This window comes from Parahalioglobus pacificus (assembly GCF_014652275.1).
Taxonomy (GTDB): Bacteria; Pseudomonadota; Gammaproteobacteria; order Pseudomonadales; family Halieaceae; genus Parahalioglobus; species Parahalioglobus pacificus.
On record NZ_BMYM01000001.1, the window covers coordinates 1 to 57,481 of the forward strand.

The 57,481-nt window shown below is 57.5% G+C and carries 54 protein-coding genes and 1 pseudogene (1 of these 55 cut by a window edge); 27 read left to right on the top strand and 28 right to left on the bottom strand.

Annotated features, from left to right (window positions below; all coding sequences use genetic code 11):
* The coding region (locus IE089_RS15810) for a collagen-like domain-containing protein (protein WP_490388050.1) at positions 1–909 on the top strand (909 nt) is incomplete at its 5' end.
* A 218-nt stretch (positions 910–1,127) separates the two neighbouring features.
* Complete coding sequence (locus IE089_RS00010; RefSeq protein ID WP_189474012.1) at positions 1,128–1,700, top strand: peroxiredoxin; 573 nt, start codon at positions 1,128–1,130, stop codon at positions 1,698–1,700.
* 145 nt (positions 1,701–1,845) lie between these two features.
* Here IE089_RS00010 and IE089_RS00015 read toward each other — a convergent pair whose 3' ends face one another.
* Positions 1,846–4,941 (bottom strand): error-prone DNA polymerase, encoded by a 3,096-nt coding sequence (locus tag IE089_RS00015; protein ID WP_189474014.1) that lies wholly within the window; start codon positions 4,939–4,941, stop codon positions 1,846–1,848.
* Between the two features lie 163 nt (positions 4,942–5,104).
* On the opposite strand from IE089_RS00015, the gene IE089_RS00020 reads away from it, so the two are divergent.
* From IE089_RS00020 to IE089_RS00065, 10 genes are all read left to right on the top strand, one after another.
* Positions 5,105–5,566, top strand: coding sequence for a nuclear transport factor 2 family protein (locus tag IE089_RS00020; RefSeq protein ID WP_268247966.1), 462 nt, complete (start codon positions 5,105–5,107; stop codon positions 5,564–5,566).
* Between the two features lie 74 nt (positions 5,567–5,640).
* Positions 5,641–6,243: an MSMEG_1061 family FMN-dependent PPOX-type flavoprotein gene (locus IE089_RS00025; protein WP_189474018.1), complete on the top strand. Its 603-nt coding sequence runs from the start codon at positions 5,641–5,643 to the stop codon at positions 6,241–6,243.
* Between the two features lie 47 nt (positions 6,244–6,290).
* Positions 6,291–6,536, top strand: a complete 246-nt coding sequence (locus tag IE089_RS00030) for a DUF6868 family protein (RefSeq protein ID WP_189474019.1) — start codon at positions 6,291–6,293, stop codon at positions 6,534–6,536.
* 308 nt (positions 6,537–6,844) lie between these two features.
* Positions 6,845–7,279: a nuclear transport factor 2 family protein gene (locus IE089_RS00035; RefSeq protein ID WP_189474020.1), complete on the top strand. Its 435-nt coding sequence runs from the start codon at positions 6,845–6,847 to the stop codon at positions 7,277–7,279.
* 154 nt (positions 7,280–7,433) lie between these two features.
* Positions 7,434–7,757: a hypothetical protein gene (locus IE089_RS00040; protein WP_189474021.1), complete on the top strand. Its 324-nt coding sequence runs from the start codon at positions 7,434–7,436 to the stop codon at positions 7,755–7,757.
* A gap of 111 nt (positions 7,758–7,868) precedes the next feature.
* Positions 7,869–8,276, top strand: a complete 408-nt coding sequence (locus IE089_RS00045; protein WP_189474022.1) for a DUF2306 domain-containing protein — start codon at positions 7,869–7,871, stop codon at positions 8,274–8,276.
* A gap of 42 nt (positions 8,277–8,318) precedes the next feature.
* The gene (locus IE089_RS00050) at positions 8,319–9,008 is read left to right on the top strand and encodes an aspartate/glutamate racemase family protein (RefSeq protein WP_189474024.1); all 690 of its coding nucleotides are present in this window, start codon (positions 8,319–8,321) and stop codon (positions 9,006–9,008) included.
* A 40-nt stretch (positions 9,009–9,048) separates the two neighbouring features.
* Positions 9,049–9,459 carry a GFA family protein gene (locus IE089_RS00055; protein ID WP_490388051.1) on the top strand — a complete coding sequence of 137 codons (411 nt, stop codon included), beginning with the start codon at positions 9,049–9,051 and terminating at the stop codon, positions 9,457–9,459.
* A 31-nt stretch (positions 9,460–9,490) separates the two neighbouring features.
* A complete protein-coding gene (locus IE089_RS00060; RefSeq protein WP_189474029.1) occupies positions 9,491–10,054 on the top strand; it encodes a lipocalin family protein in 564 nt (187 codons plus the stop codon).
* A gap of 9 nt (positions 10,055–10,063) precedes the next feature.
* The gene (locus IE089_RS00065; RefSeq protein WP_189474031.1) at positions 10,064–10,705 is read left to right on the top strand and encodes a LysE family translocator; all 642 of its coding nucleotides are present in this window, start codon (positions 10,064–10,066) and stop codon (positions 10,703–10,705) included.
* 223 nt (positions 10,706–10,928) lie between these two features.
* Here the strand turns inward: IE089_RS00065 and IE089_RS00070 are convergent, their stop codons facing one another.
* Together IE089_RS00070 and IE089_RS00075 are read right to left on the bottom strand one after the other, a co-directional pair.
* Positions 10,929–11,273: a hypothetical protein gene (locus IE089_RS00070; protein ID WP_189474033.1), complete on the bottom strand. Its 345-nt coding sequence runs from the start codon at positions 11,271–11,273 to the stop codon at positions 10,929–10,931.
* 303 nt (positions 11,274–11,576) lie between these two features.
* On the bottom strand, positions 11,577–13,034 hold the full coding sequence (locus IE089_RS00075) for a Y-family DNA polymerase (protein ID WP_189474035.1): 1,458 nt from the start codon (positions 13,032–13,034) through the stop codon (positions 11,577–11,579).
* A gap of 255 nt (positions 13,035–13,289) precedes the next feature.
* On the opposite strand from IE089_RS00075, the gene IE089_RS00080 reads away from it, so the two are divergent.
* On the top strand, positions 13,290–15,161 hold the full coding sequence (locus tag IE089_RS00080; RefSeq protein WP_229802503.1) for a DUF885 domain-containing protein: 1,872 nt from the start codon (positions 13,290–13,292) through the stop codon (positions 15,159–15,161).
* Between the two features lie 67 nt (positions 15,162–15,228).
* On the opposite strand, the gene IE089_RS00085 is transcribed toward IE089_RS00080, so the two are convergent.
* From IE089_RS00085 to miaB, 11 genes are all read right to left on the bottom strand, one after another.
* Complete coding sequence (locus IE089_RS00085; protein ID WP_229802658.1) at positions 15,229–15,423, bottom strand: DUF2788 domain-containing protein; 195 nt, start codon at positions 15,421–15,423, stop codon at positions 15,229–15,231.
* A gap of 68 nt (positions 15,424–15,491) precedes the next feature.
* Positions 15,492–15,926, bottom strand: a complete 435-nt coding sequence (locus IE089_RS00090; protein ID WP_189474037.1) for an OsmC family protein — start codon at positions 15,924–15,926, stop codon at positions 15,492–15,494.
* A gap of 74 nt (positions 15,927–16,000) precedes the next feature.
* A complete protein-coding gene (gene imuA, locus IE089_RS00095) occupies positions 16,001–16,729 on the bottom strand; it encodes a translesion DNA synthesis-associated protein ImuA (RefSeq protein ID WP_189474039.1) in 729 nt (242 codons plus the stop codon).
* 289 nt (positions 16,730–17,018) lie between these two features.
* Complete coding sequence (holA, locus tag IE089_RS00100; protein ID WP_189474040.1) at positions 17,019–18,059, bottom strand: DNA polymerase III subunit delta; 1,041 nt, start codon at positions 18,057–18,059, stop codon at positions 17,019–17,021.
* Positions 18,060–18,061: 2 nt separating this feature from the next.
* Positions 18,062–18,571 (bottom strand): LPS-assembly lipoprotein LptE, encoded by a 510-nt coding sequence (locus tag IE089_RS00105; protein WP_189474042.1) that lies wholly within the window; start codon positions 18,569–18,571, stop codon positions 18,062–18,064.
* A gap of 18 nt (positions 18,572–18,589) precedes the next feature.
* The gene (gene leuS / locus IE089_RS00110) at positions 18,590–21,058 is read right to left on the bottom strand and encodes a leucine--tRNA ligase (RefSeq protein ID WP_189474044.1); all 2,469 of its coding nucleotides are present in this window, start codon (positions 21,056–21,058) and stop codon (positions 18,590–18,592) included.
* Between the two features lie 130 nt (positions 21,059–21,188).
* Positions 21,189–22,748, bottom strand: a complete 1,560-nt coding sequence (lnt, locus tag IE089_RS00115) for an apolipoprotein N-acyltransferase (RefSeq protein WP_189474046.1) — start codon at positions 22,746–22,748, stop codon at positions 21,189–21,191.
* Positions 22,745–23,590, bottom strand: a complete 846-nt coding sequence (locus IE089_RS00120; protein ID WP_189474048.1) for a CorC family transporter — start codon at positions 23,588–23,590, stop codon at positions 22,745–22,747. The genes lnt and IE089_RS00120 overlap by 4 nt, the downstream gene beginning before the upstream one ends.
* Positions 23,587–24,078 (bottom strand): rRNA maturation RNase YbeY, encoded by a 492-nt coding sequence (ybeY, locus tag IE089_RS00125; protein WP_189474050.1) that lies wholly within the window; start codon positions 24,076–24,078, stop codon positions 23,587–23,589. Before ybeY ends, IE089_RS00120 begins: the two co-directional genes overlap by 4 nt.
* Complete coding sequence (locus IE089_RS00130; protein WP_229802504.1) at positions 24,075–25,094, bottom strand: PhoH family protein; 1,020 nt, start codon at positions 25,092–25,094, stop codon at positions 24,075–24,077. Before IE089_RS00130 ends, ybeY begins: the two co-directional genes overlap by 4 nt.
* Before the next feature lie 63 nt (positions 25,095–25,157).
* A complete protein-coding gene (gene miaB / locus IE089_RS00135) occupies positions 25,158–26,489 on the bottom strand; it encodes a tRNA (N6-isopentenyl adenosine(37)-C2)-methylthiotransferase MiaB (protein ID WP_189474052.1) in 1,332 nt (443 codons plus the stop codon).
* A 179-nt stretch (positions 26,490–26,668) separates the two neighbouring features.
* Between miaB and IE089_RS00140 the strand changes: the two genes are divergently transcribed.
* A complete protein-coding gene (locus IE089_RS00140) occupies positions 26,669–27,016 on the top strand; it encodes a DUF1820 family protein (protein WP_189474054.1) in 348 nt (115 codons plus the stop codon).
* Here the strand turns inward: IE089_RS00140 and IE089_RS00145 are convergent.
* The gene (locus IE089_RS00145; RefSeq protein WP_189474056.1) at positions 27,013–28,254 is read right to left on the bottom strand and encodes an aspartate aminotransferase type Ic; all 1,242 of its coding nucleotides are present in this window, start codon (positions 28,252–28,254) and stop codon (positions 27,013–27,015) included. The genes IE089_RS00140 and IE089_RS00145 overlap by 4 nt on opposite strands.
* A gap of 132 nt (positions 28,255–28,386) precedes the next feature.
* Between IE089_RS00145 and lon the strand changes: the two genes are divergently transcribed.
* Complete coding sequence (lon, locus tag IE089_RS00150; RefSeq protein WP_189474058.1) at positions 28,387–30,810, top strand: endopeptidase La; 2,424 nt, start codon at positions 28,387–28,389, stop codon at positions 30,808–30,810.
* 6 nt (positions 30,811–30,816) lie between these two features.
* Here the strand turns inward: lon and cmoB are convergent, their stop codons facing one another.
* Together cmoB and cmoA are read right to left on the bottom strand one after the other, a co-directional pair.
* Complete coding sequence (gene cmoB, locus IE089_RS00155) at positions 30,817–31,791, bottom strand: tRNA 5-methoxyuridine(34)/uridine 5-oxyacetic acid(34) synthase CmoB (protein ID WP_189474060.1); 975 nt, start codon at positions 31,789–31,791, stop codon at positions 30,817–30,819.
* Positions 31,791–32,522, bottom strand: coding sequence for a carboxy-S-adenosyl-L-methionine synthase CmoA (cmoA, locus tag IE089_RS00160; RefSeq protein WP_189474062.1), 732 nt, complete (start codon positions 32,520–32,522; stop codon positions 31,791–31,793). The genes cmoB and cmoA overlap by 1 nt, the downstream gene beginning before the upstream one ends.
* A gap of 129 nt (positions 32,523–32,651) precedes the next feature.
* On the opposite strand from cmoA, the gene IE089_RS00165 reads away from it, so the two are divergent.
* From IE089_RS00165 to IE089_RS00175, 3 genes are all read left to right on the top strand, one after another.
* Positions 32,652–33,482: an esterase/lipase family protein gene (locus IE089_RS00165; protein ID WP_189474064.1), complete on the top strand. Its 831-nt coding sequence runs from the start codon at positions 32,652–32,654 to the stop codon at positions 33,480–33,482.
* 102 nt (positions 33,483–33,584) lie between these two features.
* The gene (locus tag IE089_RS00170; RefSeq protein ID WP_189474066.1) at positions 33,585–34,523 is read left to right on the top strand and encodes an aminotransferase class IV; all 939 of its coding nucleotides are present in this window, start codon (positions 33,585–33,587) and stop codon (positions 34,521–34,523) included.
* 18 nt (positions 34,524–34,541) lie between these two features.
* Positions 34,542–35,270: a sulfotransferase-like domain-containing protein gene (locus IE089_RS00175; RefSeq protein WP_268247986.1), complete on the top strand. Its 729-nt coding sequence runs from the start codon at positions 34,542–34,544 to the stop codon at positions 35,268–35,270.
* On the opposite strand, the gene IE089_RS00180 is transcribed toward IE089_RS00175, so the two are convergent.
* The 5 genes from IE089_RS00180 to IE089_RS00200 all read right to left on the bottom strand — a co-directional run bounded on the left by IE089_RS00180 (position 35,267) and on the right by IE089_RS00200 (position 40,892).
* Positions 35,267–35,449: a hypothetical protein gene (locus tag IE089_RS00180; protein WP_189474070.1), complete on the bottom strand. Its 183-nt coding sequence runs from the start codon at positions 35,447–35,449 to the stop codon at positions 35,267–35,269. The genes IE089_RS00175 and IE089_RS00180 overlap by 4 nt on opposite strands.
* Before the next feature lie 139 nt (positions 35,450–35,588).
* Positions 35,589–36,638, bottom strand: coding sequence for a purine nucleoside permease (locus IE089_RS00185; RefSeq protein WP_189474072.1), 1,050 nt, complete (start codon positions 36,636–36,638; stop codon positions 35,589–35,591).
* A gap of 10 nt (positions 36,639–36,648) precedes the next feature.
* Complete coding sequence (gene rbsK / locus IE089_RS00190) at positions 36,649–37,584, bottom strand: ribokinase (protein WP_189474074.1); 936 nt, start codon at positions 37,582–37,584, stop codon at positions 36,649–36,651.
* 9 nt (positions 37,585–37,593) lie between these two features.
* Positions 37,594–38,595: a GRP family sugar transporter gene (locus IE089_RS00195; protein WP_189474076.1), complete on the bottom strand. Its 1,002-nt coding sequence runs from the start codon at positions 38,593–38,595 to the stop codon at positions 37,594–37,596.
* Positions 38,596–38,720: 125 nt separating this feature from the next.
* Entirely contained in the window at positions 38,721–40,892 is a 2,172-nt protein-coding gene (locus tag IE089_RS00200) for a TonB-dependent receptor (RefSeq protein ID WP_189474077.1), read from the bottom strand.
* Between the two features lie 202 nt (positions 40,893–41,094).
* On the opposite strand from IE089_RS00200, the gene IE089_RS00205 reads away from it, so the two are divergent.
* Positions 41,095–42,498, top strand: a complete 1,404-nt coding sequence (locus IE089_RS00205; RefSeq protein ID WP_229802505.1) for an amidohydrolase family protein — start codon at positions 41,095–41,097, stop codon at positions 42,496–42,498.
* 62 nt (positions 42,499–42,560) lie between these two features.
* Positions 42,561–43,058 (top strand): cupin domain-containing protein, encoded by a 498-nt coding sequence (locus IE089_RS00210; protein WP_189474079.1) that lies wholly within the window; start codon positions 42,561–42,563, stop codon positions 43,056–43,058.
* Position 43,059: 1 nt separating this feature from the next.
* Here IE089_RS00210 and IE089_RS00215 read toward each other — a convergent pair whose 3' ends face one another.
* Complete coding sequence (locus tag IE089_RS00215; RefSeq protein WP_189474081.1) at positions 43,060–43,629, bottom strand: phosphoribosyltransferase; 570 nt, start codon at positions 43,627–43,629, stop codon at positions 43,060–43,062.
* A 118-nt stretch (positions 43,630–43,747) separates the two neighbouring features.
* Here IE089_RS00215 and IE089_RS00220 point away from each other — a divergent pair, with 118 nt between their 5' ends.
* The 3 genes from IE089_RS00220 to IE089_RS00230 all read left to right on the top strand — a co-directional run bounded on the left by IE089_RS00220 (position 43,748) and on the right by IE089_RS00230 (position 47,833).
* On the top strand, positions 43,748–45,067 hold the full coding sequence (locus IE089_RS00220; protein ID WP_189474083.1) for an NCS2 family permease: 1,320 nt from the start codon (positions 43,748–43,750) through the stop codon (positions 45,065–45,067).
* A gap of 121 nt (positions 45,068–45,188) precedes the next feature.
* Positions 45,189–46,628, top strand: a complete 1,440-nt coding sequence (gene pepD, locus IE089_RS00225) for a beta-Ala-His dipeptidase (RefSeq protein WP_189474085.1) — start codon at positions 45,189–45,191, stop codon at positions 46,626–46,628.
* Between the two features lie 17 nt (positions 46,629–46,645).
* Complete coding sequence (locus IE089_RS00230; RefSeq protein WP_189474088.1) at positions 46,646–47,833, top strand: amino acid aminotransferase; 1,188 nt, start codon at positions 46,646–46,648, stop codon at positions 47,831–47,833.
* Positions 47,834–47,863: 30 nt separating this feature from the next.
* Here IE089_RS00230 and IE089_RS00235 read toward each other — a convergent pair whose 3' ends face one another.
* From IE089_RS00235 to IE089_RS00245, 4 genes and pseudogenes are all read right to left on the bottom strand, one after another.
* Complete coding sequence (locus IE089_RS00235) at positions 47,864–49,177, bottom strand: ATP-binding cassette domain-containing protein (protein ID WP_432760746.1); 1,314 nt, start codon at positions 49,175–49,177, stop codon at positions 47,864–47,866.
* Positions 49,151–49,780, bottom strand: a pseudogene (locus IE089_RS15875) (ATP-binding cassette domain-containing protein); the annotation flags it as partial. The pseudogene IE089_RS15875 and the gene IE089_RS00235, both read right to left, overlap by 27 nt.
* Positions 49,781–50,206: 426 nt before the next feature.
* Positions 50,207–50,698 (bottom strand): 5-(carboxyamino)imidazole ribonucleotide mutase, encoded by a 492-nt coding sequence (gene purE, locus IE089_RS00240; RefSeq protein ID WP_189474092.1) that lies wholly within the window; start codon positions 50,696–50,698, stop codon positions 50,207–50,209.
* Positions 50,695–51,915, bottom strand: a complete 1,221-nt coding sequence (locus IE089_RS00245; protein WP_189474094.1) for a 5-(carboxyamino)imidazole ribonucleotide synthase — start codon at positions 51,913–51,915, stop codon at positions 50,695–50,697. Before IE089_RS00245 ends, purE begins: the two co-directional genes overlap by 4 nt.
* A gap of 182 nt (positions 51,916–52,097) precedes the next feature.
* On the opposite strand from IE089_RS00245, the gene IE089_RS00250 reads away from it, so the two are divergent.
* The 3 genes from IE089_RS00250 (at position 52,098) to kbl (ending at position 55,447) form a co-directional block, all read left to right on the top strand.
* Positions 52,098–53,141 carry a COX15/CtaA family protein gene (locus tag IE089_RS00250; protein WP_189474096.1) on the top strand — a complete coding sequence of 348 codons (1,044 nt, stop codon included), beginning with the start codon at positions 52,098–52,100 and terminating at the stop codon, positions 53,139–53,141.
* 85 nt (positions 53,142–53,226) lie between these two features.
* Positions 53,227–54,252 carry an L-threonine 3-dehydrogenase gene (gene tdh, locus IE089_RS00255; protein WP_189477239.1) on the top strand — a complete coding sequence of 342 codons (1,026 nt, stop codon included), beginning with the start codon at positions 53,227–53,229 and terminating at the stop codon, positions 54,250–54,252.
* 4 nt (positions 54,253–54,256) lie between these two features.
* Entirely contained in the window at positions 54,257–55,447 is a 1,191-nt protein-coding gene (gene kbl, locus IE089_RS00260) for a glycine C-acetyltransferase (RefSeq protein WP_189474098.1), read from the top strand.
* 26 nt (positions 55,448–55,473) lie between these two features.
* On the opposite strand, the gene IE089_RS00265 is transcribed toward kbl, so the two are convergent.
* Positions 55,474–55,704 (bottom strand): hypothetical protein, encoded by a 231-nt coding sequence (locus tag IE089_RS00265; RefSeq protein ID WP_189474100.1) that lies wholly within the window; start codon positions 55,702–55,704, stop codon positions 55,474–55,476.
* A 457-nt stretch (positions 55,705–56,161) separates the two neighbouring features.
* Here IE089_RS00265 and IE089_RS00270 point away from each other — a divergent pair, with 457 nt between their 5' ends.
* Positions 56,162–57,481: the 5' portion of a type I secretion system permease/ATPase gene (locus IE089_RS00270; protein ID WP_189474102.1), read on the top strand. Its footprint extends 807 nt past the window's final position; 1,320 of the gene's 2,127 nt are visible here — the first part of the coding sequence; it begins with the start codon at positions 56,162–56,164; its stop codon lies beyond the right edge, outside the window.

The window sequence follows — 57,481 nt, forward strand, 5'->3', positions numbered from 1 at the left end:
GGTGCAACCGGGGTTGCAGGGCCGACAGGCGCCACCGGTGCGGTAGGTCCTACGGGTGCCGCTGGAGCAACTGGTGCAGTAGGCCCCACCGGAGCGGTTGGAGCCACGGGTGCAGTAGGGCCGACCGGTGCGGTAGGTCCGACTGGGGCAGTAGGTGCTACGGGTGCGCAGGGGATTCAGGGCGTCACAGGCGCGCAGGGTCCCACAGGCCCAGGAGGCGCAACAGGTGCTGCAGGTGCGGATGGCAGTGATGGTGCAACCGGACCCGCCGGTCCGCGGGGAGCGACCGGTACCCCCGGCGCCACGGGTGCCGACGGGAATGACGGCGCGACCGGGCCAGCTGGCCCACAGGGAGCAACAGGAGCACCGGGTACCGATGGCAATGACGGCTCTTCCGGTCCCGCAGGGCCCCGCGGTCCAACAGGCCCGCAGGGTGCTGATGGCGCGGACGGTTCGGACGGTGCGAATGGTGCACCTGGAGCGCCGGGAGCAACCGGTGCTCAAGGTCCCACGGGCGCTGTGGGTGCGACTGGCGCTCAAGGTCCCACTGGTCCCACAGGGCCCACCGGCACCAACTTCATCAACGCTATGGGCAAGGTTAGTGGTACCAATATAGGTGCTGATGAGTGCATCAACTGTTTGAATGCAACAGCGCAGCGTAACGGCGAAGGTATCTATCAGATCAACCTGAGCAACTCACCGGGAGACGCCAACTACATCATTAATTTGACCGTCTCCTCTCAAGGCCAGAACGATTCGGGCTGCGACCGAGATGATGTAAACATCACTTATTATGGTCAGGCGGCGAATCAGTTCTTTGTTCGCGTTATTACGGGTGATGACGGCACAACAATCGATGAAGAATGCGACCGTGAGTTTATGTTCACGGTGTTCGATCCCACGCCTTAGCTGTAGGTTTGATCTGGATTCTCCAAGCGCCCTCAGGGGCGCTTTTTCGTTTCTGCAGCGATAGATTGAAAGCGCTGGTCTATACTTTTCGCGCGCCTGATGAGCGCGCCATTAGACGTTCTATAAATCAGAATCAAAATATTTGTTTAATTGGTTTTACAGATGGCCGAATTCGTTAAAGAATAGCGCCCTCAGTTAACCGCTTTGGAGAAATTACGATGAGCCTCGTCACTCAAGTTCCTAATGTGACCTTTAAAACCCGCGTACGTGATGAGTCCGTGGAAGGTGAGAATCCCTATCGCTGGGAAGACAAAACCACGCAGGACCTGTTCGGCGGCAAGAAGGTTGTCGTATTCTCACTGCCCGGCGCCTTTACACCCACGTGTTCGTCCAACCACCTGCCCCGCTATGAAGAGCTTTACGATGACTTCAAGGCACAGGGTGTCGACGAGATCATGTGCATCTCCGTGAACGACGCCTTCGTGATGTTCAAGTGGGGCAAGGAAATCGGCAACAAGAATGTGTTCCTGCTGCCCGACGGTAACGGCGAGTTCACCCGCAAGATGGGTATGCTGGTCGATAAGTCGAACATTGGCTTTGGCATGCGTTCCTGGCGCTATTCCATGCTGGTTAACGACGGCACTATCGAGAAGTTGTTCGTTGAGCCAGACTTTGGCGACAACTGCCCAACCGACCCCTTCGAAGTGTCTGACGCTGACACCATGCTGGCCTTCCTGAAGGGCACTGAGTCTGAAGGCGTGTCTTCACCGCGATTGGCATTCGAAGGCTGATTCAGCGCTTCCTGCTAACACCAACTCCCAAAGCCGGGCACTGCCCGGCTTTTTTGTGGCCGTCTTTTCTGGGGCGTTTTTGATCTCTTCCATCGCTCGATTGACGACCGCTTGAGGCCTTGCGCTAATGCAAAGCGACAAGTTGCTAATGAAAGCTGCGGGCTTTGATATTCAGAGACTCCAGCGAACTGGTGTAGTCAAACACCGCGCCGGCGATCACATGTGTCACATTGTCCCGCGTTTCCACCGTGCCCTTGATGAGCAGAAGTTGCCCGGTCATCAGTGCCTGACGGAAGGTGCTCTGTGTGCTCTTCCACACCACAATGTTGCTGTTACCGGTTTCATCTTCCAGGGTCAGGAACAAAACGCCCGATGCCGTGCCCGGCCGCTGCCTACAGGTCACTAATCCTGCCATGCGCACAAAGCGGCCACTGGAAATGGTGGCAAGATCTGCATGCCGCTGGCAGCGATTGAACGGGTATTGATTACGCAGCAGGCTCATGGGGTGCGCCCGCAGCGTCAGGCCAGTGGCGCGATAATCGGCCAGTACTTCCTCGGCAATGCCCGGGGCAGGGAGTGCGACCTCGTCATTGAAATAGCTCGCGTCTCGCTGCTGCTCTTCCTGTAATAAGGGACGAGGTGATTCCAGCGCCATAATCTGCCATTGGGATTGGTGCCGGTTGCCGCTTAACGAGGCGAGGGCATCGGCGTCTGCCAGGGCTTCCATGTCGCGCCGGTCTAATTTTGCGCGTTGCCGTAAATTGCTTATCTGGGTAAAGGGGCCTTGCGCCCTCGCATCAATCAGGCGCTGCGCGCCTTCACGGCTCAGGCCTTTCACCAGGCGCATTCCGAGCCGGATGGGTGGCTGTGCTGGCCCCGGGCTATCCAATAACTGGTGATCCCACAGGCTTTGGTTCACATCCACCGGCAAGACCGTGACGGCGTGGCGCTTCGCGTCCTGTAGCAGTTGGGAGGCAGTGTAAAACCCCATAGGCTGGCTATTCAGCAGTCCGGTGTAGAACGCCGCAGGGTGGTGACACTTCAGCCAGGATGAGACGTAGGCCAGCAATGCAAAGCTCGCAGAGTGCGACTCGGGAAAGCCATAGCCGGCAAAGCCCTTGATCTGGTCGAACAGACGCTTGGCAAAGTCGGTGTCGTAGCCGCGCTCAATCATGCCGCGGGTCAGCTTCTGCTCAAAGGTCAGCAGCTTGCTGTTGCGTCCCCAGTTGGCGATGGCCCGGCGTAGCTGGTCGGCCTCGCCGCCGCTGAATCCGGCAGCCACCATAGCCAGTTTAATGACCTGCTCCTGAAAAATGGGCACACCCAAAGTGCGCTCCAGCACCTCTTTGATATCGTCATTCGGGTAGGTGATCGGCTCAAGCCCCTGCTTGCGCCGCAGGTAGGGGTGCACCATGTCGCCCTGTATAGGGCCGGGGCGAACAATCGCAATCTCGATAACCAGATCATAGAAACAGGCAGGTTTGAGCCTGGGCAGCATGGACATCTGTGCGCGGGACTCTATCTGGAATACGCCGATGGAATCGGCCCGCTGCAGCATGCGATAGGTGGCGGCATCCTCCTTGGGAACATCACTGATGCTGCGAATCTGCGGCTGGTAGCGATGCACCAGCGCCAGACTCTTGCGTATGGCGGACAGCATGCCAAGCGCGAGGATATCCACCTTCAACAGGCCTAATGACTCAATGTCTTCCTTGTCCCACTGAATCACCGTGCGCTCGGCCATACTCGCATTTTCCACTGGTACCAGTGTTGAGATGGGGCTGCGGGTAATCACAAAGCCACCCACATGTTGTGACAGGTGCCTGGGGAAGCCGAGAATCTCCTGCACCAGGTTGTAGAACAGTTCCGCCTGCTGACTGTGGCCAGCCACGCCCTGTTCCTCGAAGCGCTTGGCCAGATCGCGGGTGCGATCCCACCAGGCCAGCGACTTCGCCAGATCGTCAACAAAGACAGGGTCCAGTCCCAATGCCTTGCCCACATCGCGTACGGCGCTGCGCGCGCGGTAGGTAATTAAAGTTGCCGCCAGTGCAGCCCGGCGCCGTGAGTACTTTCTATAGATATATTGAATCACCTCCTCACGACGCTCGTGCTCAAAGTCCACATCGATGTCGGGTGGCTCGTCCCGTTCACGAGAGATGAAGCGCTCAAACAGCAGGGACACCTGCTCGGGTGACACTTCGGTAATAAACAGGCAATAGCACACCACCGAATTTGCCGCGGAGCCCCGTCCCTGACACAGGATGTTACGACCGCGCGCGAACGCCACAATGTCGTACACCGTGAGAAAGTAGTACTCGTAATTGAGCTCGGTGATCAGCGCCAGCTCAGTATTGATGCGCTGCTGTATGGCACCAGGCGTACCGTTTGGCCAGCGCTGGGCCGCGCCCTCGGCCACCAGTTTTCTTAAATAGCTGTTCGCATCCAATCCATCAGGTACGACTTCTTCGGGGTACTCGTAGCGCAATTCATCGAGACTGAACTGGCATCGCTCAGCGATGATTTGCGTCTCGGCCAGTAGCTCAGGCGGGTAGAGGTTCTGTAGCTTGTCGAGTGAACGCAGGTGCTGCTGGCTGTTGCCCAGGCGACGCCGGCCCAGGTCTTGAATGCTGCTATTGAAGCGCAGGGCGGTCAGTACATCATGCAGTGGCTTACGCTCGGGCGTGTGCATCTGCACGTCACCACAGGCCACCGGCGGCACGCCGCAAGTGGCTGCCAGTTCCAGCAATTCTCGGGTACCCGCTACCTCATTGTTGGCGAGCAGGCGAGAAATGCCCAGCCAGACGCGACCTTTGCACAAGCGCGCAAGTTGCCTGCCCCAGCCGGCTTCCTGCTTGCTGTTACCTGAGGGTCGCCAGATCAGAAGACAGCGCTTGAGATGAAAAATCACGTCCCGCAGGCTGGCTCGGTACTCTCCCTTTGGACTGCGCCGCCGCGCCATGCTGATCAGACCTGAAAGCTCCGCATAAGCGGCGCGCGAGGGAGCCAGGGCGATCAGCTGCAGGCCTTCTTCCAGGTTGAATTCGCTACCTACAATCAGCTGTATGCCGCATTCCTTGGCGGCCACGTGCGCCTTCACAATGCCTGCCAGTGAGCACTCGTCGGTAATGGCAATGGCACCATAGCCCTGCTGCGCAGCGCGCTCCACCAACTCATGGGGGTGGGAGGCACCGCGCAGGAAGCTGTAGCAGCTCAGGCAATGTAGTTCGGTGTAGGTAAACATATACTGTATATTTATACAGTATATTGGATGGATCAAACGACGCCAAGCAGCGCTTTGCCGGCCGATGATTTGCTAGGCTGTTAACTCAATTACACGCAGTGCCAACGATGAATGAATCCAAACTACAGCCGCTGATCGACAGACAGGCAATCTACGACACTTTGTGCCGCTATGCAGGGGCCTTGATCGGATGGACAAGGACCTGGCCTATTCCGTGTGGCACGAGGGTGGGACAGCGCTCTACCACGGTATGTTCGAGGGCTCAGGACATGGATTTGTGGACTGGGTGTGGGAGGCGCATGCCGCGATGGAGCGCCACTCGCATCAGATAGCCAATGCATTGATCGTGGTCGACGGTAAGGCCGCCAAGAGTGAAACCTATGTCACCGTAACGCTGTGGACAAACCCGGATCAGGAAGGGCGTCTGCAGGAAATCACTGTAAAAGGACGCTACCTAGACGAATGGGCTGAACGCAGTGGGCGCTGGGCCATATCGCACCGGGAGTATGTTACTGACATGCAGTCGATGCATGACGTTGATCGCGATACGGTAGATGAAGCCTCACAGCGAAATTCCAGCGATCCGTCTTTCAGACTGTTTCCCGCACATAAGGAATCTAAGTGAGGTCGGGCCGCACACCAGCAATATTACTCATCCTGCGCGTGCAGTTCTGAAATCGAATTAGGGTAGGTGTATTGATGAAAAGGATTGAATCGGTAGAACAGCTCGAAGCGCTTTATGGTGATGCCATTCCCGGCGCCTTGAAGAAAGTTCGCGCCACAATCACACCCCTGTATGAAAAGTGGATCGGCGCTTCGCGCTTTGTAGTGCTAGCAACTGTTGGCGAGTGCGGAACTGACGCCAGTCCACGAGGGGATATTGGTCCAGTCGCGAAGGTCCGCGATGAAAAAACACTGCTGATACCGGATTGGCGCGGCAACAATCGCCTGGATTCCCTGCGTAATATCGTGGAGGACGGACGCGTCAGCCTGATGTTTATGGTGCCTGGAAGTAACAACGTGGTTCGCGTGAATGGCAATGCATTATTGACGGATGATTCAGCGTTTACCCAACAGTTCAATCAGGGTGGGAAGGTCCCCAAGTCTGTGATCGTTGTTGATGTTGTCGATGTGTATTTTCAGTGTGCCAAGGCGCTTATGCGATCCAGATTGTGGCAGTCTGGTGATTGCAGTGCTCAGGTTCCCACGGCGGGTGAGTTTGTTAAGGAGCTGGATTCAGAGTTTGATGCACAGGCTTATGACGCAGGGTATGAAGAGTACGCGAAGGATAGGATGTGGTAGGTCGGCGCGACTGCCCGATGGGTGTCTAAATTTTTGGGAGCAGCATTATGGATAGCATACAATTAGCCACTACCTTTTTCGGCTGGTGTTCTGTTGTTAATGTGGGGGTGTACCTACTGACGGCGCTGGTATTGATGTTTTTTAGAGAGCCCGTGAAAAAGCTGCATTCAAAAATTGCGGCTGTACCCAGTGGTCAGCTGGATGAGCTTTATTTTAGTTACCTGGCTAATTTCAAGATCGCAATCCTGATTCTAAATCTTACGCCCTACATTGCTTTGAAGTTAATGGCGTAAGTAACGGCGAGCCGTTTGAGGCTGTTTGTGGATTAGGAATAAGAGACATGTCGGAATCTATCACTGTGTTTTTTGGTGCTTGGTGCTTAACAGATAGCGCAGCCCGGCCTGCCCAGATTGGGAGTGCGGTCGCTGAGGGCCTCGACTACAGCGGTCCCCGCACCGCATTAACAATTACCGGGGTCGACGTGCTGAGTGACTATGTCGGTATGTTCAGTGCGAATACCTTGGCTGGTAGGCGACCGTCGCTACCAATGAAAGCAGTGTAGGTGTTACTCGAGTTACAGTAGCAATAATAGGGGGCAGGAATGTCGATCGAGCAGAACAAGGCAGTAGTGGAGCGTATGTGGGCTGCGCTCGGGCAGATGGATTGGGAAGGAATGAAAGCTTGCATGCACCCTGAGGTCTTTTACGAGGACGTGCCCAGTGATGATCCCGGAGCGCATGGTCCGGAGAACTGCATCAAGCGGTTGCGCATCGCGTTTAATCATCTCAGCAAGCAGGAACAGGTGACCCATCGGCTGATTGCAGAGGGGGATGCAGTTGTCATGGATCACACCGAAACATGGACGTTTATGCGAGGAGAAGTGGCAGAGCATCGCTTCTGCACCGTTCACGAGCTAAAGGATGGCCTGGTGTATCGTTGGAGCGACTTCTGGGATATGAACAAGTTTGTCGGCCAATTTCCGGGCTGGTTCCTGGAAGAGATGATGAAAGCCTCTGCTGACGACTTCACCGACTAGACTCAAAGAGGTGCTATTCACCGGTGTTTGATCGTTTCAGCACGGAAACGCCCGTTTGGGATGTCGTCCCGCCCTGTAGATTCTTCTAAGCTCGTTGAAGCGCGTGTCCTTTGCGGCGCGCACTTAACGGTATGGCCAAGGAGGGCCATTCGGAATGTTTCTTATCAGATCAAGGGCAGGCAGTCATGCAGCCGTTACCATGGGCAAGATTCCAGAAACGCTCACAGGCACTTGTGGGCCAATGCGTATGTTGGCTTTGTGTGTATTCCTCTGTATTAACGGTGTGGCGCTGGCCGTCGAGGAAGGTTCGCTGGAGCACTGCCTGGCAATTCAGACGAAAATGAATCACTACTCGGATAAGCGCCGCGACGGCGGGCTGGAAACGCAAATGCGCAGCTGGAAGCATGCACGGCGCAAAGCCCAGCGCGAGTTCAGGCAGCATCGTTGTTATCGCTTCGGTGGCCAGCTGAAGGGATAGGATTCTGGGCAGGTTGCCTGCCTGCAGCTCACGGATCTTGTGGCTGGGGCTGACCCCTGCGTTGCTGGGCTGTGGTATGTTCAGCCCATACTGACCGCGCCGAGAGCTATCATGAGCTACACCCAATTAATGTTCATGCATTTGGCGACAGTGCTGCCTGCGGCCTTGATTGGCGGCTACCTGCTGATAGCGCGCAAGGGTTCATCGGTTCATCGCCTGTTGGGCAAAATCTATATGATTTTGATGCTGGCCACCGCACTCATCACTTTGGCCATGCCCGGTACTGTAGGCGGCACGGTTTTGGGCCACTTTGGGCCTATTCATATCTTTAGCATTGTGGTGCTCATCAGCGTACCCAGGGCCTACAGCGCAATCCGCAGGGGCGATCAGCGAACGCACCAGATCAGCATGGTAATGACCTACATCGGCGCCATACTCATTGCCGGCGGCTTTACCCTGGCCCCGGATCGGTATCTACACGACGTACTGTTTGTGAATGGTTTTGATGCAAAACCCTGAGTGCTTCTGCCAAGCTGAAGCAGGAGCGCCGTGGAGGTGCCTGTGAAGACCATTGGGCTACTGGGCGGGATGAGCTGGGAAAGCACCGCGCTTTACTACCGCCTCATTAACGAGCGCACTCGGGCGCTGCTCGGCGGATTACACTCAGCCCCAATTGCCATGGTGAGTGTCGATTTTGCCCCGCTGGAGCGGCTGCAGGTAGCCGGTGACTGGGTGGGCATTGGCAGGCAGCTCTCGGCCAACGCTCGCGAGGTACAAGCTGCGGGTGCCGACGTGTTATTGCTGTGCACGAATACCATGCATAAGGTGGCTGACGAGATTGCAGCAGCGGTGGACATTCCCATGCTGCATTTGGCCGACACCACTGCACAAGCTATTCGAGCGAACGGGCATGCGCGCCCCGCTTTGTTGGGTACACGCTTCACGATGGAGGAAGCGTTCTATAGAGAGCGACTTTCGAGCGCTGGCCTGTCGGCACTGATTCCCGATCAATCGGCACGGGACGAGGTTCATCGCGTGATTTACGAGGAGCTGTGTCAGGGTCAGGTTCGCGCCGAGTCACGCAATGCCTATCAGCGTGTTGTCGCGGACTTGGCTAACGAAGGTGCTGACTGCGTTATCGCGGGATGTACAGAGATTACACTGCTGCTGTCGCCGGATGATTGTCCACTCCCGTTATACGACACGGCAGCCCTGCATGCGCAGGCAGCGGTTAGCTGGGCGTTGCAATGATGGCACCTGATTCCCAGTACGGCGGTGTTGGGTGTCGCCGATGAGGGGAGGGTGTCGCTGCGGCAACATTCGGCTTTCCTGGCAACTGGTCGACTACTCCCTGGTGCCTCGGCAGTGCGATTGCGAATTCTGTCGCAGCCGAGAGTTGGTCTGGGTGTCGAAACAGGGTGCGCCACTGGACATCGACGTTATGGTGCCCGAGCACTACGCGGTAGTGCACCAGGGCACGGGCCGCGTGGATTTTCACCACTGCACCCGGTGCAAGCAGATACCGGTGGCAACCAGCGTTATCGATCACCAGTACTACGCGGTTGTTAATGTTGCCTGCCTCCACGACCGAGCAGTCTTCGCCCCGCCGCGTCCCGTCGATCTTACGAGCGCAACGATGGATGAATCCATTGCCCGACGTCGTGCAAACTGGTGCTCGCAGGTTACACTGCGGATCCGTTAAGCGTACCTATTACAGGCTTTTGGTGAACTTTATGTCTTCCAGTTTTTTGGCGGCCTTACCCAGACTGTTTGTCGGGTGCGCTCTGATTATCAGTTTGGCGGCCTGTCAGGGCGGGATGCCGGAGGGTGTGACACCGGTTGGCCAGTTTGATGTGCAGCGTTACGCGGGCAAATGGTATGAGATCGCGCGACTGGATAATCGCTTTGAGCGTGGCCTAACGGCGATTACTGCAGAATATGCGCTGCGTGACGACGGTACCATTACGGTTCTCAATAGCGGCACCTCTATTGAGAGTGGAGAGCGTGAGAGCGCTGAAGGTAAGGCGCGGTTTGCCGGACCTGAGGATGAGGCCTTTTTGCAGGTGTCGTTCTTTGGTCCCTTCTACGCGAGCTACATCGTTTTTGAACTGGGTCAGGATTACGACTACGCCTTCGTTTCAGGCAGTGATACCGACTACCTTTGGTTGCTCGCCCGCGAACCTGTGATCAGCGATACCCTGAAAGACCGGTTTGTGGCTCGCGCCGGTGCGTTGGGCTTTGCCGCGGATAAACTTGTCTGGGTTGAACACGGTGCCAGTGCCGTCTCGACAAAGTAGGGCGCGTTCATGCCCTCTTTAGAAGTTCTGATCGCGTTTACCGCGGCTGCTGTGGTGATGAATTTGTCACCCGGGCCCTCCAACCTCTATGTCATGGCAAGAGCGATTGCCCAGGGCGTGCCGGGCGGCCTTGCTGCAGCGGCAGGTCTTGCAGTAGGCAGTGTTGTTCATGTCGTGGCGGCGGTGCTGGGCTTGGCCGCGATCTTTGAATATTCACCACTGGCCTATACCGTGTTCAAAGTGGCCGGCGCTGGCTATCTTGTCTATCTCGGTATTGCCTACTGGCGGCACTCGCCTGAACAATCCGTTCAAGAAGCGGTGCCCCGCACGCCCCTCTGGCGGGTGTTCCGCGAAAGTGTGTTGGTTGAAGCGAGTAACCCCAAGACAGCCTTGTTTTTTCTGGCGCTGCTGCCGCAGTTTGTCGATCCGGCGGCCGGCCCGGTTGCGCCGCAGTTTTTGCTGCTTGGGCTTATCGTTACAGTGTCGGCGATTCCCTGCGACGTGCTGGTGGCGGTCTCCGCGGCAAAAGTGTCGCGCTGGCTACTGCAAAACGATAAGGCCCAGCAGTTACAGGAGCGAGTGTCCGGTGTGATCCTCATCGCGATGGGTGCCGTTATTCTGGGCACTGAGGCCTGGGAAGCTAAGCGCTAGGTAGCAGATAGCATCTCATCTCAGAACGCCGGTCAAGACGCGAAGCGTTGAGTGAGTGGCGCCACCGGCCTCATGCTGTCCCATTAGTGTGAATCGGCATCTGTCCTGCGGTTTGTTGTGCGGGTGGCGATTTATTTCGAGCAGGCACAAAAAAGGCCGGGATTGCCGGCCTTTTTTGTAAGTGTGGTTGATGCCCGGGCTGCGCCGGGAGCACCTATCTCACTTAAGAGGAGCGGGTATCGGAAACTTCAAGCAGTTCCCATTTGCCGTCTTTGTTTCTGTCTTCGGTGTAGCGGTATTTCACCTTGGAGCCGTGTGGCGCATTCTCAATACCGTCGGTGCTGGGTGCCTTGAACTGCACGCGGCGATTCTTGCTGCGGTTCATGCTGCAACGAGCGTCTTTTCCGTTCTTGGCTGAGTGAAACTCAACGTAGACCGGTTTGCCCATTTTGGCGGCACGATCCTTGTCCACGGTACCTTCAACGATACAATCCTGAGTGACCTCGGCGAATGCACCAGGCGCCAGGAGGGGTAATGCGAGTGCGATTGCTGCTGTAAGCTTTTTCATGGTCTATCTCCTTCGCCTCACGGCGAGAATTTATATTTCTGAATGTCATGTTTCTGTAACAATGCTCTGGTAGGCATCTTGAGAAGTACTATACAGGCAACGAAGTCAGTATAGCTATCGTTGAAACATGATTGTAATAATAAGTTCACATAAAAGGTGTAGGAGTTTGCGAAGATCCCAATAAGTTTTATAAAAACAACAATATAGAGATGATCCGGTAATTGTTACAAACCGTCATATTTGTCGTCAAAAAGGGGTTTCCGCTGCGAATCCTCCCAATTTAAGGCCTGTATGGAGGCGCGATCAGGCAAAAATGCCCTGGATATACCAGTGCTGCAGCCTGCGATCCCGGTAAATCCAGAGATGCTGGCCCTGCTCACCTTGCGCAATGTAGTAGTCACGACTTACAGGCTCGGCCCACCAGTTATCCTCGATCCTCTCTGGCCCATAAATCAGCGCCAGAGGCCCGTTCCAGTACAGCGCCCCCTGCTGCAGTTGCAGCGGCTGTGGCTGCGGCATTAGCCAGAAGGGCCTTTGCTGGCAAGGCGTAGCACCCTGAGTACCTGAGGGGTCTTGTTGGGTGCCGCCCATGCTGCGCATAGCGCAGTCCTGGCCTGTTTGAACGGCATACTCGGGCAGGTGTTCATCCCTGCAGCCGATCGTCATTATTGCCTGCAGCCCCAAGCGGCTGCGCAACCTGTCCAGCAGGCTACTGAGCGGTTCACGTTGCTGGCCGCTGTTAAAGAGGTCTACTGTGGCGGCGCTGGCCGATTCCAGCTGGCGACAGTTGAGCGTGACACCCTCAATGCCGCTGGTGAAGGGCTCGCGTTCAAGCTGAATGCCGGTGAGCTGGTGCCAGTTCTGCCAGTCGTGGCTGTGGCTACTGCTGCGCACCAGTAAATGCTGTACCTGGCCCTCGATAGTGATGAACTCCCATTGGATTTCGCCGGTTTGTAGCTGGGTATTGCGCAGAAACCGGCACAGCGACTGCAGCAGGAACTGGATGGCAGGCTGCATCTCGTTATGGCCGCGCACTTCATAGCCGAACCAATAGGTATCGCTAAACCGCGCGGGGGGTTGGTAGTCCTTGCGCAGATCGGCACGCAGGCCAAGCAGCTGCTGTAATTCATCGACAAAGGCCTTGCCACAGCGTTTTGCCAATGCGGGGGGTGGCAGTTTAAGCAGGTCCTCAAAGTGGTGAATCCCCGCCCGCCGTAAGGAGTCTATTGTTGCCGCGTGGTCTTTCAGCAACGCGATGGGCAATGTGCCCAGGCGTTGCTCCAACGGCTGCTCCACAGCCAGTGCAATATCCGGCGCAACGTGTGATAGCAACCAGGCTGCCCGCGGCGTAGCGGCCAAGCCCTGTTCGGCCTGGTAGCCTCGTGTGGCCAGCCCGCGACGCACGTCTTCCATCAGGCGGTCCAGACCACGGTACAGTGTGAGGCAGCTGCCAATTTCCAGCAGCAGGCTGTCGCCTCGCCAGTGGTGCAGTGTTGGACTAATGCTATAAGCCCAGCTGCACAGCTGCGTCATGCTCAGCTGTTCCCGTACCGTATCGCGCTCTAGTAGCGTGAGCGGTTGCTCCGCTGCCAGGGCGCGAACGGTCGCTGTACTTTGCCCGGTCTTAATACCCATGGCGCAGGCACAGTCATTGGCACGCAGTACGCGCTGCTTTTCCAAAACCACAACGGCCTGCTCTTCGCTGCGATTCAGCGCCTGTAGCGGGAGCAGATCAAAGCGTAAACACAGCCATAAACTCATGCGGTTGTGCCCGCTAAAATGGTGTCTGGACTACCTATTTTCCAATCACTTTGGGGCGCTGCCAGGTAGCGAGGGAGCAGTTGGGCCAGTTTGGCATAAATACTGTACATATATACAGTATTTTATAAAAACAGATCCCTGTCCAGTAAGGCGGTGAAAGGCTGGCAATCCCGTGGTTGCTAGGCCATTATGAGCGCCCTTCGTGGCTCACGAGGCTGCGAAAACCCTCTTTCATCAACCACTCGAGAGACAACCGTGAATAAACCCAGACATTTATTGCTGGCAACCAGTGTCGCCGCGATGGCGCTCACCGGTTGCGCCAAGGAGGCGCCTGCGCCCGCAGCCGATGTTGCCGCTGCAGAGACGGCACCAGTAACCACTGCGGTGCCCGCTGAAACCCCAGATGTGGCCACAGCGTTCCGTACTTTTCTGGACGAGAACTGGGCCGCTGACCTGGTTCGCTTCCCAACCTTCGCCAGCTATGTGGGCGACAAGACCAACCAGGATAAATGGAATACCGTATCGGAAGCTTTCCAGCAGGAATCGCGCGAAATTTCCGAAGCCCGCCTGGCCGCAGTGGCTGACTACGACCGTTCGCAGCTGGACGATAGCCTGGGCCTGTCCTGGGACCTGTACAAGCTGGATATTGAGCGTCAGCTGGCCAGCGATGATTTCCGTCACCACAAATTCGTCATCGATCAATTCCGCGGCCCGCACACGGCTGTCCCCAGCTTCCTGATCAACATTCACCGCGTGGGCGATATCGCCGATGCAGCGGCATACGTTAGCCGCCTTAACGGTGTTGGCGTCTGGTTTGACGATGTGATTGAACAGATGCGCATTCGTCAGGAGAAGAACTTCCTGCTGGCTGATTGGCAGTATCCACAAATGATTGCTGCGTCGAAGAATGTGATCACGGGTGCACCTTTTGATGACACCGGTGAAGACTCCACAATCTGGGCTGATTTCCAAGGCAAGGTTGCCAAGTTAGAGATTGAAGACAGCGAGAAAGACACGCTGTTGAGCGATGCCAAGAAGGCGTTGGTTGAGGTGGTTAAGCCTGCCTACGACCGCCTGATCGCAGAGCTGGAAACCCAGGGTGCTGTGGCACCGGACGCGGATGGTGTATGGAAGTTTGAGCGTGGTGATGAGTTCTATGCCGAGCGCCTGCGCTGGTTCACCACGACGGACCTGACAGCCGATGAAGTGCACGACATCGGTCTGCGCGAGGTCGCGCGTATTCATGCAGAGATGGAAGCCATCAAGGATAAGGTCGGTTTCGAGGGTACTCTGGCGGAATTTTTCGTGTTCATGCGCGAAGACGAGCAGTTCTACTACCCCAACACGGACGAGGGCCGCGCCGCTTATCTGGCTGAAGCTACGCGTTTGATTGATGTTATGCGCGAGCGTCTGCCGGAGATGTTTGGTCTGCTCCCCAAAGCTGAGCTCACAGTGAAGCGTGTTGAGGCTTTCCGCGAGCGCTCTGCCGGTAAGGCCTTTTATCAGGGGCCGCCGCCGGATGGTTCTCGTCCCGGCATCTATTACGCCAATCTGTACAACATGATGGATATGCCCAAGTACCAGATGGAAGCGCTGGCATACCACGAAGGCGTTCCTGGCCATCACATGCAGCGTGCTATCTCGGTAGAGCTGCAGGGCATTCCTATTTTCCAGAAGTACGCAAGCTTCACTGCCTATACTGAAGGTTGGGGCCTGTACAGCGAGCTGGTGCCCAAGGAAATGGGCTTCTATGAAGATCCATACTCCGACTTTGGTCGCCTGGCGATGGAGCTGTGGCGCGCCTGCCGCCTGGTGGTGGACACCGGTTTACACAGCAAGCGTTGGACGCGTGAGGAAGCCATTGATTACCTGGTCGAGAATACGCCCAATTCTGTAGGTGATTCCACCAAGGCGATTGAACGCTACATCGCCATGCCAGGTCAGGCGACTGCCTACCTGATTGGCAAGCTGAAAATCGTTGAGCTGCGTGAGAAGGCGCGCACTGCGATGGGTGATGCTTTCGACATCCGTGACTTCCACGACGAAGTGCTGAAAGACGGCCCCGTGCCGCTGTCTGTGCTGGAGCAGAAGATCGACGCGATGATCGCTGCCTCAAACGCGGGTTAGCGCAAAGAGGTGAGTTAACGAAAACGCCGGGCGAATACCCCGGCGTTTTTTTTTGCCTCTGGTGTTCCTAGACGCCGGCGCTTTCCATCATGTAGGTGATCACCACCTTAATCAGGAAGCCCAGGATGCCCATGGCCAGGGCAATATACAGAATAAAGGTGCCGAACTTACCGGCATGACTTCGCCGTGCCAGGTCTGCCACGATAAACACCATGAACAGGATCAGGCCACCCACACCCAGAGTGACGCCGTATTCTGTCAGTCATTCATCCACGGTGACGCTTCTCTCCTGTGTGATTGCTCATGCCACGATTGCGATGATCGCCCGGTTTAACTGGCGACTATGTTAGTAACCAGCTGTGTCTCGGCACTCATGGAGTTGGTTACCAGGCAAGACTCCTCAGCCTTGTGCAGCAATCTGTCTGCTTTACCCTGATCTGCCCTGGTGTCCAGGGTCAGCGTTGCGGTTACCGTGACGGCAGTGAAACGCGTGACGCGATCGATGCGGTCCAGCGTACCCTCGACGTTGCAGCTTAAGGTTTCCCACTCAAACTTCGAAGCATTGGCAATTGCCTGGAAGGTGAGAATAAAACAGTCGGCAACGGCACCCATCATCAGGTCTTCAGGTGACCACTTATCCCCCGGGCCGCCGAACTGGGTAGGCGGTGCCGAGATAATCTCGGGTAGGTTCTCAGCTTCTATGGCTACAGGTTCGCCGGGCAGGGCGCTTGCCTTCACCACATAGTGATGGGGAAAGTCTTGCATGTGAGTGGCTCCAAGTCGCTGGGCTTATGTGTATAGCGGTTATTGCCCTCACATGCCAGTACCCCGAGTGCTGCTTATGCGATACCTGCAGAGAAGCCGGTACTGCTTGTCGGGTTGCTTGCCGGCAGCTCCCATAACTGTGGCTGCTGCGGTACATCGTTGCTCGGTGACAGGGTCACATCGAGGTCCTGGCGTCCACCGCGTTGCTTGAGGATGCGCACCCGGCGGTACTCCCGCATCTGCAGCCGCAAGCCCGCCGGTGAATGATTGTGTTGCGCATCATTGGAGCGAAACAGAACAGCCAGAGTGTCGCTTTCGGCGGCGGCCAACTGTAGCTTGCGCAGCTCACTGTAGCGGTACTCTGTGGCCCCCAGCCAGCTAAATACCACGCTGCAAGTGCCGCTGCGTAGTGCCTGCTCGGTACTCCATAACAGATCTTCACGGTTCTGCGGGTGCACCAGCAGTACTTGCTGGGTGTCGATGCCGCGGGCCGACAGCAACGGCGCATAGGGGGTATAAGGCGGTGCGATAAAGGCCTGCCAACGGTTCTGTCCGCTCAGTGTCTCCATGGTGGGCAGGAATAGGCCCATTGCGCCCATGCCACAGCCGTCGCTGAGTACTTCAATGCTGGTGCCTGTGGGCCAGCCACCTTGTTGCAGTGCCTGATCCAGGCTGCTGTAGCCTGTACTGAGTGCACGCTCATCGTGAAACTCATGGTTAGCAGGCGCGTGATCGTTGAACAGGGCGGAGTGGCCCTGCCAGGTGTCTTTGCGTTGTATAACCTGTTCAAGCATCTCGTTCATGGTGGCCTCCGGGCGCGATCTCAAAATACTGTATGAACATACAGTAGTTGTTGATTGGGGGCGCTGCAAGGGCCTGCGATGGGAAAATGCACAGTTCAAGATTGACCTGTCCAGTTTTCATACACATCCGCCCAGGCGGGTGAGTAAGGGTTCAGTGAGCAGGGAATGGTCCGCAGGCGGCAGCATTGCTGGGCGCTAATGGGTCCGGGATAAGCCGCAGCCTCGGTGAAATAGACGCTATAAGCAGTGGCTGTAGCACCGTAACCGGCGGGAGATCGGCGTTTTGCGATCAGGCAGGAGACCTTTGTGGGCTTGTGGCGGGTGACCCGGTTGCCAGTGCCAGGACCAGATTTTCCAGGTGTTGCCACCCGTCGCCGGCGCCATAGCCTTTCACACTGGCATCGGCAGCCATCAGCTGCTGCAGTAGCTGGTTCAAGGAGGCGGCGTCATGACGCTCCAGCGCACTTTGCATCAGGCCCATACGGTTTTTCCATACCCGGCGTGCGTTTAGCGCCTGCTGCGGATTGTGCCCCTGCTCGCAGTCCTGTCGGGCGTCGAACAGCAGTCGGATATCCTTCGCCAATGCCCACAAAACCACCGGCGGCGCAGTGCCTTCGCCCCGCAATCCCTGCAGTTTACGCAGGCTGTCGCGTGCCTTGCCGGCAAGTGCAGTATCCACAGTATCAAACAGGTTATAACGGGCACTGTGAAGGACGCCCTCGTTAACGGTCTCCGCGGTGATTTTGCCGTCATTAGCCAGCAGTTTGAGTTTCTCAACCTCCTGCACGGCGGCCAGCAAATTGCCTTCAACCCGCTCGGCCAATAGTTGTACGGCATCGCGGTCAATCTGCATGCCTGCCGCCATAACGCGCTGCTGCAACCAGCGCGGCAACTCGTTGGCACCAATGGGCCACAGCTGCAGCGTGGCACCCGCCGCATTCAGCGCCTTGTACCACTTACTGCTAGTGGACTGCTTATCGATCTTACCGGCAACAATGAGTAACACATCCTCGGGGGCGGCAATCTCCAGATAGGCCAGTAGTGCCTTGCTGCCCTCTGCGCCCGGTTTGCCGCTGGGCAGCCGAATTTCCAACAGACGCCGTTCGGCAAACAGTGACATGCTGCCAGCGTTTTCGAGGATAGACTGCCAGTCGAAGCCGCGTTCTCCGGCATCGATCACTTCCCTGTCGGTGCAGCCGGCATCCCGAGCGGCTGCGCGCACGGCGTCGGCACACTCCTGCACCAGCAGTGTTTCCTCTCCGCTGATCAGATAAACAGGGAGCAACTGTTGTTTCAGGTGGGCGGCAAGCTTCTCCGGATAGAGCTGCATGCTTACTGTGTGCTGGCGGCGTAAAAGCCGATACGCCTGAGAATCTGCTGCGCCAGTTCGGTGCGCATCTCGGCCTGGAGAATACGCACTTCTTCGGCTTTACCCACGACATTGCGCGGGTCGTTTTCCATTTGCCGGATAACCGAAGCCTCGGTATCGGTCATCACCTCATCACCACGGGCGGAGGTGACGCTGAAGGTGCTGCGCATAGTGAGCTCGAACTCGGCGGCGCGCGCCTGAGCATTCAGTGACAGGTTGCGTTGGCTGAAGCGTTCCGGCCCCAGTCGCAGCAGGTAATCTGCCTCGTTGCGCTCTACCCAGACAATGCCATTAGCAGCAAAGCGCGCTTCTACTTCACGACTGAACTCGCTGTTGGGGTTGCCTGTAACGAGATTGAAGCGCTGCCAGCTCTCCGGCAGCGCGGTAGCAGCCTGGCTGCCACGCAATTGGAAGCCGCAGGCGGTCAAACTCACGGCCAGGACAAAAACCGCCGCTGCTTTGAGGTAAGGCATTGTTCCATTCACAGGCAATCAGCCCTTGGCCGGGAAGAAAGTAATCAGTTTCCCTTTCACCACCTTGAAGTCAAGTTTGGGGATGTCGCTGACAAACTTCTGCACGTTGTCGTTGGCCAGGGCGGCGTCGCGAATAGCAGCCTCATCGGCGTCGGCGGCGACAGTCACTTTGCCGCGAACCTTACCCATTACCTGCACGACGATTTCTATGCTGTCGCGTGTCAGTGCAGACTCATCCACGGTTGGCCACGCAGCATCCATCACATCACCCTGGCCGCCGAGTTCCTGCCATAGGCAGTGCGACAGGTGCGGCACAATGGGTCCAAGCATCAAGACAACCGCACGCAATCCTTCGTCCATGACTGCACGGCTGTTGTCGCTGTCGTCCAGCTTGCCAAGTTCGTTGCAGAGCTCCATGACCGCAGCGATGGCGGTGTTGAAAGTCTGGCGGCGGCCGTAATCATCACCCACCTTGGCGATGGTTTCGTGAACCTTACGCCGGGCACCCTTCTGGTCATCATTCAGGGAGTCGGTATTGAGGGTGGTTGCACCACCTTGTGCCAGGTGCGCATCCACCAGGCGCCAGAGTCGGCGCAGGAAGCGGTTAGCTCCCTCTACGCCGGAGTCAGACCACTCCAGCGATTGCTCGGGGGGAGCCGCAAACATGCTGAACAGACGCACGGTGTCGGCGCCGTAGCGATCGATCAATGCCTGCGGATCCACAGTATTGCCCTTTGACTTGGACATCTTGGCGCCATCCTTCAGCACCATGCCCTGGGTCAGCAGGCGGGCGAAGGGTTCGTCGGAGGTGACCAGGCCTTCGTCCCGCATCAGCTTGTGATAGAAACGCGCGTACAGCAGGTGCAGGATGGCGTGCTCGATGCCGCCAATGTACTGGTCCACGGGCGCCCAGTAGTTGGCCTCATCATCCAGCATGGCCTCACTGTTACGAGCGCAGGTGTAACGGGCGTAGTACCAGGATGACTCCATAAAGGTGTCAAAGGTGTCGGTCTCGCGCGTTGCCGGTTTGCCGCAGCTAGGGCAGGTGGTCTGGTAAAACTCAGGCATGGATTTCAGTGGTGAACCCACGCCTTCGAAGGCCACTTCCGTGGGGAGTTCCACGGGCAAATCGCTGGCGGGTACCGGGACCGTGCCGCAGTCATCGCAATAGATAACGGGAATCGGTGCACCCCAGTAGCGCTGGCGTGATACGCCCCAATCCCGCAACCGGAAGTTGACGGTGCGCTCGCCCTTGCCGAGTTCGCTCAAGCGGCCTTCGATGGCATCAAATGCCGACTGGAAATCCAGGCCATCAAACTCACCAGAGTTCACGGTGACGGTATTGTCCTTGTCGGTGTACCAGTCAGCCCAGGTGCTGCTGTCATAGTCAGCGCTACCGTCGGCCTTGGCGACAACCTGCACTATAGGCAGACCGTATTTGCACGCAAATTCGTGATCGCGTTCATCGTGGGCGGGTACCGACATGACGGCCCCGGAGCCGTAGCCCATCAACACGAAGTTGGCCGCCCACACGGGTACGGTTTCGCCCGTCAGCGGATGGATTGCTTTCAGACCGGTGTCCATGCCCAGCTTTTCCATGGTCGCCAATTCGGCCTCGGCAACACCACCGACAGACTGCGCTTCTATGAATGCCGCCAGTTCAGCGTTGGACTCTGCCGCCTGCAGCGCCAGCGGGTGCTTGACCGCAACCGCCACATAAGTAGCACCCATCAGGGTGTCAGGGCGCGTGGTGTAGACCTCGATATCGTCGCCGCCCTCCAGGCCAAAGCGCAGGTTGACGCCCTCGGAGCGACCAATCCAGTTGCGCTGCATGGTGCGCACCTGCTCCGGCCAGTGCTCGAGCTTGTCGATATCATCCAGCAGCTCCTGGGCGTAGTCAGTAATTTTCAGGAACCACTGGGAAATCTCACGTTGCTCCACCAGGGCACCGGATCGCCAGCCGCGGCCGTCAATCACCTGCTCATTGGCGAGGACGGTTTGGTCGACGGGATCCCAGTTCACCATGGCTTCTTTCTTGTAAGCGAGGCCCTTTTCGATCAACCGCGTAAAAAACCACTGTTCCCAGCGGTAGTAATCCGGATGGCAGGTTGCGATCTCGCGTGACCAGTCGTAGGCGTAGCCGAGACGTTGCAGCTGCCCGCGCATGTCCGCGATGTTCTGCTTTGTCCAGTGTGCCGGCGGCACTTTGTTCTTGATGGCGGCGTTTTCGGCGGGCATTCCGAAAGCGTCCCAACCCATAGGCTGTAGTACGTTCTTGCCCTGCATGCGTTGAAAGCGCGATATCACGTCACCAATGGTGTAGTTGCGTACATGCCCCATGTGCAGTTTGCCGCTGGGGTAGGGCAGCATAGACAGGCAGTAGTACTTCTCCCGTGAATCGTCGGGATTTACGGCAAAGCTGTTGTTGTCTTGCCAGTGTTGCTGCGCTGCCTGTTCAATGGCCTGCGGGTCGTAATGCTGATCCATGGGGGGTGTCGTTCCAATACAGTGTCTGTGCGTGCTGGAAAGCGGTGGTATCACCGTCCAGTCGGCGCTGGGCAAAGGCGCGAATTTTATCAGTAATCCCACGGCCCGGCGATGTGTGTGTTGAGCCGGGTTAGTCGGCGTGAGGGTCTCGGGGGCGCCAGAAGGTCGCTTGCATGATAAACATCAAGACGAGGGCGATTGCGCTGGCGAAAACGATGGGCAGAGTGCCGAAACTACCCACCGGCGTGCGCCCCAGCATCACCTCAGCTTCGCCGGTGAGGGTGGTCTCTACAAACTGCTCACTACTGGTCAAGACTTGCCCGCGATGATCAATGATAGCCGACACGCCGTTGTTAGTGCCTCGTATCAGGTAGCGGCCATTCTCCAATGCGCGCATACGCGCCATCTGCAGGTGCTGCAGCGGACCTATGGAGGCGCCAAACCAGCTGTCATTGCTGATGGTTACCAGCAGGTCGGCTTCGCGCGCATGGGCGGCTACTAATCCGGGGTAAACGATCTCGTAACAGATGTAGGGTGCGATGCGAAAGCTGCCCGCCCTGAGTGGGGGTTGGGTCGCACTGCCGGCACTGAAACTGGACATGGGCAGATCGAAAAAGTCGATTAAGCCGCGCAGCACCGACTCTAACGGTACGTACTCACCAAAGGGCACCAGGCGTTGCTTATGGTAAACACCCTCGCCCTGGCCCAGCGCGATGATGCTGTTGTAGATAGTCTCCGGTGTCGGGCGCATGGGAATGCCCGTTATCAATGTGGAATCGACCTGGCGCGCGCGACTCGCGATGGGGTCCAGGATGCCACGTGCATTTTGAAAGAGCGTCGGAATGGCGGCTTCTGGCCACAGGATAATGTCATAGCCATACAGCGAGGGCACAACCGACTGATACTGGGCCACGATGTCATCAAAATAGGCGCGGTCCCATTTTTGCGCCTGGGGAATGTTGGGCTGGTACATGGCCACGCTCAGGGGCTCCTCGGTGGCCGGGGCGACCCACTCTATTGGCTTCAACACAGCACCGCCCAGCCACATCAGTAGCAGCAGGCCAGCATACGTAGTGATTGCGACGCATTGCCGACTGCGCCAGCTCAGGAACAGGCAAGTCGCAGAGAGCGCCGTCATTAGGGACAGGCCGAAAACACCGAATACAGGTGCCCATCCAGCAATCCAGGTGTCGAGATGGGCATAGCCAAGGTACAACCAGGGGAAGCCGGTGAGTAGCCAACTTCGGAGCCACTCAAATAACACCCAGAGCAGGGCAAAACCTAGCAGCATGCCACCAGGCAAGGGACGTACCCAGCGCACGTATACCCAGCCGAAGAGACTGTGGAACAGCGCCAGGCCTGCGCAGAACAGTGCGGTGAGGAGCGTGGCTAAAGGCACACTGGCGAAGCCGTAGTCGTGAATGCTGACCCATACCCAGGACGCACCGCTGCCGAAAAAGCCCAGCCCATAGAGCCAGCCTCGCCACAGTGCATCGCCGGGGGTGCAGGCGCAAAGCAGGTAGCTCAGCAGGACCAGGCTGGCAATGCCAGCAGGCCACAGGGTGAAAGGCGCCAGGGACAGCGTAACCAGCGCACCGGCCAGCGGTGCCAGAACTGCGACCAGCAGTGGATGTAGCCGCTGTGGATTTAGCCGCTGTTGTTGAGTGGCGTCGGGCGCCGGTGCGCTCACTTTGGCGGGGGTCTCAAGCGTAAGCTGTGAATCTTGCGCTGATCAGCGTTGATAACCATGAACTCAAAATCGTCGATACGCGTGATCTCATTGCGTCCCGGCATGTGCCCAAAGGCCTGGATTACCAGTCCGCCAATGGTGTCGAACTCTTCGTCGCTGAAGCTGCAGTCGAAGTGTTCATTGAAATCCTCGATGGGTGTCAGCGCCTTGATGAAATAGTCCTCATCCGTGATCTTGCGGATATACTGGTCTTCCTCGGCGTCTGTTTCGTCTTCGATTTCGCCAACGATTTCTTCCAGCACATCCTCGATGGTGACCAATCCAGCCACGCCGCCGTACTCGTCAATCACGATCGCCATGTGATTGCGGTTCTGGCGAAATTCGCGCAGCAGCACGTTCAGGCGTTTACTCTCTGGCACAACCACCGTCGGGCGCAGCAGGTTGCGGATGTCAAAATCATTGGCATCGTCACCCAGTAACAGGGGTAGTAAGTCTTTTGCCAGCAGGATGCCGAGCACATCATCGGGGTTCTCACCAATCACGGGGTAGCGCGAGTGTGCTGAGCGGATGATCTGCGGCATGCACTCTTCCAGTGTCTGTTCCGCTTTAATGACCACCATCTGTGCGCGAGGGATCATGATGTCGCGCACGTGCATGTCGCTGACTTTCATCGCGCCTTCCATGATGCTGCGTGCGTCGTCGTCGATGACTTCGTTCTCTGCAGAGATGGAGAGCAGCTCCATCATGTCGTCACGGCTGTGTGGCTCAGTCGAAAACAAGTGGGTGATCTTGTGGAGCCAGCTGCGGTCTTCGGAATCCGGGGTGTTCTTGTCGTCGCTCATCGCGGCGGATGCTCGCTTACGGTTGTATCGGGGGTTAGGTAGGGGCAGGGCAGACCCAGGCCAGCCAGAACGCGGGTTTCCAGCGCCTCCATCAACTCGGCCTCGTCATCGTCGATATGATCGTAGCCCAGCAAATGCAGACTACCATGCACGGTCATGTGCGCCCAGTGCGCCTGCAGGGTCTTGCCCTGCTCGGCGGCCTCGCTGCGAACAACCGGCGCACAGATAACAATGTCACCCAGCAGGGGAAGCTCTAGTTCAGCGGGTATGTCTGAGGGAAAAGACAGCACATTGGTTGGGCGTGGCTTGTTTCGATACTGACCATTGAGGGTGGTCATCTCCGGTTCGTCCACAATGCGAACGCTCACCTCGCGCTCGCCGGGATCATCACTGGCTTCACCCAGCGCGGCAGCTATCCAGCTTCGTATGTCGTCCTCGTCGGGTACGGGCTCGGCGCTGGCATTCTGGATGTCCACCTGCAGGTTCATCGCTGGCTTTGGTCCAGGTGGGTCGTGCTGTCTTCCCGCGCATCGTAGGCTTCCACAATCCGCTGCACCAGCGGGTGCCTGACAACGTCTTTATTGGCAAACCAGGTGAAGCCAATGCCTTCCACACCGGTCAGGATGTTGCTGGCGTGGGTGAGGCCGGACTGTGACCCCCGGGGAAGGTCGATCTGGGTGGCGTCACCGGTGATGACTGCGGTGGACCCGAAACCGATACGGGTCAGGAACATCTTCATTTGTTCCCGCGTTGTGTTTTGCGCTTCGTCGAGGATGATGAAGGCGTTGTTCAATGTGCGGCCGCGCATAAACGCCAGCGGCGCCACCTCGATGATGTTGCGTTCGATGTACTTATTGACGGTTTCGAAACCCAACATTTCATAGAGTGCGTCGTACAGTGGGCGCAGATAAGGGTCTATCTTCTGGCTTAGATCGCCGGGCAGAAAGCCCAGCTTTTCCCCGGCTTCAACCGCGGGCCTGACCAGCAGGATGCGCCGGACCCTTTCTTCCAGTAGCGCTTCCACCGCACACGCGACAGCCAGATAGGTTTTGCCCGTGCCTGCAGGGCCCACGCCGAAGTTAATGTCACACTGCTTGATAGTGCGCACATAGCCCTGCTGATTCTTGCCGCGAGGCTTGATCGAGGCGCGCTTGGTGCGAATGACCTGAATGGCTTCGACGGCGCTATCGCCGGAGGCCTCTGTCAGACTCTCCAAATCAGCCTGCTGTAGATGCAGGTGCAGAGACTCTGGCGAGAGCCCCACGCCCTGGCAAACGTCGCTGTAGAGCTGCGTCAGGAGCTCGCGCCCCGCGATGACATTATTCTGGGGGCCCTTGAGCAGGAACTGGTTACCGCGGGCGTTGATCTGAATGCCCAGACGTTGCTCGATCTGGCGCAGGTGCGCGTCCAGCTGGCCGCACAGCATGGCCAGGTGACGGGCGTCATTGGGTTCCAGGGTAAAGCTCAGTTGGTCCGGCGCGGTGGCCGAGGAGTCAGTGTTCAATGTGCATGCAGGCCGCGAGGGCTTTCGATTGGGATATAAAGGATATACGGCTTTTGGTGGCAGTCAAATGTCCACTTGCTCGCCGCGCAGGGAGTTGGGCAGGGCCTCGTGAATCAATACGTCGGTGAATTCGCCAATCAGACTGTGGTCATCACAGCGGAAGTTCACCACGCGGTTGTTCTCGGTGCGCCCCTGCAACTGGCCGGGGTCTTTCTTGGACACGCCGGTGACAAGAATGCGCTGGGTCGAGCCCACCATCTTGCGACTGATGTCCTGAGCCTGCTGATTAATGCGCGTTTGCAGGATTTGTAAGCGCTGCTTCTTCACCGCTTCATCGGTCTCATCGGGTAAGTCTGATGCCGGGGTGCCTGGCCGCGCGCTGTAGATGAAGCTGAAGGACACATCGAAGCCAATGTCCTCAATCAGCTTCATGGTGGCAGCAAAGTCGGCCTCTGTTTCGCCGGGGAAGCCCACGATAAAGTCTGACGAGAGACTGATGTCGGGGCGAATCTTGCGCAGACGACGAATCTTGGACTTGTACTCCAACGCCGTGTGACCGCGTTTCATGGCCATCAAAATCCTGTCGGAGCCGCTTTGGACCGGCAGGTGCAAGTGATCCACCAGCTGGGGAATTTCTGCATAGGCATCGATGATGGCGTCGCTGAATTCCACCGGGTGAGACGTTGTGTAGCGAATTCGGTCGATGCCCGGTATGCGCGCAACAAAGTGCAGCAATTCGGCAAAATCCACAATCTCGCCCAGATGATTCTCACCGCGGTAAGCATTGACGTTCTGGCCCAGCAGATTGACCTCACGTACGCCGCCCTGGGCCAGGTGGGCAATTTCGGCAATCACGTCGTCCAGCGGGCGCGATACTTCCTCGCCACGGGTGTAGGGCACAACGCAGAATGTGCAGTACTTGCTGCAGCCTTCCATGATGGAGACGAAAGCGGTAGGGCCTTCGACTTTGGGCTCGGGCAGGCGGTCGAACTTTTCTATTTCCGGGAAGCTGATGTCTACCACAACCGTGCCGCCGGGGCCGCGTTTGTCCATCATGTCCGGTAGGCGGTGCAGTGTTTGTGGACCAAAAACCAGATCCACGTAGGGAGCGCGTTTCCCAATCTCTTCGCCTTCCTGACTGGCCACACAACCGCCAACGCCAATCACCAGGTCCGGATTCTTCTGTTTCAGGTGCTTCCAGCGCCCTAGCTGGTGGAAGACCTTTTCCTGGGCTTTTTCGCGGATCGAACAGGTGTTGAGCAGCAGGACATCGGCCTCTTCGGGGTTGTCCGTCTCGATCAGGCCATGGCTGTCTTCCAGCAGATCGCGCATACGCGCCGAGTCGTACTCGTTCATCTGGCAGCCGTGGGTCTTGATGTAGAGTTTCTTGCTCACCGCGTGTCGGTTCCGTTGTCCGGCTACTGTGTCAGCCGATAAAAAGGGGTGCGGATTATACCGATTTCAACCCCCGGGAACAGCCCGCGTGCTGGTATTTCGCGCCTGTGGTGGTAACATTGCCGTCCCCGAAATCCGGGAGAGTCTGCGGTGGCCACGGCGCCGCCCTTGAGGAGAGTATGACGTCCTACCCCGTTTACAAAGTGGTGTTCCAGAATGGTAATCAGGTGTTTGAGGTATTTGCGCGCCAGATTTACCAGAGCGACATGTGGGGCTTCATCGAAATTGAGGAATTTCTCTTCGGCGAGCGCTCTCAAATCGTGGTGGATCCCAGCGAAGAGAAGCTGAAAAATGAATTCAGCGGCGTTAAGCGCACCTACATCCCTATGCACTCGGTGATTCGCATTGATGAGGTGGATAAAGAAGGTGCCAGCAAGGTGTCTGACACCAAGCCCGCCGAGGGCAATGTTGCTGCCTTTCCATTAGCGGGGGCTCCCAGGTCGCCCCAGCAAGGCAGCGAAGACTAATTCTGCGCTGCCCTCAAGGTGGCCAATTTCACACACAGCGCAAACACCTGCGCGCAGCGTTCTACGTCTTCAAGGCAAGGGTACGTTGGCGCGAGGCGTATATTGCTGTCGGTCGGGTCCTGCCCATAAGGGTAAGTCGCTCCGGCGGGCGTGAGCTTGACGCCAACTGCTGCGGCCAATGCCACAACGTCTTTGGCCAAGCCTGGCAGGGTATCAAAGGAGATAAAATAGCCTCCCTGCGGCGTGGTCCACTGTCCAAACTCTTGGCCCGCCAATTCCTTCTCCAGCACCTGTAGAACTGCCTCAAACTTAGGTTTGATGAGGGCGGCCTGACGGGCCATATGCGCTTCAATCGCCTGCGCATCCGGTAAGAAGCGCAGGTGCCTTAGTTGATTGACCTTGTCCGGGCCAATGGTGCGAAAAGAAAGGTGTTTAGCGAAACCCGATAACCAGTCGGCATCTGCCCCCAGGAAGGCGACGCCGGCACCGGCAAAGGTGACCTTGGAGGTTGACCCGAACTGCAGAACGCTGGCCAGTGTGCCCGCTTCTCGCGCAGCCTTTGAGATACTGGCGAGCGCAGGCGCCTCGGGTGTCAGTGCATGCACGGCATAGGCGTTATCCCACATCACGGTGAAGGGGCCGCTTGCGTGCTGCGGTAGCCGGGCGATACGCGCCACCGTATCGTCGCTGTAGACACAGCCGGTGGGGTTGGAAAAGCGGGGGACGCACCAGATGCCGCAAATAGTGCCATCTTCTGCCAGCAGCGACTCAACAACATCCATATCGGGACCGTTGTCGTTCAGCGGTACGCTGATCATTTCCAGATCCAGACGCTCGCACACCGAGAAGTGGCGGTCGTACCCGGGTGCGGGACACAGGAAGCGGCGCACACCGCCATCATTGTTGGAGTGCTGTAGCGCGTATTCAAGCGCCAGATACATTAGACTCAGACTGCTGTTACCGCCCACCAGTACTTCATTTGGATGTAGATCGAACAGTTCCCCGAACAGTTCGCGCAGTTCAAACAGGCCCATCAGCTCGCCATAGTTTCTAACGTCGACGCCGCTATCGCTGCGGTAATTACCCTGGAGAATCCCGTCGAGGGAATCTGACAACGCCAGTTGTTCCGGGGCAGGTTTGCCGCGCGTGAGGTCAAGATCGAGGCCGAGCTCGGTCAGCGCCTTGTAGCTTTCCTCGAGCGCCTGCAGGTCGTCATTATTACTGTGGGCTATAGTCATTGAGTCAGTACACGCCGTATAAATTCAGCAATCGACAGTATAAGGCAGCGCACAGGCATTCGAGAGTCCTTGCTTGAAAGCGTGTGGAAGACCCCCCATATCCATACGATGGAAAATGACACAGGAATACCCATGAGCGAGCAGGATCAGGCAGTGGATGGTGAGGTTATCGATCACGGCGATAGCGGCCAGGCGCCTGCCGTTGCAGAGGATGTACTGCCGGACACCCTGCACCTGATCCCGGTGCCGCAGCGCCCCTTCTTCCCCGGACAGGTCCAACCGGTTGCCATCAATATCGAAGAGTGGGGTGCCACCCTTCAGGCGGTGAAAGCCAGCGGCAATCCCGTCATTGGACTGTCATACGTCGAGCGCAAGCCGGACACAGCGGCAGACCCCCGCCAGTTCCCTGAGATTGGTTGTGTGGTGAGATTGCACAAGCCGCCGATGGTGGCGGATAACCCGGGACACTTTCTCGCCCAGGGCGTACGCCGCTTCCGGATTGTGCGTTGGTTGAATGATAAACCCCCATATCTGGCGCAGGTTGAATACCCGCGCAGTCAGGGCGATAAAGACAGCGATGAGATTAAGGCCTATGCCATGGCCCTGATCAAGGAAGTAAAGGAGCTGTTGCCGCTCAACCCGCTGTACAGCGAAGAGCTCAAGCAGTACATCGGCAACTTCAATCCCAATCAGCCCAGTCTGTTGGCCGACTTCTCGGCGGCATTGACGACCGCATCGGGTGATCAGCTACAGGAAATTCTGGACACCCTGCCACTTCGATCGCGCATAGAGAAAGTGCTCAAGCTACTGCACAAAGAGCGTGAAGTGGCTGAACTCCAGGGCCAGATTACCAGTCAGGTGAACGAGAAGGTCTCTGACCAGCAGCGGGAGTTCTTTCTGCGCGAGCAGCTGAAAATCATCCAGAAGGAACTGGGAATCTCCAAAGATGACCGCACCTCTGATGCGGAGACTTTTGAGTCCCGGTTGGAGGGTCTGACGCTGCCGGAGGCTGCTGAGGCGCGTATTCGCGATGAACTGAACAAGCTGTCTGTGCTCGAGACCGGGTCTCCCGAATATGGTGTTACACGTAACTACCTGGACTGGGCAACCTCGGTTCCCTGGGGACGTTACTCTGAGGACAACCTCGAGTTGAAACACGCCCGCGGTGTGTTGAATGAGTATCACGACGGCTTGGACGACGTGAAAGATCGCATCCTGGAGTTTCTGGCGGTGGGCGCTTTTAAGGGCGAGATTGCCGGATCCATTCTGCTGTTGGTTGGACCACCGGGGGTGGGCAAGACCAGTATCGGTCGCTCCGTGGCTGCGGCCCTGGGGCGTGAGTTTTATCGTTTCAGTCTTGGCGGTATGCGCGATGAGGCGGAGATCAAAGGGCATCGCCGGACCTATATTGGAGCCATGCCGGGTAAGTTCGTGCAGGCGCTGAAGGAGGTAGAGGTCTCCAACCCGGTGATTATGCTGGATGAGATCGACAAGATCGGCGCCTCCTACCAGGGCGACCCCGCGTCGGCACTGCTGGAGGTGCTAGACCCCGAGCAGAACAGCGAATTTCTTGATCATTACCTCGATCTTCGCGTCGACCTCAGCAAGGTCCTGTTCATCTGCACCGCCAACCAGCTGGATACTATCCCCGGCCCGCTGCTGGACCGAATGGAAACCATTCGGCTCTCTGGTTATGTGGCGGAAGAGAAACTGTCTATTGCTAGGAACCACCTGTGGCCCAAGCAACTGGAACGTCATGGCTTGAAGGATGAGCAGCTCAAGATCAACGATGCCGGACTTAAGTACGTGATTGACTCCTACTGCCGCGAGGCTGGGGTGCGCACGCTGGAGAAACAGCTGTCGCGCATCATGCGTAAAGCGATCGTGCATCTGTTGGAGTCAGATGACACCAGGATGCGGGTCGGCAAGAAGGACATCGATACCCTGCTGGGCAAGCCCCCCTTTCAGCCCGATAAACCTGTGCGTGGCCTCGGTGTTGCCACAGGCCTTGCATGGACGGCCATGGGCGGTGCAACCCTGGCGATCGAGTCATCCCAGATTCACACGCTTAATCGTGGGTTTAAGCTCACCGGGCGTCTCGGCGAAGTCATGCGGGAATCCGCTGAGATTGCCTACAGCTATGTCATTGGACACCTGAAAGACTACGGCTGCGATCCTGACTTCTTTGATATGAGCATGGTGCACCTGCACGTGCCAGAGGGCGCTACGCCGAAGGACGGGCCCAGTGCCGGTATCACCATGGCCACAGCACTGGTGTCGCTGGCACGGAAGGAACGCATAAAGCGGCCGCTGGCCATGACAGGCGAGTTGACCCTGACAGGTCAGGTGTTGGCAGTGGGCGGTATCCGCGAAAAAGTGATAGCTGCCAGGCGCAGCAAGATCATGGAGTTGATATTGCCCCACGCGAATCGCAGGGACTTCGAAGAGCTACCGGACTATTTGCGTGAGGGCATTAACGTGCATTTCGCTCGCACGTACCGTGAAGTGTTTGAGTTTGTATTTCATGAGCATCGCAGGGAAAAATCCCTGCACTGATTCCAATCAGGGCGCGTAGGCGGTGATCACGGCGCGGCGGGGCGCTGGATAGCCCTCGATACTTTTGCTGCTGTCCTGTGGGTCCAGGAAGTTGGCCAGTGAGTGGAACGTCATCCATTCGGTGCTGCGCTGTTCATCAACCGTTGTTGTCCCCACATCAACCACCTTCGCGTCGCGGTAACCGACTTTGGCTAGCCAGCCCAGTAAGGTGTCGCAACTTGGCAGGAACCAGACATTGCCCATGCGAGCATAGCGACCCTCGGGCACCAGTGTTTGGCCCAGCCCTCCCTCGATAACCAGGGTTTCCAGAACCAGTTGTCCGTCGCTTCGCAGGCAGTCTCGTAACTCCAGCAAGTGGTCGAAGGGTGAGCGCCGGTGATACAGCACACCCATGGAAAACACGGTGTCGAAGGCTTTCAGCTTTTCAGGCACATGCTCAATACCCGCCGGTATCAGCCAGATGTTGTCGCGATTTAAATAGCGCTGCAGGGCCAAAAACTGCATCACGAACAGTGGTGTGGGGTCTATGCCGATAACTTCACCCGCACCCGCGCCCAACATGCGCCAGCAGTGGTATCCGCTGCCACAACCCACGTCCAGCACACGGCGTCCGTCCAGGGCGTCGAGATGCAACGCTAACCGATCCCACTTCCAGTCGGAGCGCCACTCGGTATCAATGTGCACGCCGAACAGCTCAAACGGACCTTTGCGCCATGGGTGAAGACCCATGAGTGCATCGCGCAGTGATTGCTGTTGCGTTGGAGTCAGGGGCTCGTCAATGCTGCAGCCAACTCGTGCGGTGTCGAGGTGAAGATGGTCAGGGGTAAGATCGGGGAGCGCGTCCAGCGCGGCCTGCCACCGGGGGATGTCGCCATAGCGTTTGACAGACATACCCTGTGCGAGGCGGTCCGGTAGGGTTTCGGCCCATCGACACAATTGCTCGTGTGTTTGCCAGCGCGCTATCAGCGTTTCATAGTCCACTACTTAACGGCGACCAGCGAAGCGAAGTTAAAGCACTGGAACCAGACATCGCAGCTGCTAAAGCCTGCCTGAGCGATGCGTTGCTTATGCGACGCCAGCGTCTCGGGGATCAGCACGTTTTCCAACGCGTTGCGCTTGTTGGCAATTTCCAGGTCGCTGTAGCCATTGGCGCGTTTGAACTGATGGTGCAAATCGATATTCAGCGCATCCAGATGGGGGTCTTCGAAGGTTACTTTCTCAGACAGTACTACGACGCCGCCGGGGCGCATTCCCTCGTAGATACCACGTAGTACGGCTTCACGCTTCTCGACGGGCACAAACTGCAGTGTCCAGTTCAGCACGACCACCGACGCGTCCTGCACAACGACATCGGTCAGGTCAGCCAACATCAATTCCACAGGCGTATCGTGACTGTCGGTTGCCAGAATCACTTCACAGCGCTCAAGCATGGCGCTGGAGTTATCAACCCCCACAATCCGGCAGTCCGCGGGCAGCGTATTCTGTTTCATGGAAAGCGTGGACGCGCCCAGAGAACAACCCAGATCGTATAGCGTCGAACCGGCACTGGCATAGCGCGAAGCGATCAGCCCTGTCATTGCAACAACGGTGGTGTAGCCCGGCACAGAGCGTTTGATCATGTCGGGAAACACGGTTGCAACCCGATCGTCGAAGGCAAACAGGCCGGGTTCGGCCAAGCTGTCGGCATAGATGTTGTCGCGTTGGTCAGTCACGATCAGGCCTGCGGAATAGGAGTCAGGCGGGCGATTTTATCATGAGTAGTTGTACCGGGTGTCCGCCTGCGCACTGTGCAGATTGTGCCGGAAGCGCCACACTGTAAATACCAACGCCGAGGGCAAACTATGGCAACACCTGCAGCCAGTTTTCACCCCGACATCACGCCACCGCGCCTGCGCCACAGCGTGCTGGAGTTCGGGCGGGTATTGTTCGAGATGAGCAGTACGGCGGCATTGGCTCCTGTGTTAAAGCGACTACCACAGGGTGACGGTCACACCGTAATGACCCTGCCCGGTTTTATGGGCGCAGACGGTTCCACTTCCCAGCTTCGTCGCTTTCTCAACCAGCAGGGCTACCACGCCATTCCCTGGGGTCTTGGACGCAATACCTACGGCAATACACCTCAATCACTGGATGACTTTCTCGCCTTCAGGCGCCGCACCGAGGACCAAATCGCTGCACGCATTGAGCAAGCCTTTGAGGCCAGCGGACAGGCGATAACGCTGATTGGGTGGAGCCTCGGTGGGCTGTATGCCGTAGCTCTGGCACACCGGTACCCGCAGTGGATTCGACAGGCGATCACCCTGGGCACACCCTACGGCGATCCGCGCGGTACGGCACTCTACAAGGTCATGGGAAGGCTCTATGACAACAGTGTGCAGGTTGACGAGGACGCACTTGCGCGCTGGGTGAACTACACCTACGCGGATGGGGAGTTGGCGGTACCCGTGCTGGCCTTGTTCAGTGAATCCGATGGCATTGTGGGCACATCAATCGCTCGTTGTGAGGCTAACCCGCGCTATGTCTCCAATGTGGCGGTTATGGCCTCTCATGTCGGCTTCCCTTTCAACCCGCTTGTCTTTGCCGTTATCGCAAATGCATTGGCCAGCCCCGCGAAACAGGCGCGTTGGCTGAGCTCGCCCTTGCTAAGACCTTTTATTCGAAAGGTGAGTTAGTTCGCCATTCCTCAGTAACGTTCCAGTGGGTGACCCGCTGGCGTTGCTCATGCAGAATAGCTGCCGAGCTTCACAGTCCAACCATGGAGAGCGCAGCACACTATGCAGGGAACACACGATCACGCGCATGACACGCGTAACGACAATATCCTGATCGATATCAACGGCACGCATTTCCCGCGTGCTGAGGCCAGGGTGTCTGTTTTTGATTCCGGTTTTATTCTCGGTGACGGCGTTTGGGAAGGGCTGCGCGTAGAGCGGGGCACGGTACTGTTCCTGGAGCGACACCTCGAACGACTGTTCGAGGGCATGCACACCCTGGATTTTGAACCTGATTTTGATCGTGATGTGATCGCCGCCCGCATATACCGGGTGCTGGCAGCTAACAATATGCGCCACGGTGTGCATATACGTCTGATGGTGACGCGCGGAGTAAAGTCTACGCCCTACCAGGACCCGCGAATGACCATCACGCCACCCACGGTCGTGATCATCCCTGAGTACAAGGAAGCACTTCCCGACACAGTGAACAAAGGCGTGCGCCTGTTTACCGCCCATGTTCGCCGCGGTTATTCGGACGTCCAGGATCCCACCCTTAACACACACTCAAAGTTGAACTGCATTGCAGCCTGTATCCAGGCAGCAAAAGCCGGCTTCGACGAGGCCCTGATGCTCGACCCTCACGGCTTTGTTGCCACCTGTAATTCCACGCACTTCTTTATCGTGCGTCGGGGGGAGGTCTGGACCTCTACCGGCAACTACTGCCTGGACGGTATCACCCGGGGCAAAGTGCTGGAGATGGCAGATTCGCTCAAGATCAGGACACAGGAGCGCAATTTCACACTGACCGACGTTTACAATGCCGAGGAAGCATTCGTTACCGGCACCTTCGCAGGGTTGGTGCCTGTCACCGAGGTGGACGGGCGTAAGATCGGTAGCTCTGAAGAGTGGCCGGTGATCACGCGGTTACAAAAAGCGTATCGCAAGCTGGTTGACGACTATGTGAATGGTCCGGGTGCCCGGCACCCACGGGGCGCCTAGTTCATGCACCGGATTGCGATGTGGTCAGGACCGCGGAATATTTCGACGGCGCTTATGCGTGCTTTCGAGAACCGGCCAGACTGTGTGGTCGTGGACGAGCCACTGTACGGTTACTATCTCAAGCAGTCGGGCAGTGACCATCCGGGTAAAGACGACATCATCGCTGCCATGGATTGTGATTGGCGCTCAGTGGCGAACAGCTTGTGCACTGACGAGCCCACACAGTGTGCGCTGTATTACCAGAAGCATATGACGCAGCACCTGTTGCCGGAGATGTCGCTGGACTGGGTAGACCAGCTGCACAACTGCTTTCTGATTCGGGAGCCACGACGCATCGTTGTGTCCTATGCCAAAGTTCGGCCAGAGTTTGCGCTGGAGGAGTTAGGCTTTCCCCAGCAGTTGGCGTTATTCGAGCGCGAGTGCGAGCGGCTGGGTGAGGCGCCGCCGGTGATGGACTCTGCCCAGACACTGGCGAATCCGGAGGGTGTGTTGCGCGCACTGTGTGCGGCGCTGGGCATTCCGTTTAATGACGCTATGCTCAGCTGGCCACCGGGTAAACGCGATAGCGATGGTGTCTGGGCACCTTACTGGTATTCGGCGGTGGAGCAGTCTACCGGGTTCGCCGCAACGGCGGCCCAGCAAGACCCTGAGCCAGCCGTCCCCGCGGGCTATGAAGCCTTGTGTGACGAAGCTGAAGAAATCTACCAGCGCCTATCGGCGCATGTGTTAAAGCCGGCTAGCGTTTAGTTGGCGCTGCGCACCAGCTGGCAGTCTTCGGCGGCGGGCACGGTATCCAGACGCACGCGTTGATTGAAGCGCGCGAAATGTGTCGAACAGGCTTTGTTAGCGGCCGTGTGTGCACGTGCAAATTTAATGCTGCGGAGAAAGTCCACCAGAGAGGTTTTTTGTTCGTCGCGACGGTTCATGGCGTTCACAGCGTAGGGTAGCTATTCAGCATGCAGTGTACGCCTGCGTCGATGATTCCGAGCGTGAAAAGTCCCTACATAGAGTGTGAATATTGCGCCGCCGGCCCCGCTCTATCGCGAGGCTGGCGTGCCGGTGGGATTAACTGCCGGGCGTTTGGTCGCGGTAAGTCTCCCAGTTGTCGAGAAGTTCCTGCACCACGGTACTGCCCACCCGGTAGGCATTCTCAAGTGCCGCGTCCAGTCCCGCATAGCTGTCATGTTGTTCCTCGCGCAGGTAGTCGGCAGCTGTTTTTCCAGGCGGTGGCAGCGTGAAGTTTGACGCGGTGCGCAGCACCATCATGCGGTTCTTGTCGACCTTGCCGGCTTCATGGAGGTAGGTCATGGACTGGAAGGTGCCTGTGTCTTCCATGGCCGAACTCACAAACTCGCCCCGGCCATCGGTCCAATAGTCGGTCCAGTCGTTTGCCCACTCGTTGAGCATCTCTCCGTGCCAAAAGGTCATGGCTGCTAACTGATCTCCCTTGAGCACAAACGGCTTTCGCTGTGCCACAGGGTAGTCCACGTACAGCTTGCGGGTGGCTTCCAGGCTTTCGTCGTCGGGGAGCTCCATGTCTTTTGTCAGTGTGTAGGCCCACTCCAGTAAGTCGGGGTTCAGACGGAACACTTCACCCAGGTTGTAGCTCTTGCGCTCCTTATCATTGGGACCCTGACTGAACAGGGGGAAGTAGCCGTGTTTCCAGTCCTCGGGAATCTCACGTGCGTCGATTTCATGGGAAAGATCGCCGTCTACCAGCCACTCGGCCCAGGCGACAGATCCCAAAGAGGCGTCCGCGGGATCAAATCCGGAGATGCCTGCTACCAGCCAGTAGGCTTTGCTGAGGTCGAAGCGCGGGTCCAAACCCAGTGCCATCACACTGGCTGCGGCGTTCGCGGTGCCCATGCCGGTCACGATGCCAATCACGCCGGTTTCCGTGTTGGCCATAATGTCGTGATGCATATGCGGTGCTATATATACGGTGCTCAACTCTTGCCGTTCATACCAGCGCTGGAATTCGCCAGCCTCATCACCCGTGTCATTGCCTGTCTCAAACATCGTCACGATCACGACTTTCACGGGCATGGGCGCTTGCGCCTGTGCCCAGACAGGAAGAAGCAGTGTGGCGAGTAGAAGCAAACAAGGTCTTAGCATGGCGGTGGCCTCAAGCGTTGGCGTTCATAACGGATTGTATCGCGTCTAATGGAGGCGCGCTGATTTGCGCACCTAGCGTTTGCACAGACAAGGCTGCCCCGGCCTGCGCAAAGCGAATCGCCTGCTCAAGGTTCTGTTCTTGTGACAGCGCGACGGCCAAGCAGCCATTGAAAACATCGCCTGCGGCCGTCGTGTCCTTGGCGATCACCTCAAAGGCCGGATACGTTGCTGTCCTTATCGCGTCGTCTTCGTCGCGCCAAGCTGCGTATACGCCCAGGGCGGCGCGCGTGATCAGCACGTTGTCCAGCCCCCGCGCCAGCAGAAGCTCGGCAGCGATACTGGCCGAGGTGTCGTCGACGACCTGCATGCCAGTGAGCAGTTCTGCTTCGGTCGTGTTGGGCGTGAGGTAGTCGACGTACTGAAATAGCTCGTCGTCCAGCTCCGCAGCAGGCGCGGGGTTGAGTATCACCGTGCTGCCATTGTCATGCGCGAGTTTCGCTGCGTATCCCACCGTTTCCAATGGCGTTTCCAGCTGCAGCAGTACGACGGTATCAGGTCCGAAGAGACCGGCAGCCCTGTCGATGTGTCCGGGTTCCAGCGCTGCATTGGCGCCGGGCGCAACCCCGATGGTGTTCTCACCCTTCGCATCGACAAAAATCTGGGCCACGCCCGAAGGCGTGATGGGGTCGATCATACACAGGCCTGTATCGATGTTGTCTTTTGCGAAACCCGCCAGCGCTTCCTGCCCGAAATGATCATCGCCCACGGCGGCAATGAAGCTGACGCTACCACCGGCGCGAGCGGCAGCCACTGCCTGATTGGCCCCCTTACCCCCCGCTGCGGTGGTGAAGGTGCCACCGAGTACGGTTTCGCCCGGACCGGGTAGGTGTGGCACCTGGATAATCATGTCGGTGTTGGACGATCCAATGACAACCAGCTTACGCATCGCTTTGGCCTACAGGTTGGAGTAGATGATCATGCCCAGGCCCACCAGAAAACAGGCGAACATGGCGGCGATCAAGGAGTTGGTTCCCTGTGGGGTGTCCTTGAATTCCTTCCAGATAAATACCCCCCAGAAAGCTGCAACCATCGTGGCACCCTGGCCCAGCCCGTAGGACACTGCATATCCGGCTTCGCCTGCAGCGATAATGTTGAAACAGAAGCCCGTGGCCCATATGGCGCCACCGAGTATGCCCACGAGATGCAGTTTTGGTGTGCCGCGACTGAAGTATTCACCCAAAGCGGCGGGCTCGCCGCTGATCGGCTTGTACATCAGCGGTATCAGGAACACGATGTTAGACACCAATAAGCCAATGGCGAATACCACTGCGGCGGAGTAGGGCGTCATCAGGCCCGCATCAGGCGTGACAAAGTCCATGGACATGGACTGCGCCACGAACCGGTAGAAGAAGCCCATGGCGAAGCCAGCGATGATCGAAATCGCGAGGCCTTTGCCGACGCTCTTGCTGCCATCACCGGGAACGCGGCGGTAAATCAGGGCGTCGATCACAATGGCGACGACTACCAAGCCCACGCCTACGAACAAGAGAGTGGCGTTATTGACCTGCGCAGGGTCGTAGTTGGCAATAACACCGATGACCAGGGCCAAGCCGATACCGACCGGGAAGGCGACGGCCATGCCGGCGATATCGATTGCCACGACCAAGAGGATGTTAGCCAGGTTGAAAACTGCTCCGCCCAGCAGCGCCATCTGAATGGAATCTGTAGAGGCCTGGGAGATGTCAGGCATAAAAGCGCGCCCGGCTTCGCCAGTGCTGCCCAAAGTGAACGCCAGCGCCAGCGCCAGCAGTAGAACACCGATCGAATAGTCCCAGTAGAACAACTGGAATCGCCACTCCTGGCTGGCCAGCTTTTGTGTGTTTGCCCAGGAGCCCCAGCACAGCATGGTGACAAAACACAGCGCCACAGCGACGCCATAGGATTCGACAATAAACATGAGTCAGCCCTCTTTTTGTTGGTATCAGGCGTTAAAACGGAAAAACCCCGGCGGTTGCCGGGGTTTTCTTGCGACCGTCACTTCAGTGTAGAAGATGGCGGCGGGTGATGCACGGTGAGTATCGCTTAGAACTCCGTTGCGATGGTCACGCCCCAGACACGGGGTTCATTAACGAAGCCCGTCAGGTTGTTGAAGTCGATGGCGCCCTGCACGTTTTCTTCATCCGTGATGTTGCGGCCGAACAATGCAACCTCCCAGCTATTGTCCAGCTTGCGCCAGCCCAGTCGCACACCGCCTTCATACTGGCCCTCTGTCTGGAATTCCTCAGACTCGTACAGGAAGATTTGGGTGTCGCCCTGGTAGGCCCAGTCGGTAAACGCAAACAGCTCAGCATCTCCACCAATGGGCATGCTATAGGACGCGGTGAAGTTCAGCGTCGTTTCCGGTGCATTTGGGAAGGGGTTGCCGTCTACAAAGGCAAAGCCATCGGCATCGACGGGGTTGGTTACGGTACAAAGGCCAGAGCCACAGCCCGGTACGCGCAGGTTGTCGTCGTCGATTTCGGTATCCGCATACGCGTAGCCGAAGGTGACTTCGAAGTTATTGGTAATCAACCACTGTACGTCCAGCTCAACACCCATGCCGATACCGGTATCTGCATTAACCAGAGCGATACTGTTGTCTTCACCGCCCACCGCTGTGAACTGGATGTCGTTCACTTCGTAATAGAAGGCGGCAGCGTTCAGGCGCACGCGGTCATCAGCGAACTGTGACTTGTAACCGATTTCAAAGCTGTCGATGGTTTCGGAGTCGGCGATGGTGGGGACACCGAAGAACGCCACATCACGACCCTGGATGGTGGGCGCACGGAAACCGCGAGCAACCTTGGCCCACACCAGCGAGGTGTCGCTGGGGGTATAAGACAGCGCCAGGTCACCGCTTACCTGGTCGTCCGAGACGCTTTCGTCGAAGGCGACAAAGATGCCCGGTGTGCTGAAGTCTTTTTCATCATCCGTGTAGCGAATGCCCGCGGTGATGGTCCAGTTATCACTGAAGGCGTAGTCAGCCTGGCCGAATACTGCCCAGGTTTCGTTCTCGTGTTTCACAGTAGTGGGATCAACGAAGAAGGGGCTGGTTTTCACTTCCAGATCGCCGTCGAAGTAGAAGGCGCCCACTTGCCAGTTCAGGCCGTCGCCGTACTCGCTGGCCAACCGGAACTCCTGGGTGAACTGCTCCACGTCTGCCGCGTCTTCTGTCACGGCATTAAAGGGGATAAAGCCAGGACCGAAGGGCGGTGCGAAGGAAGCGCCGAAACCGCCGTCGATATCACCCAGGCTGCGGCCATCGGCCTCATCCCACGCGGTGATAGACGTCAGAGTCATGCCGCCCAGATCCCAGTCCGCCTTCAGGTTGAACCCGGTGTTCTCGTACTCTTGCGGGTTATTGTCGCCCTCGTCGTGGAACACCGTTTCCCGGTCGAAGTTGCCGTTCAGGTCATTGCTGCCGGGGTCGAAAATATTGGCGCGGAAAATAGAGGATGTACCATCGAGATCGCGGTAGTGCGCGCCCAGCAAGAAGCTGAGCGTGTCTGTGGCATCCCACTGCAGGAAGCCCTTGACCGCGTTGTCTTCAAAGCCGCCCAGTGCATCGCTTTTGCCGGTGAAGTCATTATCGATGTAGTCATCGCGATTCTGCGACAATACCGCGATGCGTCCAGAGAGGTTATCTGTCAGGCCACCGCCAACAGCGCCTTCAAAATTGATGGTGCCGAGCTCGCCGACGTCCAGCTTGGCACGGCCTTCGAATTCCTGGGTGGGCTTGTAGGAATCAAACTTCACAATACCTGCAGTCGTGTTGCGACCAAACAGTGAGCCCTGGGGGCCCCGCAGTACTTCCACGCGCTCAATATCGAACAACGGGAAGCTTTTCAGGATAACGTTTTCCTTAACCACCTCGTCCATCACCACGGTAACAGGCTGGGAAGCGGCGAGGTCGAAGTCGATGTTGCCGAGGCCACGGATATAAAAACGCGGGGCCACACGACCATTAGACGACTCGACGTAAAGGCCGGGTACGCGGGCTGAGAGGCCGCGGATATCCGCACCGCCCTCAAACAGGGCTGAGAAGCGCTCGCCCTCCAGTGTGGCTACCGACAGCGGCACATCGAGCAGGCTCTGCTCGCGTTTTTGGGCGGTAACGATAACTTCCTCGAGCTGCGCCATCGCGGGCGTGCTCATGCCGACGGCGGCAGTCACTGCGGCCGCAATGGCCAGACGGGGTGCGGTGATCCTATTCATGGGAGAGCTCCTGAGTGTTTAAGCTTGTCGCTTGATAAGAATGTTGGGGAGACTCTTCGGTCTCTTATCACTTCTCAACTCACCAATAGAATATCGCTATCCCACGAATAGCGCTGTAGCGCTGGGGAAAAGTACCAGAATTCACCGTAGCCACTGGGCAGTGTTATTCTGGCTTTCTCTTCGATAGCGGGAGTCTGGTTCCGTGAAATCTCTAGCGTGTTGGACGTTGGCTGTACTCTCGTTGTGTGCAGGCGCCGCACCCGCCCAATCGGCTGACCTGGTTGTCTACGGTGACTACGTTCTGACTATGGTGCCCGACGAGCCGGTGCTGGAAAACGGCGCAGTTGTTGTTCGCGACGGCGCCATTATTGCTGTGGGCTCGCGCCAGACCATCGATGAGCAGTACATTGGCGCTGAGGCGATAGCCGGCACTCACCGGGTGGTGATGCCGGGGTTGGTTAACGGCCATACCCACACCGCCATGACTCTCTTTCGGGGCATGGTGGATGATCTGGATTTAATGACCTGGCTGAACAAATACGTTTTTCCCATGGAAGGACGTTTTGTGACACCGGAGTTCGTGCGCATCGGCACCGAGCTGGCCTGTTGGGAGATGATCCGTGGCGGCACAACCAGCTTTGTTGATATGTATTTCTACCCCGATGATATCGCGAGGGTTGTCGATCGCTGCGGGCTTCGTGCCGTGGTGGCCTCCCCGCATATCGATTACCCCAGCCCGGGTTTCAGTGGCTGGGATGACTCCTTTGCTGCTGCCGTTGACTTTGTGAAGCGCTGGCAGGGCAAGCATCCGCGAATCACACCAGCCTTTGCGCCCCATGCGCCTTATACCGTATCGCCAGACCACCTCAGGGCAACGGTCGAAAAGGCCGCTGAGCTGGATGCAATCGTCTCCATGCATCTGGCAGAGGCACCCTCGGAGTCTGCCTACATTGCCGAGAACTTCGCAACGACACCTGTGCGACACGTGCAGGGGTTGGGGCTTTACAACCAGCGCCTGATTGCCGCCCACATGGTGCAATTGGACCCTAACGACATCGCTCTCACCGCAGCTTCCGGTGTGGGTGCGATCCATAATCCCACCTCAAACATGAAGCTTGGCGCGGGTATCTCGCCGGTGCCGGCTATGCTGAACGCAGGGGTAAACGTGGGGCTGGGCACGGACGGTGCGGCTTCCAATAACGACCTGGATCTGTGGGAGGAAGTGCGGCTGGCCGCGCTGCTGCATAAGGTGCAAACCGGTGATCCCACGGCCGTACCCGCGTTGCAAGCGCTGACAATGGCCACCCGTATGGGCGCGGTTGCTGCGCGGCTCGGTGACAAGGTGGGCCAACTCAAACCGGGAATGCGTGCAGACCTGATTCAAGTGCAGTTGAACAAGACCCGGCAACTGCCGTTATATGACGTAGTTTCCCACCTGGTCTACGTGACGGATAGTAGCGACGTAGTGACGACAGTGGTTGATGGCAAGCTGTTGATGCGCGACCGTGAAGTGCTCACCATCGATGAGGCCGCGTTGCGCGCCTCGGTGGCCCGGAAGAGCGATGAGATACGCTCGGCCCTGGCAGCCACGGATGACGCCTCGTGAAGCGCCTCTTATCGACGATAGTGATGCTATCGATTGCCCCTGTAGTTATTGGAGATGCGGCAATGAACACGCCCTCGAAACAGACCATCATCGAATCACTGGGGCTTGAGGCACACGTCGAGGGCGGCTACTTCAAGCGCACCTTTCAGGCGGATCACCGGCAGCGCATAGCCACCGCTGAGGGTGAGCGTTTCATCATGACCTCTATTTTTTACCTCCTGACCGAGGAAGCGCCGATAGGCCATTGGCACCTGAATCGCTCAGACATCGTGCACTACTTTCACCTGGGCAGCCCGATCACCTATTACCTGATCCACCCGGACGGCCAACTGGAGACAGTGGTCATGGGCGCGGACATTGCCGCAGGGCAAAAACTGCAACTGACGGTACGTGGTGGTACCTGGAAGGCCTCTCACCTGGAGGCGGGCGTCTATGGGCTGATCAGTGAAGCCGTCGCGCCAGGCTTTGAATACGAAGACATGACCTTGGGCACACGCGCAACACTGCTCTCAGACTTTCCGCAGCACGCTGATCCCATAATGGCCTTTACGAGAGACTGAGCTATCGCTTCAGATGTTGGCCAAGCTCGGTCATGATGCTGGCCAGCTCGGGTTTGTTGTCCGCAATTTCCTGTGTCGTTAGCCCATTCAGCTCATGGGGGAACACCAGCCATTCGTTGGTTTCGTGAACGTAGTAGTCTGGCACGCGATGAGTCTTGTTATTGGCGGGCTTAAAGTAGGGAGTCGCAATACGGATGTCGGGAGAGTTTTTCTTGCAGGCGGCACGTAGATCGGTGATTACTTGGTCGATGGACAGGCCAGTATCGTGCACGTCATCCACAATCAGCAACGAGTGCTCCGACTCCAGGCGTTTAATCAGGTAATTGAGGCCGTGCACCAGTACATGGCGATTACGCTCTCCTATGCCGGTGTAAGAACTGGTACGAATGGCAATGTGGTCAGCTTTAACACCCACCACGTCCAGTAACTCCTGTACGGCGATCCCCACTGGCGCGCCCCCGCGCCAAACCCCAACGATATAGTCCGGACGAAATCCGCTTTCAAAAATCTGCCAGGCCAACCGGTAGGAGTCCTCAAGGAGTTGCGATGCGCTTATGTAGTGCTTGTCCATGCGTACTGTGTTCCTGCAGTAGAGCGCAAAGCCTAGCATAGGCCGCTGTGGCCTGTGGTAGCGCCTGTATGCATTGCGTAGACTGCGGGTTTAGCAGGCGGCAGACCGGGTAGGGACTATGGCGGAAAATATCGCAGGGCAGCAGGGTGCCATTTCGCGCTATTTCAGGCTTGCAGAACACGGAACCACGGTGCGAACGGAATTGGTGGCGGGGGCGACAACCTTCGTCACCATGGCGTACATCATCTTCGTGAACCCGCAGATTATGGCTGCCGCCGGCATGGACGAGCAGGCCAGCTTCGTCGCGACCTGTCTCGCCTCCGCGCTTGCTTGCCTGATCATGGGTCTCTACGCCAACTGGCCTGTGGGCTTGGCGCCTGGCATGGGGTTGAACGCGTTTTTCACCTACGCGGTTGTGGGCGAGATGGGGTATAGCTGGGAAGTGGCGCTGGGCGCTGTTTTTCTCGCGGGTGTTTTGTTCGTCATTATGAGTGTCACGCGATTACGGCGCTGGATGCTCGACAGTATTCCCCTGGACATGCGTATTGCCATGGGCGCGGGTGTCGGTTTGTTCATCGGTTTTATCGGGCTAAAGAGCGGAGGCATTGTTGTCGCCAGCGACGCGACCTTCCTGACGCTGGGTGACCTCACATCGCCGGAGCCACTGCTCGCCTGTATCGGCTTTCTGCTGATCGCCATCCTCTCAATTCGTCAGGTACCCGGTGCAATCATCGCCGGTATTCTGATGGTGACTATAGTTGCACTCCTTACCGGCCTGGTGAATTTCAATGGAGTGGTATCAGCACCGCCAAGCATAGCCCCTACGTTTATGAAGCTCGATATTGCCGGAGCACAGGATGTGGCAATGGTTAGCGTGGTGATTGCCTTCCTTTTCGTGAATCTTTTCGACACAGCGGGCACCTTGCTGGGTGTGGCCAGTCGTGCCCACCTGGTGAATGCGGACGGAAGCATCAAGAATATGGATCGCGCACTGAAGGCCGACAGTACCGCCAGCGTGCTGGGGGCGTTTCTTGGCTGTTCTCCCGTGACCAGCTATTTAGAAAGTGCCGCGGGTGCCGAGGCCGGCGGACGTACAGGGCTGACAGCCGTGACGGTGGGTGGATTGTTTCTGCTGGCCATTTTTTTCGCGCCGCTCGCGGGCATGGTGCCAGCGTATGCCACTGCCGGCGCGCTGATCTATGTGGCGGTGTTGATGTTGACGGGCATGCAGGGACTGGCGTGGTCAGATATGACCGAGGCGGCACCGGCGCTGATTACCATCGTGATGATTCCGCTGACGTTCTCCATTGCAAACGGCATTGCCCTGGGCTTTATCAGCTATGTCGCCATCAAGCTGTTTGTCGGTAGACGCAGCGATATCTCGTTGGGCGCCTGGTTTCTCGCGATCATTTTTCTACTCAAGTTCGCGTTCATCTAGGGCATTAGCACTTGGCCCGATTGCCCTGGGTGATATCCCTGAATACCGATATTCGCGTTCCCTGAGCAGTGACGGCTCAGGTATAATCTCGCGCCCCTAATACCTGCGCCTGGAGCGCAATATGAAGCCCAAACAGTACCCTCAACAGCCCGCACACCTGTGGGAGCATTTCTATCAGATCACGCAGATTCCCCGACCCTCGAAGGCCGAGGCCGCGATTAAGCAGTACGTGATTGGTCAGGCAGAAGCCAGCGGTGCGGCCTGGGAGGAAGATGCAGAGGGAAATCTGGTCGTCCGGGTGCCTGCCAGCGCCGGCCGCGATCACCAGAGCCCGGTGATCATTCAAAATCACCTGGACATGGTGACGGTCAAGACAGACGACAAGGATCATAACTTCAACACCGACGCGCTGGACCTCGAAGTTGTAGACGGTTGGCTGAAGGCCGACAGAACCACCTTGGGTGCGGATAACGGCGTTGGTTGTGCTGCCGCCCTGGCGGTGATGACGGACACGTCAGTGAGCCGGCCCCCGCTGGAGTTGCTGTTTACCGTTGATGAAGAAACCGGCCTTGGTGGTGCACTCAATCTCGATGCGAGCCTGCTCAGCGGCAAACGCATGCTGAATCTCGATACCGAGGACTGGAATGAGTTGTACGTGGGCTGCGCAGGCGGTGGCGGCTGGACTTTCACACGGGATTTCCAGGCTGTTTCGCCGGGAGACGAGCAGTTCTGGAAGCTGTCACTCAAGGGTCTCGCCGGTGGGCACTCCGGCATTCAGATTCACGAACAGTTGGGCAATGCCATCAAATTGCTCGCGCAGTTGATGCTGGATCTCGGTGGCGCGCGCCTGCTGAGCCTGGATGCGGGTATCGCGCACAATGTGATACCGCGAGAAGGCTCGGCGGTTATTGCATTGCCAGTGGGCGCAGAATCACAACTGCGCGAACGCGTAGAGACTTTAACGCAGCAGTGGTTGGGCTTTCTGCCAGAGGCAGACCATGCCCTTAGCCTGACCGCAGAGCCAGACGAGCAAACGGCCGGGCTAAGCCGTGAAGATACGCTGACTGTGTTGGGGTTGTTGGCAGCCTTTCCGCATGGCGTACAGTCCTACAACTTGAAGCAGCCCGCCGACCTGCCGGATATCAGTATTAACCTGGCCGTTTGCCGCGTACAGGCAGGTGCACTGTTCTTGGAATCGAGTTTCCGATTCTTTAATTACGACCAGAGCCTGCCATTGCAGCAATCCGTGATGGGCCTCGCCGCCGCGTTTGATCTGCACGTAGAGCCGGAAGCCGGCTACCCCGGGTGGCAACCCGACTTTGAAAGCGCCCTGCTGGCAAAGGGGGTGGCACTGCACGAAAACCTGTTTGGCTATACGCCTGAGATAAAGGCGATTCACGCGGGGCTGGAATGCGGAATCTTGAAGAGCAAAAAACCCGACTGCGACATTCTGTCTTTTGGGCCGACGATCCGTGGCGCGCACTCGCCCACTGAGCGTCTTGAGATCGCAACCGTGACGCCCTTTTGGGAATACCTCAAGGCCATGCTGGCCACTCTGTAGTAGAAGAGGAAACAAACATGCTGCAATCACTGGAAAAACTGCCACCCGATCCTATTTTGGGGCTCGCGGCCGCTGCCCGCGCTGACGCAAACCCCGACAAGGTAGATCTCACCGTCGGCATCTATATGGACGAGACCGGGGTGTGTCCGGTGTTCGAAGCGGTGCAGCGTGCCCAGGGAATGCTGGTAGAGGAGGAGGTATCCAAAGCCTACCTGCCACCCGTTGGCCCCGAGGCTTTTAACACGGGCATGCGTGCATTGGTGTTCGGTGCGCAGCACCCTGCGCTGCGCGATGGTCGTATCTCCAGTATTGCTGCCCCCGGTGGCTGCGGTGCATTGCGCATCGGCGCAGAAATCATCAATGCGGCAACCCCCGGTGCCCGGGTATGGGTCTCCGACCCGACCTGGCCGGTGCATATTCCGTTGCTGGGCAGTGTTGGCCTTCAGTTCGAAACCTATCGCTACTACGACCCACAGAGTCATGGCGTGAACTTCGAGGCGATGCGAGATGATCTCAAGCAGGCCAAATCCGGCGATATTGTGCTGCTGCATGGCTGCTGTCATAACCCCTGCGGTGCAGACCTGACTCTGGCCCAGTGGGCAGAGATTGCAGACATGGCAGAGCATCAGGGGTTTACGCCCTTCATTGATATTGCCTATCAGGGACTGGGGGAGAGTCTTGATGCGGATGCTGCGGGCCTGAGACTGTTGTCGGAAAGGCTGCCGGAGATGATCGTTGCGGCGTCCTGCTCCAAGAACATGGGGCTCTACCGCGAGCGCACCGGGGTCACTCTGTTCCTGGGCCACGATGCCGAGAATGCCGATGCGCTGGTGTCTCAGGCGGCAGTTGCCGCGCGGCGGGTGTACTCCATGCCGCCCGCACACGGGGCGCTGATTGCTGGCCGTATCCTGGAAGATGCGACACTGACTGCGAACTGGCAGCAAGAGCTTGCGAGTATGTGCGAACGGATTAACGGTTTGCGCACCCAGCTGGTGGCCGGGCTTGCCCAGGTAACGGACAGGGATTTCAGTTTTATTGAGCGAGAGAACGGCATGTTCTCGTTTCTGGGGCTGTCCCGCGAGCAGGCGGTGGCACTGCGGGAACAGCACTCGGTATACATGCTGGATTCGTCTCGCATCAATGTGGCAGGCATTAACGCCGGCAACATCGACGCACTGGTTCAGGCGGTCGCTAAAGTCCTATAGTCTCGGTTGAGCCGCGCTGGGGTTGGATTTTTAGGCTAGGTCTTCCAGTTCGGTCCAGCGCTCCAGCGCCTTTTCCAGTTCCGAGGCCACCTCGCTGAGAGCATCAAGCTGACCCTGTACTTCGGTGTGGGGGCGTTGGTAGAAATCCGGCGCCGCGGTCTCAGCTTCCAGCGCTGCCTGCTTTTCTTCCAGTGACTCGATCAAGCCCGGCAGAGATTCCAGCTCCCGTTTCTCCTTATAGCTGAGCTTTCGAGTCTGGGGTGTAGTGATCGTCGATGGCGCAGCTTGATTGCTAGCCTCCTGCATGAGCGGCTCTGAATGGGAGCTCCTTTTCTGCGTTGCGCTCGCCGTCAGCGGCTCTAACTTGCCGCCGCGGGCTTCCCAGTCGCTGAAGCCGCCCGCCTGCTCGCTGATGCGGCCATTGCCTTCCATCACCAGAAGGCTGGTGACAACATTGTCCATAAAGTCCCGGTCGTGACTCACCAATAACAGCGTGCCTTCGAAAGCGAGAAGGATCTCCTCCAGCAGTTCCAGCGTTTCTATGTCCAGATCATTGGTGGGTTCGTCCAGAACCAGAAGGTTGGCGGGTTTTGAGAACAGGTGAGCCAGTACTGCCCGATTGCGTTCGCCCCCACTCAGTGCCTTAACCGGGGTTCGCACTCGTTCCGGTGTAAACAGAAAGTCGCCCAGGTAGGAGATGGCATGCTTTTGCTTACCGCCAATGTCGATGAATTCTCGCCCACCACAGACGTTATCAATCAGATTTTTCTCCGGGTCCAACTGGCCGCGTAGCTGATCGGAATAGGCAATTTCCAGCTTACTTCCCAGCGTTACATGTCCGCCATCGGGTGCGATTTCCCCTAGCAACAGCTTAACTAGGCTGGATTTTCCAGCACCGTTAGGGCCAACAATGCCGACACGGTCGCCGCGCTGGATGATGGTTGAGAGCTGGCGTGTGATGACTGTGTCACCGAAAGCCAGAGACACGTCCTCAAGCTCCGCCACAATTTTCCCCGAGCGATCGGCCGTCTCGATGGTGAAGTCGGCTCTGCCAACCGCGGTCCGTCTTTGGCTGCGTTCTTCGCGCATGGCTTTGAGCGCGCGCACGCGCCCTTCGTTGCGGGTTCGCCGGGCTTTAATGCCCTGTCGAATCCAGACTTCTTCTTCCGCAAGGCGCTTGTCGAACAGCGCATCAGCCTTCGCCTGCGCCTCTAACTGTTGCTCTCGGAACTGCAGAAAACCGCGGTAGTCCCCGCGCCATTGCATCAGGTGGCCGCGATCCAGCTCGCAAATACTGGTGGCTACGTTCTGAAGGAAACGCCTGTCGTGTGTGATGAGTATGATGGCCCCGGGGAAGCGCTGGAGTTGCTGCTCCAGCCATTCAATCGCGGGCAAATCCAGGTGGTTTGTGGGCTCGTCCAACAACAGCAGTTCCGGATCACTGACCAGTGCCCGTGCCAATGCAACCCTTCTACGCCATCCGCCCGACAGTGAAGCCAGGGGCACATCGCCGTCCAGTTCGAGTTGGCTCAGCAGGGTTTCTACCCGCGTTTGTAGCTGCCAGCCGTCCGCCGCCTCAAGCTCAGTCTGGACACGCTCTAACGCTGCAAGGTCGGCGTTGGCCCCTGCCTGAATCAGGTGATGATAGTCGCTGATCAGTTTTCCCACGCCAGCGAGTCCGTCTGCCACCGCATCGTACACAGTGGTGTCGTTGGCCAGCGGAAGTTCCTGTTCCAGCCGTGATACTCGAGTGCCGGGTTTCAACCAGCGTTCGCCGCTGTCCATCCCGATGTCGCCCGTAAGCAGCTTGAGCAGGGTGGTCTTACCCGCACCATTGCGCCCCAACAACCCCAGCCTGTCACCTGGCTCTATAACGAGGTCGACATGATCGAGTATGACGTGTGTGCCGAAGTGAAGCTCAGCAGATTTGAGTTGAAGCAAAGGCATTAGGTGGAACCGCCGCGGAGATGGCGCGCATTGTACGCGGCACCTGCATCAGGGCCAACGGGCTTTAAGTCTCGGCGCGATTTGATAGTGGCTCATGGCGCTGCAGGCTCATATTAAGGATGCCGCGATAAACCTGTAAATAGTCAGCTCTGGTCGATGCTTGTTGTCGGACAACGGCCGGTCGGTGTCGCAGTACACTAATACCATTCTTACCATAGGGGCCAGCCGCGTCAGCCATACTTTGACATACAGGGTAGACACGCCCCGGGCGACGCTGCCTGAAGCCCGTGGCGAACATTTAATACGGGGTAGGGCCGTGGCTATCTGGGCGGACATGTCCAGATCTGATCGAATAAAGACGTCAAACACGCCAAAAAGAAAGAACACCAGTGGCGGTAAGCTGAGGTTGTCGAGAAATACCGTGGGCTAGCCTTCCTGTTGTAGTTTGGCGGCTTTGGCCAGAACCTTTTCACGAAGGGTGGCCTTATACGTGGCCAGTCGCTGTCGCAGGCTGTCATCGCCGGTTGCCAACATCTGCGCCGCGAGAATGCCGGCGTTGGTTGCGTTATCAATGGCCACGGTGGCAACAGGAACGCCCGCAGGCATTTGTACGATCGACAGCAGCGCGTCTTCACCAGCCATTTTTGTGGCGCTCACCGGAACACCAATTACCGGCAATACGGAAATGGCTGCCGCCATCCCGGGTAGGTGAGCAGCCCCGCCGGCGCCGGCGATAATGACACGCAGGCCGCGGGATTCCGCTTTCTCGGCGTAGTCGTAGAGTCGTTCAGGCGTGCGGTGTGCACTGACGATATCCATTTCATAGTCGACGCCGAGTTCATCCAGAATGTCTGCCGCCGCCCGCATAACCGGCAGGTCCGAGTCGCTGCCCATAATGATGCCTACACGCACACTCATTGTGAGGGTGTCTCCTTTGAATAGGGGGTTGGTGAGAATGCGCCGTCGCGCACATGCTGCAGAGCCGCTTGAGCGTTAGTCAGTGCAGTCGAGGTTTTTGGGCCGGTGGCATTAATGTGCCCCATCTTGCGCCCCGGCTTAGCGTCTTTCTTGCCGTACCAGTGCAGTGCAGCGCTGCCGACATCATTCAATGCGGCAGAGTATACATAGCCTGTGTGTGCCGGGGCCTGATCGTCGCGGTAAAGCAGATTAAGCATCACCGTGGCAGGGGCTGTGGGTGTCACAGGCGCCAAGGGTCTACCGGTAATGGCAAGCAGGTGTTGCTCGAACTGATCGTGTTCGAAACCGTCCATCGTTAAGTGTCCGGAATTGTGTACTCTCGGCGAAATCTCGTTAATGAAGACCTCACCAGTTTCTGTACAGAACAGCTCGACAGCAAAAACACCCGCGCTGCCAAGCGCATCAACTGCGCGACAGGCTAGCTCGCGACAGGCTGCAGCGATTGTATCGCTAATCTCGCCGGGACTAATGACCGTTGCAACGGCATTCAGAGACGGCTCGAAGGCCATGGTGACCGCAGGGTAGGCCGCCATATCGCCGGCAGTACCGCGCACTACTACAACCGACGCTTCAACACAGTCGATTAATGCCGGCTCCACGATACTGGGCACGGGCCACAAATTCTTTGCTTCTTCCTCGTTGTGGATTATCTGGACACCTTTGCCGTCGTAACCGCCCTGGCGTGCCTTTTGCACGAAGGGTATTGCAACACCGGGTCGCGCCAGCAGATCGTCTAGTGTTGTGCCCGCTTCAAGCATTTCGAAAGGCAGCGTGGAAAGTGCCTCATCGCGTAGCCAGGATTTTTGCAGGCCCTTATCTTTTAGCAGACGCATAACGGCGGGCGAGGGATTTGCCATCACCTCATTGCGAGCTTCCGCGGCGTCGATGGCGTCAAGCACGCTGTCATTCACTGCTTCAAATTCGAAGGTAATGACATCGCTGCAATTTATTAGCCGTGCTACCGCTTCAAGACTATCCATGGGAGCGATGATGGTGTTATCGGCCGTAGCCGCCGCCGGTGACTCGGCGTCGTCCATCAGTACCGTGGTTTCAATGCCCAGTTGACGGGCGCGTAGGCAGAGCAGCATACCGAGTTGGCCGCCTCCCAGGATGCCAACGTGGTTCGGCAGTTCGGCGCTGTGTTGCGAGCTGGACATGTCCTGATCTTGGTTTCGTAAGGAAGCGCAATGATACACGCCAGTTCTTGATATCGCAGCCGATTCTTGCGCCGGATCATAGCGTTGTATGCCGCATACGCGCCCCGGTTTTGTCCCACTGCTGGCGGCTTTCGCTCGCCAATTCAGTTATCATTCGCGCCCCGGAAAACACCTTATCGCTTATGACCAGCCTCACAGCCAATACAACTTACGCCAGCTACGACCGACAGATTGCCAGTTGGTTGATTGTCTGTGCCGGCGTGATTTTCGGCATGATTATCCTTGGGGGTGTGACCCGCCTGACCAACTCCGGTTTGTCGATGGTGGAGTGGCGACCCTTGATGGGCATTATCCCGCCTATGAGTGAGGCGGCATGGCTTGAGGTGTTTGAAAAGTATAAGCAGTACCCTGAGTATCAGCAGATCAACCGAGGGATGTCGCTGGACGGCTTCAAGTACATTTTTATGTACGAGTATCTGCACCGGGTGTTGGGGCGATTAATTGGCGTCCTGTTCTTTGTGCCCATGGTGTATTTCTCCCTCAAGCAGCGGGTGAAGCCTGGGTTGATGCCAAAGCTTTGGGGGCTGTTCATTCTGGGCGGCTGTCAGGGCCTGTTGGGCTGGTACATGGTCAAGAGTGGTCTTGTGGACAGGCCTGACGTCAGTCAGTACCGTTTAACGGCTCACCTTGGGCTGGCAGTGCTTATCTATGCCTTGATGGTGTGGCTGATTCTGGACCTGCTTTACCCCTCAAAAGCAGAGAAGGTCCACGGACTATATCGCTATGGGGTGGTCCTCGCCGCCCTGGTTTATTTGATGATTCTGTCCGGCGGCTTGGTGGCCGGCACCAATGCGGGTTTTGCTTATAATACCTGGCCGCTCATGGGCGACAGCTTTGTCCCTGCAGGCCTTTATAACTTCGAGCCCGCCTGGTATGCAGCGTTCGAAGACATAGCGACCATACAGTTCAACCACCGCATGTTTGCCTACGCACTGGTGCTGTTGATTGGTGTGTTCTCTTTGCAGGTTTTGCTGCGCACGGACAGTGGCCGAGCGAAGTTGGGTGCCGCGCTTTTCCTGGCGGCCCTGGTGCTGCAGGTCATGCTGGGAATCAGTACCCTGGTGATGCAGGTGCCTGTGTCGCTCGGTGCAGCTCATCAGGGTGGCGCTGTTGTCCTTCTGACGGCCGCTATCTTCGCCGCTCACAGCCTCAAAAGCGCCCGATAATTCGCCTGTTTTCCGCGCTGAATTAGCCGTATACTCGCGCTCCTTTTCTGGGTCTCGGCCCTGTAAATATGGAGCGTAGATGCCCATGAAAGCACTGGTGAAACGCGAGGCCGATGTCGGTCTCTGGCTTGAAGATGTCCCCGAACCCACGATCGGTATTAATGATGTGCTCATTAAAGTGAAGCGCACGGCGATCTGTGGCACCGATATGCACATCTACAACTGGGATGCCTGGGCACAGAAAACCATTCCCGTACCCATGGTTGTGGGCCACGAGTTCGTGGGCGAAATCGTGGACGTGGGCGCCAATGTCAACGATTTCAAAACCGGCATGATTGTCTCCGGTGAAGGCCATGTTGTGTGTGGTCGCTGCCGTAACTGCATGGCCGGGCGTCGCCACCTCTGTGCTCACACCAGCGGTATCGGCGTAGACCGGCCCGGTGCGTTCGCCGAATACATGGCATTGCCCATGTCCAATGTATGGGAGCACACGCCCGGCATCGATCTGGATGTTGCAGCGCTGTTTGACCCCTTCGGCAACGCGGTGCACACCGCCTTGCAATACGACCTGCTGGGTGAGGACGTGCTGATCACCGGAGCTGGCCCCATCGGCGCGATGGCTGCGGCCGTTTGCAATCATGCGGGCGCTCGGCATGTCGTGATTACCGATGTGATCGACTCACGCCTGGAGTTGGCTGCAACCCTGGGCGCTACACGCACAGTGAACGTAACGCGCGAATCCCTGGCAGACGTGCAGGCATCTCTGGGCATGCGTGAGGGCTTTGATGTGGGCCTCGAAATGAGCGGCAACCCCCAGGCCTTTAACGATCTTCTCGCCAGCATGTGCCACGGCGGCAAGGTCGCCATACTGGGGATTCCCAGCGAGGACACGGCGATCGATTGGAACCGCGTGATCTTCAATATGCTAACGCTCAAAGGAATTTACGGCCGTGAGATGTATGAGACCTGGTACAAGATGTCCGTGATGATTGAGTCGGGCCTGGACATCTCGCCGGTCATTACGCACCGTTTGCACTACAGTGATTTCCAGCGCGGCTTCGACGAGATGAATGCGGGTGATGCCAGCAAAGTCATCCTGAACTGGGAGTAGGGCAATGTACGGACGTTTTCAGGAATATCTGGCGGGCGAGCTATCGTCCATTGATGGGGCGGGGCTGACCAAGCACGAGCGCCTGATCACAACCGCTCAAGGTGCACGGGTCGAGACCCGTGAAGCGGGGGAGGTGCTGAACCTTTGCGCGAATAATTACCTGGGTTTAGCTCAGCATCCTGAGGTCAATGCCGCCGCGGCCCGCGGGCTGGAAGATTGGGGCTATGGCATGGCCTCGGTGCGATTTATCTGTGGCACCCAGAGTTTGCACAAGCAGCTAGAGGATGACCTGTCTGCGTTTCTTGGCACGGAAGATACCATCCTGTACCCCTCGTGCTTTGATGCCAACGGCGGCCTCTTTGAAACTTTGCTGGGCGCCGAAGACGCCGTGATTTCTGATGAATTAAATCATGCCAGCATCATCGACGGCGTTCGTCTCAGCAAGGCCAAGCGCTACCGCTATAAGAACAACGACATGGCGGATCTGGAAGCACAGTTACAGGCGGCCGATGCTGCCGGTGCTCGCTTCAAATTGATCACTACCGACGGCGTGTTCTCGATGGATGGGTATATTGCCAGGCTGGATGAGATCTGCGACCTGGCGGAACGTTACGGTGCGTTGGTGCACTTTGACGATTGCCATGCCACCGGCTTTGTTGGGGCTGGCGGCAAGGGAACGCATGAACTGCGCGGTTGTATGGACCGAGTAGATATCGTCACCGGCACACTGGGTAAAGCGCTGGGCGGTGCCAGTGGTGGCTACACGGCTGCCAGGAAAGAGATTGTTGAACTGCTGCGTCAGCGCTCGCGGCCCTACCTGTTTTCGAACACCGTTGCTCCGCCTGTCGTCGCCGGCGCCATCAAAGCCGTTGAGCTGGTGTCCTCCAACAATGCCCTGCGCGATAAGTTGGCGCACAACACCGCTGTGTTCAGAGAGGGCTTGGAGAAGTTGGGTTTCGAATTGCTGCCGGGTGAGCACCCGATTGTGCCGGTCATGCTGCACGATGCGGCGCTTGCGGCGCGCTTCGCTGAGGCCATGCTTAAGCAGGGTGTTTATGTGGTGGCGTTTTCATTCCCGGTGGTGCCGCGTGGCAAGGCGAGGATACGAACACAAATGTCCGCCGCGCTGAGCGATGATGATATTGCTTTCGCGCTGGACGCATTTGCTAACGCCAAACGTGAGGTGCTGGCTTGAGTTAAGGCCAGCGCGGAAGTGCTTGGTTAGAGTGCGAGGGTCGCGACGTCGGTTGCCCGGCGTCCGGCACTTTCCCTGCGGTCAGTGTGCGAGCCGTAGCGTACGCCACCGCGGCGGTCATCACCCGACCGGCGGTCAAATCGCCGACGATCCGGCCCGGCATAGACCTTGGTAACGTTACCGCTACTGTAGGTGCCGATGCGCGTGGGCTCCCTCGCTTCAAATACCGCTTTCCCTGACGAAGGCTCCTTGCTCACATCATCTCCTTGATTCGCTAGTCATTGGCTGTTCATACAACCACTTACACATAGTGTGCGCTTGTGTTGGAAAAGCCGCCACTATTGATCTTCCCACCGGGCAAAAAAGTGTGAACTGGATCACACTTTTTACAGCTGCTGCTTAGAGGCGGGTAAAAATTTTCTGTCGATTCTCCAACACAATGGGGCGAGCTCACTATGTCCCCACTAGAGCCTGTGATTAGGAGCGGGTGAGGCTGTGCTTCACCGTCGCCCGCGTGTGTGAGCACGCTGATTGGCGGCAATGTGATCACAGATCCAGCGTGAGTGGCATTATTTCTGGGGTTTTTGAGGTGCCTCGCGTGGCGAAGATCGCGGTTCTGACCTACGCTAAAGGGCTGGAAAAATAATTTGTGAATTCAGTAGCTTAGCGAAGGCGGTGTCACGCCTTAGAGCGCTGATTCACTAACGGGGACTTATGGGTCGCAGTACCGACGACACTCTACTGCAATGCTTGCTGGCTTTGTGCCGTTACCATGGCAGCGCGTCCACTCCGGATACGCTGTTGAGCGGCTTGCCGCTGGAAAAGGGGATATTAACGCCTGGGCTGTTCGAGCGCGCGGCTGCGCGCGTTGGACTATCCAGCAGAGTCATTAGCCGCGATGCACCGACGATAGAACCCGCGCTTCTGCCGGCCGTGCTGTTGATGGAAGGGGAGCGCGCCTGTCTGTTGATGGGGTGGAGCGATGACGGTGAATCGGCGCAGGTTGTTTACCCCGAGTTAAACGAGACCGTCGTTGAAGTGCCAGCGCAGACGCTGCTCAGCGCCTACAGTGGTGCGGCTATCGTGTGTAGGCCCCGCTTCCGGTTTGATGCGCGCGCGCCGCGCAGCGGCACATCCGAGCGCGGCCATTGGTTTTGGACAGCCATGCAGGCGAACATGCCGATCTATCGGGATGTGCTATTGGCCGCGTTCTTCATCAATGTGTTTGCCCTGGCACTGCCTCTGTTCACCATGAACGTGTATGACCGTGTAGTCCCGAACTACGCGGTAGAGACACTCTGGATGTTGGCGGCTGGTGTCATTCTGATCCTGTTGGCGGACATCTCCCTGCGCAGTATGCGCGGGTACTTCCTAGATCTGGCGAGTCGGCGCGTAGACGTCACACTGTCGTCGCGAATTATGGAGCAAGTGCTGGGTATTCGACTGGAGAGCCGGCCGGCTTCTGTGGGTTCCTACGCAGTGAACCTTCGCTCCTTCGAAACCGTGCGTGATTTCATTACGTCCGCGTCGGTGGCAACCATTATTGATGTGCCTTTCGCGTTCATTTTTATGGCAGTGATTGCTTGGATTGCGTGGCCAGTGCTTATTCCGATTGTTATTGGTCTAGTGGTGGTGCTGGCGACAGCCTTTGCGCTTCAGGGCAAGCTACGGGATCTCACTGAGACGACGTATCGCGCTGGCGCACTGCGCAATGCCACCTTGATCGAAAGTCTGGTGGGCTTGGATACGATTAAGGCGATGGGCGCGGAGTCGCGCATGCAGCGCAAATGGGAGGAGACCACCAACTTCCTGGCGCATGTGGGCGTTCAGCTGCGTCTTCTGTCCAATTCCGCGATCAATGTCACGCTGTGGAGCCAGCAGATGGTGACTATGTTCGTGATTGTTGCAGGCGTGTACCTCATCAGTGCCGGTGAGCTGAGCATGGGTGGCCTGATTGCTTGCACCATGCTGGCCGGTCGTATCATGGCACCGATAGGACAGGTGGCCGGTCTGGTGACCTCTTACCACAACGCG

What these genes read in the sequence shown, in the direction of transcription:
- IE089_RS00010 (WP_189474012.1), top strand. Translation starts at nt 1,128, where the DNA reads ATGAGCCTCGTCACTCAAGTTCCTAATGTGACCTTTAAAACCCGCGTA.
- IE089_RS00015 (WP_189474014.1), bottom strand. Translation starts at nt 4,941, where the DNA reads ATGTTTACCTACACCGAACTACATTGCCTGAGCTGCTACAGCTTCCTG.
- IE089_RS00025 (WP_189474018.1), top strand. Translation starts at nt 5,641, where the DNA reads ATGAAAAGGATTGAATCGGTAGAACAGCTCGAAGCGCTTTATGGTGAT.
- IE089_RS00030 (WP_189474019.1), top strand. Translation starts at nt 6,291, where the DNA reads ATGGATAGCATACAATTAGCCACTACCTTTTTCGGCTGGTGTTCTGTT.
- IE089_RS00035 (WP_189474020.1), top strand. Translation starts at nt 6,845, where the DNA reads ATGTCGATCGAGCAGAACAAGGCAGTAGTGGAGCGTATGTGGGCTGCG.
- IE089_RS00040 (WP_189474021.1), top strand. Translation starts at nt 7,434, where the DNA reads ATGTTTCTTATCAGATCAAGGGCAGGCAGTCATGCAGCCGTTACCATG.
- IE089_RS00045 (WP_189474022.1), top strand. Translation starts at nt 7,869, where the DNA reads ATGAGCTACACCCAATTAATGTTCATGCATTTGGCGACAGTGCTGCCT.
- IE089_RS00055 (WP_490388051.1), top strand. Translation starts at nt 9,049, where the DNA reads ATGAGGGGAGGGTGTCGCTGCGGCAACATTCGGCTTTCCTGGCAACTG.
- IE089_RS00060 (WP_189474029.1), top strand. Translation starts at nt 9,491, where the DNA reads ATGTCTTCCAGTTTTTTGGCGGCCTTACCCAGACTGTTTGTCGGGTGC.
- IE089_RS00065 (WP_189474031.1), top strand. Translation starts at nt 10,064, where the DNA reads ATGCCCTCTTTAGAAGTTCTGATCGCGTTTACCGCGGCTGCTGTGGTG.
- IE089_RS00070 (WP_189474033.1), bottom strand. Translation starts at nt 11,273, where the DNA reads ATGAAAAAGCTTACAGCAGCAATCGCACTCGCATTACCCCTCCTGGCG.
- IE089_RS00075 (WP_189474035.1), bottom strand. Translation starts at nt 13,034, where the DNA reads ATGAGTTTATGGCTGTGTTTACGCTTTGATCTGCTCCCGCTACAGGCG.
- IE089_RS00090 (WP_189474037.1), bottom strand. Translation starts at nt 15,926, where the DNA reads ATGCAAGACTTTCCCCATCACTATGTGGTGAAGGCAAGCGCCCTGCCC.
- imuA (WP_189474039.1), bottom strand. Translation starts at nt 16,729, where the DNA reads ATGAACGAGATGCTTGAACAGGTTATACAACGCAAAGACACCTGGCAG.
- holA (WP_189474040.1), bottom strand. Translation starts at nt 18,059, where the DNA reads ATGCAGCTCTATCCGGAGAAGCTTGCCGCCCACCTGAAACAACAGTTG.
- IE089_RS00105 (WP_189474042.1), bottom strand. Translation starts at nt 18,571, where the DNA reads ATGCCTTACCTCAAAGCAGCGGCGGTTTTTGTCCTGGCCGTGAGTTTG.
- leuS (WP_189474044.1), bottom strand. Translation starts at nt 21,058, where the DNA reads ATGGATCAGCATTACGACCCGCAGGCCATTGAACAGGCAGCGCAGCAA.
- IE089_RS00120 (WP_189474048.1), bottom strand. Translation starts at nt 23,590, where the DNA reads ATGAGCGACGACAAGAACACCCCGGATTCCGAAGACCGCAGCTGGCTC.
- ybeY (WP_189474050.1), bottom strand. Translation starts at nt 24,078, where the DNA reads ATGAACCTGCAGGTGGACATCCAGAATGCCAGCGCCGAGCCCGTACCC.
- IE089_RS00140 (WP_189474054.1), top strand. Translation starts at nt 26,669, where the DNA reads ATGACGTCCTACCCCGTTTACAAAGTGGTGTTCCAGAATGGTAATCAG.
- IE089_RS00145 (WP_189474056.1), bottom strand. Translation starts at nt 28,254, where the DNA reads ATGACTATAGCCCACAGTAATAATGACGACCTGCAGGCGCTCGAGGAA.
- lon (WP_189474058.1), top strand. Translation starts at nt 28,387, where the DNA reads ATGAGCGAGCAGGATCAGGCAGTGGATGGTGAGGTTATCGATCACGGC.
- IE089_RS00165 (WP_189474064.1), top strand. Translation starts at nt 32,652, where the DNA reads ATGGCAACACCTGCAGCCAGTTTTCACCCCGACATCACGCCACCGCGC.
- IE089_RS00170 (WP_189474066.1), top strand. Translation starts at nt 33,585, where the DNA reads ATGCAGGGAACACACGATCACGCGCATGACACGCGTAACGACAATATC.
- IE089_RS00175 (WP_268247986.1), top strand. Translation starts at nt 34,542, where the DNA reads ATGTGGTCAGGACCGCGGAATATTTCGACGGCGCTTATGCGTGCTTTC.
- IE089_RS00180 (WP_189474070.1), bottom strand. Translation starts at nt 35,449, where the DNA reads ATGAACCGTCGCGACGAACAAAAAACCTCTCTGGTGGACTTTCTCCGC.
- IE089_RS00185 (WP_189474072.1), bottom strand. Translation starts at nt 36,638, where the DNA reads ATGCTAAGACCTTGTTTGCTTCTACTCGCCACACTGCTTCTTCCTGTC.
- rbsK (WP_189474074.1), bottom strand. Translation starts at nt 37,584, where the DNA reads ATGCGTAAGCTGGTTGTCATTGGATCGTCCAACACCGACATGATTATC.
- IE089_RS00195 (WP_189474076.1), bottom strand. Translation starts at nt 38,595, where the DNA reads ATGTTTATTGTCGAATCCTATGGCGTCGCTGTGGCGCTGTGTTTTGTC.
- IE089_RS00200 (WP_189474077.1), bottom strand. Translation starts at nt 40,892, where the DNA reads ATGAATAGGATCACCGCACCCCGTCTGGCCATTGCGGCCGCAGTGACT.
- IE089_RS00210 (WP_189474079.1), top strand. Translation starts at nt 42,561, where the DNA reads ATGAACACGCCCTCGAAACAGACCATCATCGAATCACTGGGGCTTGAG.
- IE089_RS00215 (WP_189474081.1), bottom strand. Translation starts at nt 43,629, where the DNA reads ATGGACAAGCACTACATAAGCGCATCGCAACTCCTTGAGGACTCCTAC.
- IE089_RS00220 (WP_189474083.1), top strand. Translation starts at nt 43,748, where the DNA reads ATGGCGGAAAATATCGCAGGGCAGCAGGGTGCCATTTCGCGCTATTTC.
- pepD (WP_189474085.1), top strand. Translation starts at nt 45,189, where the DNA reads ATGAAGCCCAAACAGTACCCTCAACAGCCCGCACACCTGTGGGAGCAT.
- IE089_RS00230 (WP_189474088.1), top strand. Translation starts at nt 46,646, where the DNA reads ATGCTGCAATCACTGGAAAAACTGCCACCCGATCCTATTTTGGGGCTC.
- purE (WP_189474092.1), bottom strand. Translation starts at nt 50,698, where the DNA reads ATGAGTGTGCGTGTAGGCATCATTATGGGCAGCGACTCGGACCTGCCG.
- IE089_RS00245 (WP_189474094.1), bottom strand. Translation starts at nt 51,915, where the DNA reads ATGTCCAGCTCGCAACACAGCGCCGAACTGCCGAACCACGTTGGCATC.
- IE089_RS00250 (WP_189474096.1), top strand. Translation starts at nt 52,098, where the DNA reads ATGACCAGCCTCACAGCCAATACAACTTACGCCAGCTACGACCGACAG.
- tdh (WP_189477239.1), top strand. Translation starts at nt 53,227, where the DNA reads ATGAAAGCACTGGTGAAACGCGAGGCCGATGTCGGTCTCTGGCTTGAA.
- kbl (WP_189474098.1), top strand. Translation starts at nt 54,257, where the DNA reads ATGTACGGACGTTTTCAGGAATATCTGGCGGGCGAGCTATCGTCCATT.